The organism is Cupriavidus sp. GW822-FHT06G04 (assembly GCF_058799075.1).
In genome coordinates this window covers 1-56,882 of the sequence record NZ_JBXALD010000018.1, presented here as the reverse complement: position 1 = coordinate 56,882, position 56,882 = coordinate 1, and the positions used below count along the sequence as shown (strand labels likewise).

Here is a 56,882-nt window from a genome sequence, read left to right as displayed (position 1 = left end):
CGAATGCCCTACCAGCACGACCTTGCCCGGCTGGTTGCGGATGGCGCGCCGCGTGGCGGCCACATCGTCGGCAAGTGAATTCAGGCCGTTCTGCACGGCTTGCACCTTGATGCCCTTGGCCTGCAGGATCGGAATCACCTTCGCCCAATCCGATCCGTCCGCGAAAGCGCCATGCACGATGACGACGGAAGGCGCCTGGGAGTCGGCGGCGGTCCCTTGGGTGGCCGATTGTGCGGCGAATGCCGACGTGTTTGCGGTGATGCCCATCGCGACCAGCGCAACGGATACGAGCGTGCGGTTCAACATGGAGAGTCCTTGGGTCTTTAAATACGCAACGGTTGGGAAATGAGCCCGCGCAAGCGCGCGGGCCATGAGATGTCTGTCAGACGTAGGCGCCGTCCAGATACGGGTCGATCTGGCGCGCAGGCGCCGCGGATACGCCGGTGCGGTCCAGCCCTGCCACCTTGTGCGCGCCGTCCAGGTAGGGATCGACATTGCGAGCGCCGTCGCTGTACGGGCTGCGCGGTTCTTGAACGCTGCGGGCGCCTTCGCTGTACGGGTCGCGGGCGCTGGTGACGGAGCGGGCGCCATCCGTGTACGGATCGCGCGATCCAACGGAAGCCTGGGCGCCGGCGGCGGCGCCAACCAGGGCAACGGCAAGAACGAGACGACGGGCGAGTTGAGCGGACATGATCGGTTTCCTTTGATAACGAAAGTGAATGGAGTTTGGAGACTGCGTGGCCGGATCTGCTTGCGTTTTCGCGTTGCGTCCTGCCATGGAACGTATTTAAGGCGTCCGAAGTATCTGGCCCGTATGGCGACGCGCGCATTTTCGTCAGGAGACGTATCGGCGGCCCGCGCGGATACAAAGCGGTACAAAGCCACGGTCTGGACGACACGCGGCATGGCGGCTTCAGGGGGAGCCGGCAAGACAACGGGGGCAAGGATTGATGGTGCAGCCGACGTAAGGGCCGGCTCGGGGCGGCGCCCAGTGCGCCGGCAGTTCGCTACCAGGAAGAGCGAGAAACGGTGCCCCGGCGAGCGGGGTCGGCGCGTCAGAGCTTGCGCGCCTGCGCCCGAAGTCCCTTGAAGACGCGGTCGGCCACATCGGCCGGAAAGTCGGCGGGCAACTGTGCGGTGGCCATCGCGATGGCGTGTTCCACGGCGCCTTTCAGCGTGGCCAGCACGGTTTCCACCTCCTCGGCCGGCAAGCCTGCCTGGCGTCCCTGATCCAGCCAGTGCCGCCGCATGATTTCAGCGAGGCGATAGTGGTTCTGGCTGCCTCTCACCGCCATTGCCATGCGCGCCTTCTGCGGCGCAAGCTGGCTGGCGCCTCGCCCCATGATCGGAAAGGCGGACAGCACGTCGTACAGCGGCGTGGACCAATAACGGCCACCGGGACCGATCGACAGGCTGAAGTTCTTGGCGTGGCCGTCCGTGGCCGCCAGCATCCAGAACAACACCTGCGCGGCAAAGAAATTGCGCCGGTCGTGGGCCGGCGTCTCGGAGCCGGCCAGCACCGCCATGATGTCGCCGATGCCGGGGCCGCCATCGGCCTGGTATTTCGATAGCGGCGAAATGCCCAGCGCCTGGCAGAAATCCTCCTGCGGCAACCGCACGATCCATTTGCCGTCCGGCGCGAGCCGGCGGTCGAAGCGTTCCACCACCAGCACTTTCTGGTCCTCGAAGCTGGCGATGTCGCACCGCGCGATCGGCAATCCGAAATGCCCGACCAGTTGCCCGCAGAGCCATTCGTTCTCTACCGAAGTGCGCATGTCGGCCCGCATGTTGCCGACCAATCCCAACGGCAGCTTCAGGATATGCGTGGTGGGCGTGCTGCCATGCGGCACCAGCCACTTGCCGTTTCGATACAGCAGCGCGGTCTTTTCCTGCGCACCGGCAATCGACAGGCGCAGATCGCCGCTGTCGTCGGGCTGTCCCAGCACCGCCGCGTTGCGCGTGGTGTCGCGCAACAGGCGCGCGATGGCGGCTTCGCCGACCACGGTTCCCTCGATCTGGTGCAGGCCCTCCGGCACGCTGTCGTCCGGCAGCAATTGCAGCGCCCCTACGCAATCGCGGCCCAGCGCGGCCAGCAGATCGAACGGGCCGGTGCCTTGCGTGCGATGGCGCAATGCCAGACGCCGCCGGATAGCATCGCTGTCGGGCAGCAGGTTGTCGAAATAATCGGTCACGATGCTGCCGCGGTACGGCGCATTGTCGGCACGGAATGGCAGCGAAAGCGAGAGCGGTCGGCCCTGCGGGCTGGCCATCCAGTCTTCGTCGTAGGCAAACGCCTCGCCATCGGCGCCCTGCTCCCAGACGCCCGCGCGCCAACCGTTCATCCATACGCCGAGTCTGCGCCGTTGCGCGCGTCGTCCCATTACCAGTCCTCTTTCTGTTTGGCTTTTTTCGGGCGGGGTGCCGTGGCGGAAGTATCGCCGCGCGGCGTCAGCGCCAGATCCACTTCCAGTGCCTGCAGGGCCGCGAGCACGCGGGCCATGCTGGCGCGGCCCGGGTTCGCTTCCAGGCGGGCATAGCTTTGCTGGCTTACCCCCAGTCTGGCTGCAAGCGCGGCCTGCGTCAGGCCGCGAGACTTGCGTAAGCCCTGCAGGACTGGGCGTAACTGGCTAAGGATGCGGATCGGATAGGTGGCGGCCATGGCTCGTTTCACAACGGATCGGTTGTAACCACGTTTTACTACTTATCGGATGTATTTTCAACCTACAACCTATACGATGTAAAATAGATTTACAACGTATAGGTTGTGTAGCAGCGCGCCGTTTTTGCGCCGTGGTACAGTCCCGCCCCAGATCCTTCCCGACGTCCTGCGTCCCGAAATCGCGGCCGATCCGCGCCAGACCAGCCATGCCAGAGCGCCAAGAATTGTCTGCAGCCAAGCCTTCGCCGATGAACGTGAAGACGGCATTGCGCGTGATAGAAATCATCGAGACCTTCGCGCGCGAACGGCGCGCGTTGTCGCTTTCCGAACTGGCACGGCTGCTGGCCGTGCCGGCCTCCAGTTGTCTGGCGTTGATCCGCACGCTGACCTCGCTCGGCTATCTCTATGAAACCGCGCGCCGACAGGGTTATTACCCGACCGGACGCCTGCTGGCGATGGCGCAGCAGATTGCCCGCCACGATCCGGTGCTCGATCGCGTGCACGACACCATGCTGGAGTTGCGCGACGCGACCGGCGAAACCGTGGTGATCGGCAAACTGCACGAAGGCAGCGCCGTGGTCTATCTGGATGTCCTGGAATCGCCGCATGCCATCCGCTATATCGCTACGGCAGGAGAACGGCGCGAGCTGCATGCCAACTCCATCGGCAAGGCGTTGCTGGCGGCCATGGACGACGCCGAGCGCGCGGCGGTGCTGCCGCAGCTTGCCTTTCAGGCGTTCACGCCGCGCACGCTGACCAGTGCGGGCAGCCTGGAAGATGACCTGCGCCAGTCGCGCGGGCGCGGGGCGTTTGTGAACCTGGGCGAATCGATGCCCGACGTGGGGGCGCTGGCCTGGCCGGTGCGGCTATCGGGCGAGTGTTATGCGATTTCCATTGCGGGCCCCGTGTACCGCATCGAGCCCCACCTGGAGCGGTATGCGGCGATGCTGCGCGCCGCCTGCGCATCGCTGGAAAAGACCTGAATTGACGAATCGACGGCGCGCGCAGGCGGCACGCTCAGTCGGCCGCCTCGCGCGCGTGCAGGCGCCACCCCTTGGGATCCGGCAAGGCCAGCGCATCGACCGGCACGGACGCCGTCAGCGCCATCACCACGTCCTTGCGGCGCCATGTCACGCCGTTTGCAGTATCGAGCGGCGACGGCAGCGCCTCCACCACATGGGCCATCATGGTCTGGAACAGATTGCCGCCGTGGCACTTGATCCACGCCTCTTTCAGCGTCCATAGCTCGAAAAACGCCACCATGCGCGCCTGGGCATCGCTATCGGCCATCAGGTCCGGCAGCGCGGCGCGTTCGGCGTCAGTGGTGGTGGCCTCGATCAGCGTATCCAGATGCCGGCGCGGCTGCAGCGGCTCGATATCGATCCCGACCGGTGCATCGGAAACCGCGCAAGCCAGGTGATCGGCCGCATGGGCAATCGACACGAACACCGGCATGCCAACCGCACCGCCGGTATGCATGGCCAGCGGCGGAGCATCCTCGGCCGCCGACAGCGCCCATTCGGATGCTTCGCCGCCAAACGTCATGGCCAGCAGGCGCCGCGCCAGCCAGCGGCCCGCCGCAAACTGCTCGGCACGCTGGTGCGAGCGCATGGCGGACAGGCGTCCCAATTCCTCCGCGGACATCCAGCGGCTGACGGGAGGCGCCATGGCGGCGAAGGCCATGACCGATCCGGTACGCAAGGCAAGCGGCATGACGGGTTGTGCAGACGGGTTCAGGATGGATCGGTCCAGCGACGGAAGATCAGCGACGTATTGATGCCGCCGAACGCAAAATTGTTGCTCATGGCGTATTCGACGTCGAGACCACGTGCGGCGCCGACGATATGGTCCAGCGGTGCGCATCGAGGATCCGGCGTATCGAGATTGATGGTCGGCGCAAACCAGCCGTCGCGCATCATTTCGATCGTCATCCACGCCTCCAGCGCACCACAGGCGCCAAGCGTATGACCAAGATAGCTCTTGAGCGAACTGATCGGCGTGCCGTCGCCGAACACCATGTGCGTGGCTTGCGCTTCGGCCAGATCGCCCTGCTCGGTCGCCGTGCCGTGGGCGTTGATATAGCCGATCTGCTGCGCCTGCAATCCGGCGTCTTCCAGCGCCATGCGCATGGCCTGCGCCATCGTTTCCGGCTGGGCCTGCGTCACGTGATTGCCATCGCTGTTGGTGCCGTAGCCAACGACCTCGGCGAGGATTCGCGCGCCGCGCGCCTGGGCATGGTCGAGCGCTTCCAGCACCAGCGTGCCCGCGCCCTCGCCCAGCACCAGCCCGTCGCGCGCGGCGTCGAACGGCCGCGGCGTGGCCTGCGGTGCGTCGTTGCGGGTGCTTGCGGCAAACAGCGTGTCGAACACGGCCGCCTCCGTGGCGTCGAGCTCTTCGGCGCCTCCCGCCAGCATGGCCACCTGACGGCCCATGGCGATGGTCTCGTAGGCATAGCCAATGCCGTGGCTGCCCGATGTGCACGCGCTGGACGTGGTCAGGATCCGCCCCGTCACGCCGAGAAACAGGCCGATATTGACCGCCGTGGTATGCGCCATCATGCGGATGTAGGTAGTGGCGTTGATGCCGTCGGTCGTGAGATCGCTCATCATCCGCGCGAAATCCTGCGCGGCGGACGGCGTGCCGGTGGACGACCCGTAGGCAATGCCCATGCGCCCATCGGTGACGATCGGATGGCCCGCAAGGCCCGCATCCGCCAGCGCGGACTCACTCGCCACGACCGCCATCTGCGCCACGCGACCCATGGTGCGCATGAGCTTGCGCGTGTAGTGCGGCGGCACTTCGAACGACGGCACCGGTGCGGCAAGCTGCGTGTTGAGGCCATTGATCGCGGCCCAATCGTCCATGCGCACCACGGCGTTGCGGCCGCTCGCCAGGCGCGCGCGCACCGCGGCCCAGTCGTTGCCCAGGGCGCTCACGGCGCCCGCGCCCGTCACCACCACCCGCTTCATCCGAACATGCCCCCATTCACCGAAATGACCTGCCGCGTAATGTAACCGGCATCCGGCGACAGCAGAAACGCCACGGTGGCCGCCACTTCGTCCGGCGTGCCCAGGCGACGGGCCGGAATGATCCTGAGCGCCTCGTCACGCACGTTCGCGTCGACCATTTCGGTGTCGATCAGGCCCGGCGCCACGCAATTGACCGTGATCTGCCGCTTGGCAAGTTCGATGGCCAACGCCTTGGTCGCGCCGATGATGCCGGCCTTGGCGGCGCTGTAGTTGGTCTGGCCGCGGTTGCCCACCAACCCGGAGACCGACGACAGCGTGACGATACGCCCCGGGCGACGACGCTGCACCATCGGCATGACCACTGGATTGAGCACGTTGTAGAAGGCGTCCAGATTGGTGTGGACCACCTCGTCCCATTCTTCGCCGGACATCGCCGGAAACGCCGCGTCGCGCACGATTCCGGCATTGCACACCACGCCGTAGTAGCAGCCGTGCTGCTCTATATCGGCCAGCAGCGTTTCGGCTGCAGCCCGGCGCGCGCCGACATCGAACGACAGCACGCGTGCATTGCGCCCAAACGCGCGCACCGCGTCCGCCACCGATTCGGCTTCGTCGCGTCGCGCCCGGCAATGAATCACCACGTCGTAGCCATCGCGCGCCAGACGCAAGGCGATTGCACGGCCAATGCCACGGGATGATCCCGTGACCAGCACGGTCTGGTTGGTCATGTCAGCGGTCCTTCGAGAAATGCCCGTGCATCAGTGGGCGCATATACGGAAACCGTGGCGCGCGCCACTTCGGCGCCATCCTGGTCAAGTGTGCAGGCGAACAGCGACAGGCCATCGCCGTCCGACATTTCCAGTTGCACGCGGATGGTGAGCACGCTGCCCACCGGAAACGCCGCCACATCGCAGGCAAAGCGCCGCGAACCGAGCAGGAACCCTGCCGCCGCCCCGCCCATGCCGTGCATGCGCGCCTGCATGCCGGCCCACGCCGCGACGGTCTGCGCCATATACTCGATGCCGATCCACGCGGGCATGCCGGCATCGTCCACAAACAGCTGCGTGGCCCGCACTGTGGCGCGCGCCACGCCGCACACGTCATCGGCGTAAAGCAGTTCGTCGATCAGCCGCATGGACCCGGCATGGGGCATCAGTTCGCCGACCGGCGGCAACGGTTGCCGTGGGTTCGATAACGGATCGGTGGCAGACATCTTTAGCCTTGTCCCATGAGCAGCACGCAATTGCTGCCGCCGAATGCGAACGAATTGCTGATGGCGTGACGCACCGGGCGTCCCAGCGTTTCGTCCGCACCAACCACGTGCAGCGGCGCAATCTGCGGATCCAGCGCGCCATCCCACCAGTGGGCCGGCAAGCGGCCGCGCGGGTTTTCCACCAGCGTCAGGTACAGCAGCGCAGCTTCCACGGCGCCCGCGGCGCCGAGCGCGTGACCGGTCTGCGGCTTGGTCGAACTGACCGGTATGTCCGCGCCCAGCAGGTCCCGCACCGCGCGCGCCTCCATCACATCGTTCTGTGGGGTGGCCGTGCCATGCAGGTTCACATAGTCGATATCCGCGGCACTCAGGCCCGCGCGTTTCAGCGCCTGTTGCATGGCCGTGCGCGCGCCTGCGCCACTAGGATCCGGCGCCGAGATGTGATGCGCATCGGAGGTCTCGCCCCAGCCCGCCAGATGCACTGGCCCGGGCTCGCGCGACATCAGGAACAACGCCGCGCCTTCGCCAAGATTGATGCCCTGCCGGTTTGCGGACAACGGATTGCAGCGGACGGCACTGACCGAATCGAGCGCGCGGAATCCGGCGATCGTGAATGCGCACAGCGTATCGACGCCACCGGCGATGGCGAGATCGGCCATGCCGTGTTCGAGCAGCCGCGCCGCGGCGGTAAGCGCCTTGGCACTGGACGAACACGCCGTGGATATCGAATAGGCCGGTCCGGCCGCCCCCAAACGGTGAGCCAGATAGCGCGACGGGGAATCGAGTTCCTGCTGGCTGTAGTGGAATCCCGCAGGCCAATGCCCGCTTTGCGCGCGTGCGCGCACGGCAAGTTCGCCCTCATGAATGCCGGACGTGCTGGTGCCGAGCACGATCGCCACGCGGGTGGGATCGACGCGCGCCATTGCGGCGTCGATCGCCGGACGCAGGCCGGCAAGTACATGCTCCAGCACGGCGTTGTTGCGGCTGGCGAGTGCCGGAGGCACGCCGGGCGGCAAATCGGCCACGTCCACGTGCGCGCGCAATGCGCCGAGATGCAAAGGCGTGCCCGGGGTATAGCGGTCGGTCAGTTCGCCGCCGGATGGTCCATCGGTACGCCACAGCGCGGCGCGTACATCGTCGCAGCCGCTGCCGAGCGCGCAAGCCACGTTCATGTCATGCAGGTAGACACTCATCGCGCACCTCCGTTGTCCTGCAATGTGCGAATGACCAGGCGATAACCGTCGCGGTGCTGCGTGAACAGTGTGGTGCGGGCATCGGGATATCGAATCTCCGCGACCACTTCGCTGCCCAACACAAGCCTGCGCAGACCGGGCGCATCGTCGAGCCGCCAGCCCGCCGGCAATGCTGCGCGAATCGCCGACGCGGGCCACAGCGACAACTGCATGTCGCTCAGGATGCGCTCCGGTTTCAGCTCGGGCGGCGCCCAGGGCGAGCGCGTGACGCGCAGATCCTGTCCATCCCAATCGATGCGGGCCAGCACCTGTCCGCCGGCCATCGCGGCCAGTCGTGTATGTGTGCCATCAGCTTCCAGCAGCGCGAGCATATCGCGCGTCTGCTCGCCTTGCGTCGACGGATATTGCACGGTGATCTGCTGCTGCACGTTCAAGGTGCGCCCCAGCGACGCGGGCGACAGCCGCAATAGCGGCACTTCGGCCGGCGTGGGCGGCGTAAGCGGGGACGTCGCGCAGCCCGACAGCCCGGCCGCGCCCACTATCACGCCGGCCGCGAGTGCCGCGGCAACGATCACTCGTCGCACAGCTGCTCCAGCACACTCAGGCGCCGACGCGCATCGGCCACGAAAGGATTATCGAGATCCCACGCGTAGCCGGCCAGGATCGCCGCAATCATGCGCCTAATCTCCGCAGGCGCGTCGCGATGGAAAATCACGCGCTGGAAACGTCCCTCGTACCAGGCTTCGACAAATACGCGGAAACAGTCGACGCCCGCCTTCAAGGGGCGCGCGTACTCGGCTTCCCAGTCGACGCTGTCGCCCGCGAGCTGCCGCACCAGACACGCGGTAGCAAGACTGGCAGACTTGAAAGCGATGGTGACGCCCGACGAAAAGACCGGATCGAGAAATTCGCCCGCGTTGCCCAGCAGCGCATATCCATTGCCCCACAGCGAGCGGACGTTGGCGGAATATCCGACGATCTGACGCGCCGGCGTATCCCATTGCGCATCCTTGAGCAGCGTGGCAAGCCCCGGGTCTTCGTTGACCAGCGCGCGCAGCTTGCTCATCTCGTCGCCATCGTAGCGATCGATGAACGATTTCTCCGCCACCACGCCTTGCGAGCAACGACCGTTGGAAAACGGAATGGTCCAGTACCAGACATCGGCGTGCACCGGATGCACGCCCACGCGGATCTTGTTGCGGTCGAAATCGCCGGTCGGGATGCCGTCCGCCACGTGCGTGAAGATCGCAGCGCGCACCGGAAAATTAGACGGCGACTCGAGGTCGAGAAGGCGCGGCAGGATACGGCCAAAGCCGGACGCATCGAGCAGGAATTTCGCCTGCACAGCGTAGGACTGGCCGTCATCGCCACGCACGGTGACAACCGGTTGTGGCCCGCTCACGTCTACCGCTTCCACAACATGCCGGAAGCGCACTTCCGCGCCCTGCTTCTGCGCCTCGCGGATCAGCACGTCATCGAAATGCGCGCGCTGAACCTGATACGTGGTGCCCCAGCCGGGCGAGAACTTGTCGCGGAAGTCGAAATCGGTGTAGCGATCGCCGCGCGCGAATGCCGCGCCGTTCTTGTACTGGAAGCCGGCCTCGACCACCGCCTGCAGCATGCCGGCTTCCTCGATATAGGCCATGCTTTGCGGCAGCAGGCTTTCACCGATCGAGAAACGTGGAAATGTCTCTTTTTCGAGTACCAGCACGCTCACGCCGCGTTTGCGCAGCAGACCGGCCGCCACCGAACCGGCGGGACCGGCGCCAATGATCAGGACTTCCGCCTGTTCCAGGTTCATCGATGTACACCTTGTGAAGAAGTTTGCATCGGGTCCGGGCGAAACCACGGTGACAGCATCCAGACCGCGCCCACCCCCGACAGCATGGTCATGCCAAATGCATGTAGCGCCGGCGTGGACGACAACGCCAGCAGGCCGAACGCCAGCAGCGTGCTGGCAGCCCCGAGCACGATGGCCGTCCACGACACGCCGTCGCCAGGATGTTCCAGCAGAAAAATGCCGTAGTCGACGCCAACGCCCAGCAGCAAGGCCAGCGCAAGCACCGAGAACAATTGCAGCGGCACATGCAGCCAGCCCAGCACCGCCACGCTGAAGGCCGCGGCCAACAGCGTGGGCGCCAAGGCGCGCCATCCGGCACGTCCGTAGCGCCATGCCAGCAACAGTCCCACCGCGAGCGCGCCCGCCAGCAGCATCCAGCTCATCAGGACGCGGTAGTGGTGCAGCAGCGCCGAGATATCCGCGACGCGATCGACCCACTCCGCGCCGGGGACCTGACGCACGGCCGCGGCGATCCGGGGAATGGCCGCCGCATCGTCAATCCCGCGCAGCAGCATCACGCTGGCGTAACCACTTCCTTCCCGGTCGAGCCAGAGATGGCGCAGCGTATCCGACACCGGATTGGCCAGCCATGCCTGCAGCGTCAGCGCGCCGGAACCGGACGCCGTGGCCGGCGCCGCAATCGATCCGCCAAGGGCCTTGGCGACCGCTGCCCTGACCGCTGCTTCCTGCCGATCGGCCAATGCAGCGTCGGCGTGCTGGCGCGCCGCGGACGGCACCCAATCGGAAATCGCGACGAAGCCATCGAACGCGTGCTGGCCGACCGCATCGGCCAGTCTGCCCTTCACCGCTTCTTCGCGCGCCAGCACTTCGTCGGGCGTCGCGCCGCGCACCAGCACGAATTGCGCGGGGCTTGGGCTGCCCAGGAGACGGCCCGCCGTGCGCTGTGCATCCATCAACGCGGGCGGAGAACTCTGCAACTGCCGGATATCGTCGACCACCCGCACCTGCCATACACCGCTCACGATAAAAAGTCCGAGCGCGCCGAGTGCAAGCCACGTGCGCATATCGTTGCGCACGCGCGGCCAGCGCGCCAGGCTGTTCGAGAGCCAGTTCGACAGGCGCGTCTGACGCGGCGTGCCGCGATCAAGCAGCGGAAACCAGAACAGCACGGTCAGAAATGCCGTCGTCAAACCCACTGCGGAAAACAGCGCCATCTGACGCAGGCCCGGGAATGGCGCAATGCCCAGCGCCAGGTACGCGACGACGCTGGTCAGCAACGCCAACGCCATGCCCGGCAGCAGGAAGCGCATGACAGCTGCTGGCGCGGCGCGCGGCATGGCCTGGCGTGCGACGAAGTAGTGAATGCCAAAATCTTCGGCCACGCCGACCAGACTGGCGCCGAATACCAGCGTGATCAGATGCACGCGGTCGAACACGATGGCGGTGGCGGAAATCGCCATGGCGGTGCCGATAAGCAGCGACAATCCCACCAGCACGATCGGGCGCAATGATCGGAACGCCAGCCAGACCAGCAGCAGCACGGCCGCAAGCGAGCCCGCGCCGATGACGTTCATTTCCCAGTTGGCCTGCGACGCCGCCGCCTCGGTGTGCAGCGGAATGCCGGCGGCGATCACGCGCACGCCGCCGTCGCCAGCGCGCGCGGCGGATTCGGCGCGATGCAGCAGGTCGCCGTAGTCGGTGCTGCCGTTGGCGGAAAATGCCGGCTTGGTAATGCGATACGTCAGCAGCACCCAGTCCTTGCCATCGCCCGTCACGGTGGCCATGCCGTCGCGTTCGCGCACGCGCGTGGCGGATGCGCGTTCGAGCCACCAGTCCTGCCAGAGCCCAAGTGGATCGGCGGCCCACTCCGTCAGGCGCGGGCCCATCGAAAATTGATACAGCCGCGTCAGCGCCTGCTGCGAGAGCGTCTCCGCGTTGGTGGTGGCCAGCCGCTGCCGCTGACTGTCCGTCAGCAGCCGATCGCGCCACGGACGATAGAACGTGAGTGCCGCATCGAAATCGAATGCGCCCAGCTTGTCCTCCGGCGCGAGCAACTGGTTGTCTTGCGCGGCGACCTGCTGGAAGCGCTGAGCCGCGGCGCGCGTGTCCGCCCAGTCATCGGCGCCGACCAGCACGACGATCTGGCGCGACACGCCATCGCTTAGCTGTCGCAACACGCGGTCAGCGGTGGCGGTGCGCTCGCTGGTGGGCAGCAGCGCCATCACATCGGTATCGAGCCGCGACGCGCGCCAGAACTGCACCTGATGCACAACCAGTGCAATGACTAGCAGCAGCCAGGCAATCGCCAGCACGCGATCACGCCGCGTCAGACCGCCCTGCATCGAGACACCGCCCGCCACGTCATTCAAAGCGTTGTGCCTCCGACGCGTCCAGCTGTTTTGCCGCCACGGGATCGATCATCTTCACGACGCTACTGTCGCCACTCGCCTCCTCCAGCTTTACATTGCGCACGAACTGGTCACCTGACAGTTCGATGCGAGCGAAGACGCGTCGCGTGCCGGCATCTGTCGGTGTCAGCGTGAGCGTCCACGCCTGCTTGCCGATCAGCTTTCCCGTCACGTCGAAGCGCGACGACAGCGCGCGGAAATCGCCGCGCAGCATGGCGATCATCGACTCGCCGACAATCCGCATTGCTGGCTGCGCATCGGCCTGCATCTGCTGCTGGATCTTGCCGTCCGCACCGCGCACAACCAGCCGGTCCGGACTCACCATCAGGCTTGACGGCACGGGCTCGCGCGTGGTCCACACCACGCCCCGACCACGCGCTACGACGAAATCGCCGCGTGAAACCAGCGGCTGGCTGAAGCCCGCCAAGCGGCGCGTTTGTTCGAACTGGCCGCGAATGACCGGCGCATCGGTCAGCCGTGCCGCCACCGCCGCGGCCAGGTCCTCGGCGTGCAGGGGCGCAGCGGCAAGGCATGCCAGCGCGGCGATCACGCCCAATGCATGGCGGCGCATCATGGCGTCACACCAAGACGTTGCAGCAATACCGGCGGACTCACGTACTGCATCTCGCGCGTGCGCAAATCCACGGCCACCTGGATCGAATGCCCGCGTGTCAGCCGCTCGCCTGTTGCGGCGTCGCGTACCTCGTATGCGATTTTCAAGCGGTTCTCCCATTCCACGAATGTCGCGCGCACCACCACCGTCTGGCCATAGTGCAGCGGGCGCACGTACTTCACGCGCAGGTCGACGATTGGCCACGCGTAGCCCGAATCGCGCATCTGCGGATAGTCGTAGTCGATACGCTGCAACAGCGCGCAGCGGGCCTGTTCGAAGTAACGCAGATAGTTGCCATGCCAGACCACGTCCATCGGATCCAGATCGTGAAAGGCCGGCGTCAGCGAGATTTCATGACTCAGTACGTTCGGCATGGCGCTCCCGTTGCGTCTGCTGCGGTTCCAGCCGGCCGACGCTGATGGGGTCGTCGGCCCAGAAATCGTAGAAGTTGAACCAGTCATACGGCGACAACGCCACGAGCCCTTCTACCCAGCCCGCGTAGCGCCGCGCCAGCATGGCAAATCGCGCCTCCCGTGCAGCGCGCGGCAACGTCACGTTGCGCTCGAGTTCAGCGAAGCGGATCAGATGGCCGTCGCCCTGGCGCACGCATCCCATGGCGAACAGCGGGCATTTCAGCAACGCAGCCAGCACATATGGCCCGACCGGAAAACGCGCGGGCGCACCGAGGAATGGCACACGCACGGCCCGGCCGCCGTGGGCGGGCGTGCGGTCGCCCGCAATCGCCACGAACTCGCCTGCCTCTATCTTGGCGGCCAGTTCCAGCGCGGTGGCGGGCGAAATATCGTCGATCTGGTAGAGCTGAAGGGTCGACTCGGGATCGAGCCGCGCCAGGATCCGGTTGAACCGCTGCGCATGGGCGGTGTGGACGAGCACGGTCACCCGCAGCCCGTCGATGCGATTGGCCATCGCCCGGCATAGCTCCAGGCAACCGACGTGTGCGGTCATGATGATGCCGCCCTGCCCGCTGGCGATCTGACGCAGCAGCACGTCAGCGCCTTCCTTGCTCACGCGATCGAATCGATAATGCCGGCCGATCGCGAGCAGCTTGTCCAGGATCGTATCGCCGAACGAGAACAGATGCCGCACGGAATGCCGCCACGTCGGCCGCTGGCCGAGGGCGCCGGTAACGCTTTCCAGGCGCTGCAGATACTCCATCGACGAGCGGCGCGCCAGCGGATAGGCCAGCCAGAAATACAGCACCACGGGCAGCATCGCGGCACGGAACAGAAAGCGACCGAACACGCGGTAGAGCGCGTAAAGCAGCCAGATGCCCCAGACGCACGTGGACTCGCCGATCATGCTCCAGTGTTGCGCGCGCGGGCGTCGCGGTTTGCGCTGCGCGGTATCGGGATGGGCGATGCTCATGCCGGCCTCACCTTGCGCCACAGCAGCGACGGCATGCGCCACAGCATGCCCAGCGTGAGCTTGGCGAGCATGCCCGTCATCAGCACGTTGTCCTGCAGCAGCCGGAAATGCGACACGCCGTCAGTAGGATACGTGACACGCGTCGGCACGTTGATGACGGGCGTGCCCCGCCAATACAGCCGCACGATGATTTCGGTATCGAATTCCATATGCCGTCCGAGCTGGATGGTATCCATCAGCGCGATCACCGCATCGAGCGGATACGCGCGCAGCCCGCACATGGAATCGCGAATATCGAGCGACAGCGTGGTCACCCACACCCAGATATGCGTCAGGTAACGGAAGTAAAAGCGATGGCGCGGCACCGTGTGATCGTAGACCGGACAGCCAGACACGACGGCGCCGGGATTCTCCTGCGCCAGGCGGAGGAACTGTGGAATGTCGTCGGCGTTGTGCTGCCCGTCCGCATCGATCTGCAGCACATGCGTGTAGCCGAGCTCGGCAGCCACACGGAAACCGCGCATCATTGCCGCACCCTTGCCCTGGTTGCTTGGCAAGCGCTCCAGCAGCACGCGGTCGGGATGCCGATCCGCAATCTCGCGCAGCACCTGGCGGCACGCCGGGCCGCTGCCGTCGTCGACCAGCAGGCAGGGCCACGGATGCCGCAGGATCGCCTCTACCATGGCGCCAATGGCATGCTCGTGGTCGTAGACCGGAACCAGCACGATGGGACGAAAAACGGCGGTCATGACGCAGCAGTGTGAAAAATGATCTTGCCGCTCGCATGCGAGCCGGCGTGAGAGGTGAGTCGAAAATCCAGCGTGCTGGCTTGCGCGCGCCACGTCAGCGCCATGCGGATCGTAGCGTTGGGGCGGATCGCAGCCTGAAATTTCAGTGCGTCGATCCGTGCAAAACGCGCTCGCGGCGGAACGTCCAGTCGCTGCGGCGCCAACGTCATGACCCAATCGAGTTGCGCCACGCCAGGCACCACCGGCATGCCGGGAAAATGACCGTCGAACACCGCCAGATCGTCGGCAATGTCGAGTTCGGCAAGCGCCGACGCGGCATCGGCTTCTAGCCAGCGCACCGCGGGCAACGTCTTGCGGAACACTTCCCGCAGCATCGCCTCGGTGGTCTTGCCCTGTGCATTGCATGGCAACTGCGGTGCGAAAACCCAGCGCCGCGGCAGCGCCAGCGGATCCGCGACAGCGCCCAGCGCATCACGCAGCGCCCGAATGATACTCGCGCGACCGTGCGTGTCGAACTGCTCGCGTCCGACATCGCTCAACACCACCACGGCGCCGACGCGGGTCCCCACGGCGGTGTCGAGCATTGCCACGCGCGCCTCGGCCACCCATGGCAGCCCGCCAAGCTGCTGCTCCAGTTGCGTCAGCGACACACGCTTTTCCTCGATCTTCACGATGCGGTCCGCGCGGCCCGCCAGCACGAAACAGCCGTCGCGCGTGGGCAAGGCGCGGTCCGCGCAGACGAACCACGCATCGTCCGGCAAATGCGCGGAGCGCACGGCAAGATGCCCCTCTTGCAAGCGCCACGCCACGCCTGGCAGCGGCGTCCATTTGTCGTCATGCATCGTGCGCTGGCGCCATGCAATGCCGCCGGTTTCGGAACTGCCGAACACCTCGATTGGCGACAGTCCGGTATGACGGAGCACATCGTTGCCTGCCTCCGCCGGCAGCGGGCCACCCGACGAGAATGCCGCGCACAGCACGCCCCGTGTGGCGGGCCAGTCGAGCATCGCCGGCATGCGTTTCAGATGTGCGGGACTGCTGACCAGCACGGCGGGGGTCGTATCCCGCACGCACCGCTCGACCACTTCTTCAAGGAATGCGAGCCGCGCGTGGGGCACGGCGCGCCCCGCTGCCAGCGGCCACAGCACCATGAACAACAGCCCATAGATATGCTGATGCGAAACCGTTGCCAGAACACGCGCCTGCGACGGAATCGCTGCGCCGAACGCCTGCTCCAGCGCACGCACTTCGGCGTCCAGTTGCGCCAGGCGCTTGTCCAGGGCCAGCGGCACGCCGGTCGATCCCGAGGTGAACAGCGTGACCCCCGTATCGCGCGCGGACAGCGGCGACCACGCCAGCGCGGACGCGGCCGAGAGCGGGACGGGCCGCAGGCCTTGCGGAAGGTCGCCAGCCATGCCGTCGACGGCAGGCCGCAACGCGTCGAGCGTTTCCGGGCGCGTATCGCCGGGGAGCACCACATGCTTGCCGGCGTGCCAAGCGCCCAGCAATGCGGCGGCAAAGTCGATTGTGCTGTCGAGATACAGCGCCCAGCGCTTGCCGGGCTGGCCAGCAAACGCCTGTCGCCACGCGGCCGCTTGCGCGACGAAATCGGCATGCTCCGGCTGCGTCGCCAGTCGATCCATTGCGGTCGCGATGCCGCGCATGCGCTCAATCATGGCGGCTCTCCGCATGACGCGCCATGACGCGTTGCCGCACAATCCATTCACCGGCAAACATCGCGCCGATCAAGCCGTAGGCAATGGCGCCGTTGTACAGCGCCCAGACGCGATCGCTGGCGGCCAGCGCCGTCACGGCGGCAATCGTCCCGTTACAGACAAAGAACACGCACCAGGCCTGCGTGACGCGGCGCGTATAGCGCACACCGTCCGGCGGCAGATCGGGCTGGCGCATGCGCGCCAGACGTTCGACCAGTGTCGGCGGATGCCGCAGGCTCCAGCCGAACACGCCCAGCATCGCCAGATTGACCAGCACCGGATACAGCTTGAGCGGCAGCGCATGGTCCGTTATGGCGACCACGGCCGCCAGCGCGCAGGCCAGCCACGCCATGGCACGCCAGCCCGCCTCGCGGCTGGTGCCGGCGCGCAACGCGGCCAGCGCCAGCAGCGCCAGCGCCGTCACGCGCGGCGAGTAGTGCGTCAAGCCAACATAGATGACGAGCGGATAGGCCAGCGTCAGCAGCCCCAGCCCCCATTTGCGCCAGGCCATAGGTGTCCGGTGTCAGGCAGTCGTCGCCGAGGAATCGATCAGTCTTGCCACGGTGTGCACGACGTCGCGCACCGTCCGCACCGACTTGAACTGCTCGGGCTTCAGCGGCTGGGCGAGCAGCGGCTTGAGGCGGACCAGCAGGTCGACGGCGTCGATGCTGTCGATATCGAGATCGTCGTAGAGGCGTGCGTCAAGCGTGATCAGCTCGGGCGCGATCTCGAACATCTGTTCGAGCACCGCCTTCACGCGTGCAAAGATTTCGTCATGCGTCATGGATTGCTCCGTATTCCCCCGCCAAGAATCTACTGTCATCGGCGGCTCAGGTCGTTGCCCGGCCGCGTTGCGATGCAATGAAAGCAGCCAGCGTCGATACGCTGGCGAAACGGGCGCGGATTTCCTCCTTGTCGCCCTTCATGGTGACGCCGTACTTCTTCTGCAGCGCCAGACCGAGTTCCAGTGCGTCGATGGAATCGAGCCCCAGCCCTTCCACGAACAACGGCGCTTGTGCATCGATATCGTCGGGCTTGATGTCTTCAAGAGACAGGGAAGTGATGATGAGTTCCTTGATTTCCTGTTCAAGCGCGTTCACGACGGATCTCCCTCGAAAAATAGTCGGATAGTGAATGGGTCAGCCGGCGCACCGCCTGGACGGCCTCCAGCCCGTCGGGCACCCAGCGGGCGACCTCGATGTCGGGATGGACGTCGATCACGAAGCGCGGACGGCGCGACGGCACGCGATACCACTTGCCGCCTTTTGTCAGCGTAGGCGGCTCGCAATGAATCACCACGGGCGTCAGATCGAAGCCGCCGCGCACTGCCACGTTGGCGGCGCCACGTTGCAGCCGCAGGGGCGCTCCGGGGTGCGTACGCGTGCCTTCCGGAAAAATGATCAGGCTGCTGCCGGCTCGCAACGACGCGATGCAGTCGTCAACCATCGCGGCGCCGCCGCAGTCGTTGCGGATCCAGCCGGTCGCGCGCACGGCGCCGCGCGTAAACGGGTTGCTGGCCAGATCGGCCTTGACGACACAATCGGCGCCACGCGTCAGCGCCATCAGGAAGACGGCGTCGATCAGCGACGGATGATTCGCCACGATCAGCAAGCCGCCGCGGCGCAGGCGCTCACCGTTGCGGACGTCATACTGGATCACGCCGACGGCGGCCATCAGCCACAGAAAGCACCGCAGCGCGTAGTGAACCACGTCCCGGCAGATCTGCTGGCGTCGGGCGGCGGGCCATGGCGCCAGCGCCAGCAGCGGGAAAACCAGCGCCCGGATCAGCAGCGCGCCGGCGCCGAAAACGACGAAACACAGGCCCGTGGCCAGCACGCGCCAGACGCGGTCGAGATGCTCAGCCATGCCGCTGCCACCTCCACTCGGCCTGTTCGCCGCGATGCCGCAGCGTCGGCTCGCCGGAGAGCATGAAGCGCAGCACGTCGAGACCATGGGGAAGCAATGGACGCGTCGCGTCGGTCGAACGGTGCGCGCCGACGATATCGAGCGAAAAGGACGCGGAGCCACTCCCGGGCCGGCCAATCCGCCAGGCCCAGCCAAACAGTGCCTGCGGCTCGTTGATGAAACTGCTGTACGGGCCGGGCAGCGGCGCATCGTAGCAGACGACCAGCACCTCATCGGCACCATCGGCCAGCAAGCCGCAGGCTTCGACGATGGCGGTCTCGACGGTGTCGCGTCCGCCCGCTATCGCCTGCACATTGGCGGTATCGGCACGATCGATCGAAAACAGCGCGCCAATGGCGTTGTGGACCGACAGACCGAATGCGGTGGGCGACAGCGGCTGGTCCGCCGCCAGTTCGCACAGCATTTCGTAGGCGCGATGAGAATCGCCGTGGCGGGAAGCGAAAACGGCCGGCGTCTGGCCACTACCGGCGCTGTCAAGCGCCTCGTCCGTGGCCGCCGTGTCATAGGCAGGGTGCAGCGCGGCACGTCCGATCGCGTTGACGCGACGGCGCAACATCGGCGCCATCGCCGCAAGCGCAGGCAGATCGGCACCCTGTGGCAGCCACGGAGCCTGGCTCCATGCCTGCCAGTCGGCGTGCGTCTGCAGTGCCGGCGCACAGGCCGCCCATGCGCGAATGTCGAATTGAAGTGCCATGCCGTGCGCGTGGGGAGAATAATGACCTGTCCAGCCGCCAGCGTTTTTCCATATCTGGTCGGCGACGCATTCTCCCATGCGCGCGCAGTGGCGGGCTGTGCCAGAAGGTAACTAGAATGCAAAAGTGTAACAAACAGACCCGGCAGTTTACCGGGTCCGTGCTTTCCGCTACTTCCGGCGCCGGCCGCAAAGGCCGGCGGACCGCCTCAGGCTGTGACGATTGCCGGCAGGATCTGCCCGCTGACTTCGCCGAATCCCACGCGATATCCGTCTGCCTGGCACCACCCCGTCATGGTCACGGTGTCGCCATCTTCCAGGAAGCCACGCTTGACCCCGCCAGCCAGCGTCACCGGCTCAGCGCCGTTGCGGGTGGTTTCGAGCAGGCTCCCGCAGGAATCGGCGGTCGTGCCGCTGATCGTGCCCGATCCCATCAGGTCCCCTACCCGCACGTTGCAGCCCGACACCGTGTGATGCGCCAGCTGCTGCGCCATGGTCCAGTACATCGCCTTGAAATTGGTGCGGCATACCGTCGTCGGGGACGGCGCGCCGGCGGGCGTCAACGCCACTTCAAGCGAGATGTCGTAGGCGTTGCGGCCCTGTTGCCGCAGATAAGCGAGCGGCTCGGGCGATTGGAGGGGATTGTCGCGCCGGAACGGTTCCAGCGCGTCCATCGTCACCACCCAGGGGGAGATCGAGGTGCCGAATCCCTTGCTGTTGAACGGGCCAAGCGGCACGTATTCCCACTGCTGGATATCCCGTGCGCTCCAGTCGTTCAGGATCACCATGCCGAACATATGGTCCGGCGCATCCGCTGTGCTGATCGGTTCACCGAGTGCGGACGGCTTGCCGACGATAAACGCCATTTCCAGTTCGTAGTCCAGTTTTCTGCAGGCGCTGAAAACCGGTCGCGCCTCATTGGGCAGCTTGATCTGGCCGTTCGGGCGACGCAACGGCGTACCGCTGACCACCACCGAACTGGCGCGCCCGTTGTAGCCGATCGGGATTTCGAGCCAATTTGGCAGCAGCGCATTTTCGGGATCGCGGAACATGCGGCCGACGTTCGTGGCGTGCTCGCGTGACGAATAGAAATCGGTGTAGCCGGGGATTTCCACCGGCAGATGCAGCGTCACCGTCGACATTGGCAACAGCGCCTTGCTGCGCAGCGTCGCATTGGCCGACAACGTGGCGTCGTCCGCGGACAACAGGGCACGCAAGCGCGCACGCGTTTCCGACCAGACCGGCTTGCCCAGCGCAATGAAGCGATTGAGACTGGCCTGCGCAAACGCGCCTTTGGCCGCTACGGGCAGCAACCCGGCTTCATCGAGCGCAGCCAGATCCACGACCTGGTCGCCGATCGCCACGCCAACGCGCGGCGCGCCGCTGGCAGTCGAAAACACACCGTATGGCAGGTTCTGCAGCGGAAAATGGGTCAGGCCGTCGTTGGCCGACGTCACCCAGCTGGAATGGGGGGCAGTCATTGTGGTGATACTCCGAATCAGCGCACGTTGGGGTTGAAATGCTTTTTCAGGCCCTGCCAGCACGTGTAGTAATCATGCTGCAGCAGCGCCGAATCGGCCGCATAGCGGGTCGGGCGAATCACGCCCGGGGTCTCGAACATGAACGCCATGGTGTCGGCGATCTGATGGGGCACGCTGGTATCGGCCACGCTCGCGCGTTCGAACGTCTGCGCGTCGGGGCCGTGACCGCTCATGCAGTTGTGCAGGCTGGCGCCGCCCGGTGCGAAGCCGTCAGCCTTGGCATCGTAGACGCCCGCGATCAGTCCCATGAATTCGCTGGCGATGTTGCGGTGAAACCAGGGCGGCCGGAACGTATCCTGCGCCGCCAGCCAGCGCGGCCCGAAAATCACGAAATCGATGGTGTCGACCCCGGGCGTGTCCGATGGCGATTGCAGCACCAGGAAAATCGACGGGTCCGGATGGTCGTAGCTGATCGACCCAATCGTGTTGAAGTGGCGCAAATCGTACTTGTACGGTGCATAGTTGCCATGCCACGCCACGACATCGAGCGGCGAGTGATCGATCTCGGCGCGCCACAGGTTGCCCTGGAATCGCGCCACAAGTTCGAATTTGCCTTCGCGGTCTTCATAGCTGGCCACGGGCGTCAGGAAATCGCGCGGGTTGGCAAGGCCGTTCGAGCCAATCACGCCGAGGTCCGGCAACTTGAACAGCGCACCAAAGTTCTCGCAGATATAGCCACGCGCCTGGCCATCGGGCAAATCGACACGAAAACGGACGCCGCGCGGGATCACGACGATCTCCTGCGGCTCCACCGTCAGACGTCCCATTTCGGTGGCGATCAGCAAACGGCCTTCCTGCGGCACGATCAGCATTTCGCCGTCGGCGTTGTAGAAGAAGCGGTCCTGCATCGACTGGTTGGCGAGATACAGGTGGATGCCGCAGCCGGTCTGCGCCTCCGGGCCGCCGTTGCCGGCCATAGTGACGATGCCGTCGATGAAATCGGTCGGCACCGAGGGCATCGGCGGCGGACTCCAGCGCATCTGATTCGGAGACGGCGGCACTTCGTCGAAATGACTCAGCCAGCGCGGCGAATCCATGCGCGCGAAGGGCTTGTGCATGGCCGCCGGGCGGATCCGATAAAGCCACGAACGACGGTTATGGGCGCGCGGCGCGGTGAACGCGGTGCCGGAAATCTGTTCGGCATACAAGCCATAAGGCGCGCGTTGCGGGGAATTGCGTCCGACTGGCAGCGCTCCCGGCAACGCCTCTGTCGCGAATTCATTGGCGAACCCGCTCATGTATGCGGCCAATTGCGTATCAGCCGTCTGCAAATGTGCTTGTGTCATGGAGTCTTCCTCTCACACCTTGCCGGTTTGCGCCGGCACGCCGTGCGACGGTGGCGCATCTTCGCGACGTAGCCACCCACAATTACGAATTATAAAATTGATTCACCAAATCGTAATCCACGACATTGCGGCAAGTCAAACCCCAATTACGATAGACGAGCAATGGCGAACGCATTCGATCAAAGACCGCGCGGTCAGGAACAGGGCTGGACAAGGGATGGCGCGCGAAAGGCGCAGCGAGGCGTCGCGGAATGGCGACGACCTACCGCTGGGGGATGCGGTAGGGGTCGAGGCGGCACGTGAAAGCGCCAAGGGCATCGGCAGACGATGCCCGCAAGAACCGTGGCGGAACAGGCCAGGCCGTCCGCCACGGATTCCGGTGAATCAATCAGACAGGCTTGTGGCCTTCGCCCGACGTGGGACCCGATCCAAATCCACCGGGAGACGGCGAGGCGGGCTGCGCCTGCGAAGCGGCTGGCTGGCCAGCCATCGAGGCAGCTGTCACACCGCCGTTACGGCTGGCAATGAACGCGTTGACGTCGGCCGCAAGATGCTGCGGGGCGAGTACGACTTCCAGGCCCAGCGCCTCGCAAGCCGCCAGGAAGGTAGACATGCGCGGATCAGCTTGACCTGATTCGGCGCGCAGATAAGCCTCCCGGGAAATCCCGGCCTTACGGGCGACGTCCTCCTGCTTGAGCTTGCGCGCTCGACGCAACGCCCGCAGTTGCCGGAACGGTTCGCTAGCGCCTCTTGGCACGGCTGTACTGTTCATGTCGGTCTCCAGTCACCAGTGAAAAAAAAGTGCGCGGACGTGCATTCGAGTATAGAGCACGTAAAGCGTTCCGTAAGGTCTGTTGTGGAACACTTTTACAGATTTCTTATGATGGCCCCATCTCGCGTCCCGGACTCTCATCCAGAAGACGGATAAAGCACAACTTCCTCCTCCGCCCCCACATAACGACATTGCCCGCTTTGCGTTGACGTCACATCAGTATCGTCCATGTGCGACACAAGGCAAGTTGACAAACCGACCGGTCGTGCTATTCTGCGTCCATGCAAAAGGGAAATTCCACGCGCGCCGCAAGCGGCCTGTACGCGCACTTCAAGTCTAAAGAGGCCTTGCAAGAGGCTGTGCTGGCGCGCGCCATGGAGCGATTCTCGGAACTCGTGGTGCAGCCGGCGATGCGGGAACGACGCGGTATCCCGCGCATGGAAATGCTGTTCAAAGGCTATATGGCGTGGCTGGGCGGTACGGCGATCGAAGGCGGCTGCGTGTTCATGACGCTGTCGCAGGAATATCGAGATCGTCCCGGCGCCATACGGGACAAGCTTGTTCAGGCGTTCAAGGATTGGCACAGTACCATCGTGCGCGTCGTCGTCGATGCGGTCGACGAGGGCGAATTGCGGCGCGACACCGACCCGCGTCAGTTTGCGTTCGAGATGTCGGGCATTGGCATGTCGTTCCAGTCGTCGTTCAGATTGATGGGACGCAGCGATGCCGAGGCAATGGCGCAACGAGCATTTGCACGGCTGGTCAATGACGTGAAGGAGAATCGCGCCGAGGCGGCCATGGCGGGAAATTGAAGGCTGCGCGGTTCCCCCGGCTGTCGTCTCCTCATACCGCGGCGCAGTGTATCCAAAGGCACGATTGCCGGCTTTTCTTGCACAGAAAATAGCACGACTGGTCGGTCTTAAATTACAAAAAATGATGGGCCTGCGAGTCAATCAGCGATCTGGGGCCAAAAAATATCAGTTGGAGGTGTTCGTCGTGTCGCAAGTATTGCCATCAGCATCTCAACCCATCCAAACGGAAACACTTCCGCGCAGCCCCAGTCAGCCGCGCAAGACTGCCCTGGAATCCGCCGCGATGGCCTGGCGCCGGCTGCGCTGGCAAGCGGGCAGCCTATTCTTCCCCGTCGCCACATCGCGCGCGCTGGAACGCCTGTGGTTCACCCCGCCCCGTGGCAAGCCAAACGCCGAAGGCCTGCGGCTGCTCGATACCGCGCGCACCGAATGGGCGCTGGTCACCGGTCAGGGCGGAAGTCGTCGGGTACGTGTCTATCGATGGGGCAGCAAGGGGCCGATCGCCCTCCTCGCGCATGGCTGGGGCGGCAATGCTGGCCAATGGCATGCGGTCGTGAAGGGGCTGCTGGCGGCCGGCATGCGTGTGGTGGCATTCGACGCGCTGTCGCACGGCGCTTCCGACGCTGGCGCGCAAGGTCCGCAGCAAACCTCCGCACTGGAAATGGCACGCTCGCTGCTCGCCGTGGCATGGCATGTCGGGCCGGTCCATTGCGTGATCGCCCATTCGCTGGGCGGTGCGGCTGCGGCGCTGGCCATCCGCGAAGGCCTGCCCGTGCGCGGTGTGGTCATGATCGGATCGCCCGCGGACATGCACGACGCATGCTCCGCGCTGGCGTGGCAGCTCGGCATTGCGCCGCACATTCTTTCGCGCATGCAACGGCGCAGCGAGCAATGGCTCGGCGCAAGCTGGTCCTCGTTCAATGTGCCCGACGTGGGCCGTACGCGTCCGGTTCCTCCGGCGCTGATCATTCACGATCGCACCGACAAGGAAGTGCGCTGGGAAGACGGCGCCGCCATTGCCGGCGCCTGGCCCGACGCAAAGTTGATGACGACGAATGGCCTGGGGCACCGACGTATTCTGCGCGACGAAGCCGTGATCGGCCGTATCGCCGCGTTTGTGCGGAATCTCGGCGAACGGCCCGCCCTGCCTCGCGCGGCGACCCCGCATCCGGAGCCAATAGACAGTTGACGGGGAAAACGCAGGACGGAGGCATTCGCGATGCAGGTCCCGTCCCGCGTGCTCTCACCCCCGCCTCTGCGAGCGGTCTTATTTGAAGGGCCGGACAGCCTCAGCTGTCTCGGCCCTTTTTCTTGGTTGTCCGCGCTGCTCGGCAGTTAATTGCGAATCAGGCTGATTCAAAATCCCTGCAAAACCAGTTTGCCGATGGTCTGACCGCCCTCCAGCAAAGCGTGAGCACGGCGCAAGTTTTCGGCGTTGATTTTCCCGAGGTTATCGCCAACGGTCGTTTGCAGCTTGCCGGCATCGATCAGCCGCGCCACCTCGTTAAGCAGGCGATGCTGAGCAATCATGTCGGGCGTCTGGAACATGGCGCGCGTGAACATGAATTCCCAAACAAAGGTAGCGCTCTTGCTTTTCAGGTCGCCGATGGCCAACGGTCCCGCATTTTCGACGATCGAGCAGATCTTGCCCTGCGGTGCGATAGCCTCGGACATTGCCTTGAAATGGCGATCCGTATCGTTGAAGCAAAGGATATAGTCGACGTGCGCGAAGCCCAGTGCGCGAAGTTGCGACGGCATGTCCTGACGATGATCGATGGTGTGGTCGGCGCCCAGGCGGCGGCACCACGCTTCGGATTCGGGACGCGACGCCGTCGCGATAACCGTCAATCCCGCCAGCACCTTGGCAAGTTGAATACCGATGGAGCCGACGCCGCCGGCGCCGCCAATAATCAGCACCGATTTACCGGCATCCTCACCCTTCGGCGAGATGCCCAGACGATCGAACAATGCTTCCCACGCGGTAATGGCGGTCAACGGCAGCGCCGCAGCCTGGGCGAAATCGAGCGTCGCCGGCTTGTGGCCAGCGATGCGCTCATCAACCAAATGGAATTCGCTGTTGGCGCCGGCGCGGGTAATGCTGCCCGCATAAAACACCGGATCGCCCACCTTGAACAGCGTCACTTCCGAACCGACCGCGACCACCGTGCCTGCCGCATCCCAGCCCAGCACGCGCGGCGGATTTTCGATCTTGTCCTTCGGTGCGCGCACCTTGGTGTCCACCGGGTTCACGGCAATGGCTTCCACCTTGACCAGCAAATCGTGACCGGTTGCTTCGGGCTTGTCGATCTCGATATCGACGAGCGACTGTGGATTGGAAATCGGAAGGTATTGGGTCAGGCCGATGGCTTTCATGTCGGGCATCCTTTGGCAACGCGCCAGTTGATCAATGCGATGCCTGCATCGTAGTCGCCCTATACTCAAATGATAAGCAGGAAAATATCGCAATCACTTTCCTGAATTTTCTGACAATCGAGACGCATAAAAGCCCGCACACGGCGGGCCATCATATTTCCGGATTTCGAGTCAGGTCAGGTCATCAGGCACCGGGCGATAACCCATCGACGCCGTCGAATTGTCCTGGACGAACTTTTTTGCATGAGCCTCGCGCATCGGCTTGAGCAGGAAAATCGCCATCAGCGCGGAGATTGCCGCCATGCCCGAGGCCAGCATGAAGACCGCATGCCAATCGCCGGTGGCCGCTGTGATCACGCTCGAAAAAGGCACCAGCAGCGCGGCAGTACCTTTGGCCGTATAAAGCATACCCGCGTTGGTGGCGGCAAATTTCGGACCGAAAGTGTCGCCGCAGGTCGCGGGAAACAGGCTGTAGATCTCGCCCCAGGCAAAGAACACGATACCGGTCAGGATCACGAACAGCGTGGGATTCTGCCCATATTTTGCCAGCAGCAGAATGCCGACCGCCTCCACCGCGAATGCCAGAAACATGGTGTTTTCGCGGCCGATATTGTCCGAAACCCAACCGAAGAACGGGCGCGTCAAGCCATTGAGGACGCGGTCGATCGTTAGTGCGAATGTCAGCGCCGGCAGGGTCAGCCCAAGAATCGAAACGGGCGAATCGTGCAACCCGAAATCCTTCGCGATCGGGCCAAGCTGGGCGGTTGCCATCAGGCCGCCGGCCGCCATCATCACGAACATCGCGTACATCACCCAAAAAATCGGTGAAGACAATACCTGGCGCGGTGAGGCGTTATAGGTCGCGGCAGCCTTGAGCGTGGCTTTCACATCGGACAGGATCTTCACCGACGGCGGTAATAGCATCAGGCCCAGCAGCACGACGATAATGCCTTGCCCCAGCCCGAAATACAGGAACGTAGCTTCGTAACCGCTGCTTTTGATCATATTGGCGATGGGCACCACGGTCAGTGCCGAGCCAGCGCCAAACCCCGCGGCAGTCAGCCCGGCAGCCAACCCGCGGCGATGGGGAAACCATTTCAGCGCATTGCCCACACAGGTGCCATAGACAGCGCCGGCGCCCACGCCACCCACCGCCGCGGCGAAATAAAGCATCGGCAATGACGAGGCCATCGAATTGAGCACCCAGGCAATCGCGCATAGCAGTCCGCCACCCACCACCACCGGACGCGGCCCATATTTATCGACCAGATACCCTTCGATCGGCACCAGCCACGTTTCCGTGACCACAAAAATCGTGAACGCCACCTGGATGGCGGTGCGGCCCCAGTGATATTTATCGTCGATCGGATTGACGAACAGAGTCCAGCCGTACTGCATATTGGCGATCATTGCCATGCAAATCACACCAAATACAAGCTGCGTCCATGGCGATGAATACCAGGACGTTGGCGTACCGGCGCCGCCGGCGCTTTGCTGACTTTCCATGGTGTCTCCTTCTGGCAGTTGTGACTGCCGTTGTGGAATGGGCATCTGCATGCGATGCCTCTGTGTTTTTGCCACTGCTGCGTTCGCTGACTTCGAACGACTGAGTCGTTCTAGTGCTATACAGTATGTGGTATATCAACCATGTCAAGCCGATTCGGATGGCTACCTGATATGTCGTGCAGACATTTGAAATGCAGGGATTTACGCCGTTTTCGCGACTGGTGCGCTCGCCGCATGAAATGCCCGGCTGCCGCCAGATACCCGACATTGCGTATCAATGAGTTAGATGCCAGCCCAACATCAATGTCGCGGGCGACCTCGACGCGAGACGATGCTGGCTTGCGCGTATCAACCCGCCTTGCCTAGGGAAAATCCCGAGACATCATCTCAGTCGAATTCACCGCTAATGCCGTTGAATCGCTTCGCATTCATATGCGAAGGGAATGGCCGGAATGTGGGGGTAACGCCAGACCTTATGCCGCGGCGGTGTGCGCGGGTCCGGGATGTGGCGGAGGAAAGGGAAAACGGCCGTGGGAAGGGGGATGCTGCAAATCGTTCAGGATTGCCGGCCGCTACAAGGCCCTGAACAAAACGACTCAGAACGGCACGATGTGCCGGGAATCCGGCGATCAGGCGTGCAGGAAACGGGGCTGCAGAACGGCGTCCGATACCGACCCGCCAATGCTGCCGATGCCGGAGGCGTCCTCGGTGGAACCCAATCCTGCAAAGCGACCATGGTCCTGTGCCGTGGTCAGCAAGCCCATCGGGACGAACGTGGCCAGGACATAGGTAACGGTCACGCCCAACGAGATCAGACCAAGGGCGGCGAGGGAAAGCAGCGTGGCGTTCATGAAAACTCCTAAGTGATGAAGATCAAGGTGAATTCATTATATGCTGCACTGCGAGGTCTGTAAATATTCTGTATGTGGTATATCACGAGAGTGTTTACTCTAAAACGACAACGCACCCCTGAGGGTGCGTCAGCCGCCGCAAAGGACGGAGCAAGATCCTAAAAAATCGCTGGTCGACCCCGCGCTAGGTGGTGTGCTGCCCACTTCCGGCGTTGTGGCGCTGCGGCACGTGAAAGGCGTTCATCACCCTACCCCACTTTCTTCAGCAGCGCATGGTCGTACTCCTGTGCCCGCAGGTTGTCCCACACAGCAGCGGCGTTCGGCTTCAATGAGCGCGCCTTGCGGCGCACCAGCACCACGTTGGACGCTACCTGCGGCCGCAGTGGGCGAAGCACCGCGGCGGGTGCGATGCCGCTCGCCAGCGACCGCGACGGTACGATGCCGATGCCAAGGCCCATGGCGACCATGCCGAAGATCGCTGCGAAATGCCCCAGCAACTGCAGCGATCCTGGTCTCACGTGGTAAGTGGAAAGCGCGCCCTCCACGGCTGGCTGCACACCCGAACTGTGATCGAGCGTCAGCACCGCGGCATCGGCCAGTTCGCCCCAGCCGAGCGATTCACGTGCGGCCAGCGGGTGATCCGCTGGCAGCACCGCCTGCAGCGGATCGGCGCAAAGCGGTTCGCAATACAAGTCATCACAAGGTGCGGGATTGCTGGCAATGCCGAAGTCGACTTCGCCGCTACGGACACTCTGCAACACGCATTCATGCGAACGGTCCCGCAGTGTGATGCCGATTCCAGGCCATGCCTTACGGCACCCCGCCACCCACATCGGCACGCTCATCGATGACAGCACAGGATCGGTCGCGATCTGCACCGTCCCTTGGCACGGCTTGCCGGTGCCATGGCTTTCGCGCAGGGTCTGTTCGACTTCCTCGATCAGATGGCAGATGCGCTGCGAGAGCGTTTCGCCGGCATCGGTCAGTTCCACCTGCCGTGTTGTGCGGTCGAACAGCCGCTGATCGATTTCTTCTTCAAGCTCGCGCACGCTGCGGCTGATGGCCGATTGCGTGAGGCCCAGTTCGGCAGCGGCGCGCGTAAAGCTTTTCTGTCGCGCCACGGCCGCAAACGCCTTTAATTGCGGAAGCGAAACATTCATGGTGCCGCTCCTTGCTGGCAGGGTCTGCCGATGTTTTTATTCGCCTTTGCCGGCCGAAAAACCAGCCAGGTACGCGGCCGTATCGCTGACAGGCTGCGCGCTGGCGTGCCCGGTGATAAAGCGCCGGCGCATCGGCTGCAACAGGAATTTGGCCGACAATCCCGCCGCCACGGTCATGAACGCCGCCACGCTGAAAACGAGGTTCCAGCCGCCCTGATGCGACAGCACCGACGCCAGCGGCACCAGTAGCGCGGCCGTTCCCTTGGCGGTGTAGAGCGTACCGGCATTGGCCGCAGCGAACTTGCTGCCGAATGTATCGGCGCACAGCGCCGGGAAAATCGAAAAGATCTCGCCCCAGAACAGGAACGTCAGCGCGGCGAAAAACATGAACCAGTAGGGGTCCTGACCCAATTCCATAAGGCCGATCAAGGACAGCCCTTCGCCAATAAAAATCACGAACATCGTGTTTTCCCGGCCGATGCGATCCGAGATGAATCCGCACAACGGACGTGTCAGGCCGTTGCACAGATTGTCGATCGACAGGGTCATCGTCAGCAGTGGCAGCGTAAATCCGAGCATGGTCACCGGCATCGTGGCAAACCCAAAATCCTTGGCGATGGGACCCAGTTGCGCGGTCGCCATGATGCCGCCGGCGGCCACCGCGACGAACGACACGTAGATCACCCAGAACACCGGCGTGCGCACCATCTGGCCCGGCGTGAACTCGACCGGGTTGGTCAGATTGGCCTTGTTCGCGCGGGCGCCCTTCGGGGGCTGCGGCCTCACCAGCAGCATCGCCATGGCAAAGATCAGTACGCCTTGCAGGATGCCGAAGGTAAGGAACGCATGTTCGTATCCCGATTTCTGGATCATGTTGGCGATGGGGATCACGGTCAGCGCCGAGCCCGCGCCGAAGCCGGCCGCTGTCAGTCCCGCCGCAAGACCGCGCTTGTCCGGAAACCACTTCAACGCATTGCCCACGCAGGTGCCATACACGCCGCCGGCGCCGATACCGGCGATGACCGCGGCGGCATAGAGCATCGGCAACGAAGTCGCGTACGAGTTCATCACCCACGCCAGGCCCGCGCAGATCGCGCCGACCGCGACAACGGGACGCGGCCCAAACTGGTCCACCAGCCAGCCTTCCAGTGGCACCAGCCAGGTCTCGGTGACGATAAAAATGGAAAAGGCGACCTGAATCGCAGAGTCGCCCCAGTGATGCTTGGCATTCATCGGCGTGACGAACAGCGTCCAGCCGTACTGGAGGTTCGCCACCAGGCCCATGCACAGGACGCCGATAAAGAGCTGGAACCAGCGGTTGCGGAGCAGGCCACCATTGGAATCGCCCGCAACGGGGCCTGTCGCATCGGTGTGCGCCATGTCGTGTCTCCTTGCATTAGTGTCATTCGCGCTCTGCGGCGCGAGGTGTGGGCTGGCCTTGGGGGACGCCCGACTTTCACTACTGAATGAGCGCGCCTGACATTGCGGCACGTTGTATTCGTGAATTGATGCTACTTCAAACTTAGATCAGCACGGCATAAAGTTTTTTATTATGATCATTGACGATCCTTTATAGATTGCAGGAACTCGTGCAATGAAAAATGCCACGCTGCGCCAGCTGAAAGTGTTCGAAACGGTGGCCCGTCACTTGAGCTTTTCACGCGCTGCCGAGGAGCTGCATCTCACCCAACCCGCTGTTTCCACACAGGTTCGGCAGTTGGAGCATCACGTGGGTCTGCCCCTGTTCGAGCAGCTTGGCAAACGCATCTACCTCACGCCCGCCGGCACGGAGATGCTCCACTACAGCCGCAGCATCATTCAGCAATTTCGTGAAGCCGAAGATGCGATGGCCCAGCTTAAGGGTATTTCCGGAGGCCGTTTGAATGTCGCGGTGATCAGCGCGGGCGACTATTTCTTTCCGCGCCTGCTTGCGGAATTCATGAATCGCCATGATGCGGTGACTTTAAATCTTGCAGTGCACAATCGCGAAGAATTATTACATCAGCTGGCGGGAAATCTGACTGATCTGGCGGTCATGGTGCGCCCGCCCGAGGGCATTGACACCATCGCGGAGTCGTTTGCGCCGCACCCTTATGTCATCGTGGCAGCACCCAATCACCCGCTGGTCGGGCAGCGCAACATTCCATTGGCCGGCCTTGCAGAAGAAGCGTTCGTTTCGCGCGAGAAGGGATCGGACACCTGGAACTCGATGCAGGAAGGTTTCGCAGGCCGGCTGTCGAACTTGCGCATCGCGATGGAAATCAAGAGCACTGAGACCATCAAGCAAGCGGTCATTGCCAACATGGGCATCGCCTTTCTGTCCGCACATACCGTGGGGCTGGAGTTGCAGACGGGCAAGCTGGCTGTGCTCGATATCGAAGGTTTTCCGGTGATGCTGAATTGGTACGTGGTCCATCGCAAGAACAAGCGGCTCCCGCCAGTGGCGCTCGCGTTCAAGCATTTCCTGATGGAAGAAGGTCACACGCTGATTCAGCAGATTACCGGCGTAGAAGGCCTAATCCGGCCGCGCCTGGCAAGTCATTCCATCCATAAGCAATGACTTATGATTTTTAGCTGAAACTTTAATTATCGTAAATCGTTCTCGCCGCCTAAGCTGCACACATACCACGGCTCACCATGAGTGCAACTTCAGGAGACGATCATGAACCACGTCCAGTCCGACGCGCCTGCCTTCACCGCAACCTCCCCGGCCAGCACCGACACGCAACGCCATGATCGTGAAGTCCATCTGGCAGCCTACAACGCCGCGTTCGCCGAGCTTGGGCTGCGCTTTCGCTGGGACATGCCGATGTTCGATTGGCTGTGCGGCATCGAATGCGAAAAGACCCGCGTCACGCGCTATATCGAGGAATATCACGCGCATCTGCTCCATGCCTATGATGCGCCGTTCCTCAGCCAGCTCATCTTCGACAAGAAGAACGAGTACATGAAAGCCAAGGACGGCATGGGCATGAACTGACAGCAAACTACGCGATGTGCCGGCCGGCGACCCGGCGGCACTGAAAGCGCCACGATCACAAAGGGCCCGCACGGGCCCTTGCTGCTTTTCCTCGCGTCGTTCATCCCTTGACGTGGTTCACCAGCGCGCCGATGCCGTCGATCGACACCTCGACCACGGCGCCGTCCTTCATCGATCCCACGCCCAACGACGTCCCGACCGCGATCACATCGCCTGGCATCAGCGTGAGATCCTGCGATATCCGGCTGACCTGTTCTTCGGGCGAAAAGATCATGTCCGACAGCGGATAATTCTGCCGCTCCGCACCATCGAGCCGCGTCACCACGCTGGCGCTGCGCCAGTCGAAATGCGTGACGATGGCCGGACCGAGGCAGCCGAACGTGTCATAGCCCTTCGCACGCGTCCATTGCGGAAAGTTGGGGTCCTCCGCGATGAGCTCCGCAGCGGTGACATCGTTCACCACCGTATAGCCGAAGATGCATGACGCCGCCTCGGACACGCTGACGTTGCGGCATTTCCTGCCGATGACGATGCCGAGCTCGCCTTCGTAGACGATCTTGCCGCGATAGCTGGGAGGCCGCACGATGGCGTCGCCCGGCCCCGCCAGCGAGGTGGCGGGCTTCATCAGAAACAGCGGATGCAGCGGCGCCGGCTTTTCCAGCTTTCGCGCCAGCGCATGAAAGTTGTTCCACAGCGCAACGATCTTTCCGGGCTCGCAGGGCGCAAGCAACTGCAGCTCGGCACGCGGTAGCACCGCGCCCGTAGGCATCGGGTCCGCATAGGGTGGCCCGTCGAAAACGATCACGCGATCGCCTTCCACGCGACCGAAACTGACACCGCCGCGAGGACTGCGGAAGCGAATCCAGACTTGCTGCATGGGCTCTCCTTGTACGCTTGTGCGAAAAGAAAAGCCCTCAACGGATAGCTGTTCCGTTGAGGGCCGACTACCGATCCATCATGCCAGCGCGGCTGCGCGCATCAGATCTTGCCCGCCCCCCTCGCCCACTTGTACTTCGCACCCAGCACGGCCACCGGGATTTCCGTCGAGTAGGCATAGGCAGGCACGCCATGCTCGTACAGATACTCGGCAGCCTCTTCGACCTGTACGTCGCCGGCAAGCGACGCGACGATTGGCTTCTCGATGCCCCGTGCGGCCATTTCCTCCTTCACTTCGATCACCAGCTTCGCAAACACCATCGGCGGCGTGATGATGGTGTGCCAGTAGCCAAGGATAATCGCGTGGATGCGCGGATCCTCGAGGCCGAGCTTGATCGTGTTCTTGTAGGTCGAGGGCGGCTCGCCGCCGGTGATGTCCACCGGATTGCCCGCGGCCCCGAACGGTGGAATGAACTTGCGGAAGGCGGCGTCCAGATCGTCAGGCATGGTCATCAGCGACAAGCCGTTGTCGACACAGGCGTCGGACAGCAGCACGCCAGAGCCGCCCGCACCGGTGATGATCACGACGTTTTCGCCCTTCGGCGTCGGCAGCTTCGGAATGCCCCGCGCGAATTCCAGCAGATCTCGCAGCGACCTGGCGCGGATCACTCCTGCCTGCTTGAATACGTCCTCGTAGATCTTGTCGTTGCCTGCCAGCGCGCCAGTGTGCGAACTGGCAGCGCGCGCGCCCAGGCTGGTGCGTCCCGCCTTGAGCACCACCACCGGCTTCTTCTTCGATACGCGCCGCGCCACCTCGGCGAACGAGCGGCCGTCTTTCAGATCCTCGCAATGCTGCGCAATGATCTCGGTGTTGTCGTCCTGCTCGAAGAACGTGAGCAGATCGTCCTCGTCGATATCGGACTTGTTGCCCAGCCCCACGATTGCGGACACGCCCATCTTCGCCGAGCGCGAAAAGCCGATGATGGCCATGCCGATGCCGCCCGACTGGGACGACAGCGCGGCCTTGCCCTTCACGTCGTAAGGTGTGCAGAACGTGGCGCACAGGTTCTTCGGCGTGTAATAGAAGCCGTAGATGTTGGGGCCCATCAGGCGGATATTGTGCTTGCGCGCAATGGCGACGATTTCGTCCTGGCCTTCGACGTTGCCGGTTTCCGCAAAGCCCGACGGAATCAGTACGGCGCCCGGGATGCCCTTCTTGCCGACCTCCTCCAACGCCTGCGCGACAAATTTGGCCGGGATGGCAAACACCGCCACATCGACATCGCCGGGCACGTCCAGTACGCTCTTGTAAGCCGTCATGCCCATGATCTCTTCGGCCTTGGGATGGATCGGGTAGATCTTGCCCTGGTAGCCGCCGTTGATCAGGTTCTTCATCACCGAGTTGCCGATCTTGCCGTCTTCGGCCGACGCGCCGATCACCGCCACCGTATCGGGCTTCATGATGCGGTTCATCTGGCGGACGATTTCATCCTGGCTGGGCCGATATTTTTCGGGATGCGGTGAATAATCGACCACGATGCGCACGTCTGCCGCGACGGCGCCATCCTTGCTGGCGAACACCGGATTCAGGTCCAGCTCCGAGATCTCGGGAAAGTCGCTGACCAGTTCCGATACACGTTGGATCATGCCGGCCAGCGCCTCGCGATTGGCGGGGTCGGCGCCGCGCACGCCCTTGAGCACTTCTGCGGCCGCAATGCCATCTAGCATGGACAGCGCATCGTCGTAGGTGGCCGGCGCCATGCGGAAGGTGATGTCCTTGAGCACTTCCACCAGCACGCCGCCCAGCCCAAACGCCACCAGCTTGCCGAACGACGGATCGGTCACGGCGCCGATGATCACCTCCTGGCCGCCGGTGATCATCTGCTGCACCTGTACGCCGATGATTTCCGCATTGGCGTTGTAGCGCTTGGCGTTATCGACGATCGTCCGATAGCCCTGCTCCACCTCGGCGGCCGATTTCAATCCGACCAGCACGCCGCCGGCTTCGGTCTTGTGCAGGATGTCCGGCGACACGATCTTGAGCACCACCGGAAAGCCCATCTTCGTCGCCAGTTCCACGGCGCCGGTGGGCGATTTGGCCACGCCTTCTCCCGGCACCGTGATGCCATAGGCGTCGCAGACCAGCTTGCCTTCGGGCGCGGTCAACGCATTGCGCCCTTCCTCCTTGACGGTCGCAAGAATCTTGCGTACCGCATCCTTGTTATGTGCCATGTCAGGTCTCCATCTGTTCCGGCGAGATTCCGGCTTGCGTATCGTTAGGCATGCAACGGGGCAGCCGCCCCGCGTGGAAACGCGGGCGGCATGCAGACTTCACGGGAGAAACTTCTGGAAAAAGGCCGGCGCTACACCGCCCCGGCGGCCTTCAATGCGGCAATCTGCGCCGGCGTGCGGCCCAGCCATTCGAGCACTTCATCGGTGTGCTCGCCCAACAGCGGCGAGCGTTCGACCTGCACCGGCGACGCCGACAGAGAAATCGGGCAACCCAGCTGCACATACTTGCCGCGTTCCGGATGGTCCAGTTCGACCAGATAGCCGCGCTCGTACAGCGAGCCATCCTCGATCAGGTCTTTCATCGAGAGAATCGGACCGCACGGCACATCGACCTCGTTCAACGCATCCATCACCTCGAACTTGGTCTTGGTCTTGGTCCACTTCTCGACGATGCCAAAGCATTCGCTCAGGCACTTCAGACGTGCCTCGGGCGTGGCGAACTGCGGATGGGTGATCAGATCCTCGCGTCCGCAGAGTCGCATCAGCGGCTCCCAGCCTTGCGGCTGGATGATCACGTAGACGTAGTCGTTGGCGCCGCCCGGAGCGCAGCGCAATGCCGCCCCCGGCTGGCCGCCGCCCGACGCGTTGCCGGCGCGCGGCACATAGTCGTGGAATTCGGCGTTCGGGTATTCCTTCAGCGGCCCCGCGGCCAGACGCTGCTGGTCGCGCAGCTTCACGCGGCACAGGTTCAGCACCGAATCCTGCATCGCCACTTCCACGCGCTGTCCACGTCCCGTGTGTTCGCGATGCAGCAGCGCAGCCAGAATGCCGACCACGCAATGCACGCCGGTGCCGGAATCGCCGATCTGCGCGCCGGTTACGGTCGGCACGCCGTCCTCGCTGCCGGTGGTGCTGGCCGAACCGCCCATGCACTGCGCGACGTTTTCATAGGCCTTGCAATCGGCGTACGGACCCGGGCCGAAGCCCTTGATCGATGCGTAGATCAAGCGCGGATTCAGCGACTGCAGGCGATCCCAGTCGAAGCCCGCGCGATCGAGCACACCCGGTCCGAAATTCTCGACCAGCACGTCGCAGCGCTGCACCAGGTCTTCGAGCAGCGCCTTGCCTTCGGGCGTCTTCATATTGAGCGTCAGGCTGCGCTTGTTCGAGTTCAGCATCGTGAAGTAGAGGCTGTCCGCGTTTGGCACATCGCGCAGCTGGCTGCGCGTGATATCGCCGCGCCCGGGCAGTTCCACCTTGATCACATCGGCGCCCAGCCAGGCCATCAGCTGTGTCGCCGACGGGCCGGCCTGCACATGGGTCATGTCCAGAATGCGGACCCCTTCCAGAGCCTTGTTGTTCATGGCGTTGTCTCCTTGAGTATTCTCGTGAAGGCAATGTCTGTGCAGACGGCCTTATTTGTACATGGTCTGGTTCTTGGTGCCCGGCGCGTATTCGCGCGGATCGACCCAGATATTGATCACGGCCGATTTGCCGGTCTTGGCGATCGACTCGCGCCCACGCTGCAGTGCGCTGGCGATCTGGCCCGGATCGCGCACTTCCTCGCCGTATCCGCCCAGCATCTCGGCGAACTTCGAGAACGGCACGTCCGACAGCAGATTCCCGACATTGCCGCGCTCGTCGCCATACTTGGCCAACTGGCCGTAGCGGATCTGGTTCATCGCGGAGTTATTGCCGATCACGGCCAGATACGGCACGCCAAAGCGATTGGCGGTTTCCATATCGAACGCGGTCATGCCGAACGAGCCGTCGCCGTAGTAGCACAGCACTTCCTTGCCCGGATTGGCCAGGCCCGCCGCGATGGCAAACCCGGTGCCGACGCCCAACGAGCCCAGCGCGCCCGGATCCATCCACTGGCCGGGATTGCGCGGGCGCACGGCCTGGGCGGAGATGGTCACCACGTCGCCGCCGTCGCCGATATAGATCGTGTTGTCGGCCAGGAACTCGTTGAGTTCATAGGCCACGCGATACGGGTGGATTGGGGTGTTCTCAGACTTGAACAGCGGCATCAGCTTTTCCGTTGCCACCGCTTCGGCTTCCATCAACTGACCCATCCACTTCTTGCGCGCCTGGCGCTTGTCGTTCTTGATGCGCCCGCTCGCCGCCTGCAGCACCGCGCCCAGGATTGCGCCGGGATCGCCCACCAGGCCGAGATCGATCTCGCGATTCTTGCCAACGGTGCGGTAATCCATGTCGATCTGCACCAGCGTGATCTCCTTGCTGATGCGCTTGCCGTAGCCCATGCGGAAATCGAACGGCGTACCGACGATGATCAGCACATCGGCATTGGCGAATGCCTGCGAGCGCGTGCGGTCGAAATGATGCGGATCGCCCGGCGGCAAGAGGCCGCGCGCCGCGCCGTTGAAGTAGCCCGGAATATCTAGGCCGCGCAGCAGCGCGATGGCTTCTTCATGGCCGCGTGCGGTCCACACCTGCTGCCCGTAAAGGATGGCAGGACGCTCTGCGTTGACCAGGATGTCGGCCAGCTTCTCGATATCGTGCGGATCGCCCACCGACCTGGTCGACGCGCGATAGTGACCCGGGCGCGGGATGACCGCGCGCGACAGATCGACCTCGCGATCAAGCACGTCACGCGGAATTTCCAGGTAGGCCGGGCCAGGCGCGCCGTTGAAGCATTCGCGCGCAGCCATCGAGATCATGTCGGCCACACGCTCAGTGCTGGGAATGCTGGCGGAAAACTTGGTGATCGGCGCCATCATGTCCACATGCGGCAGATCCTGCAGCGAGCCCATCTTGTGCTGGCTCAGCGCGCCCTGGCCGCCGATATGGATGATCGGGCTTTCCGAACGGAATGCCGTCGCCACGCCGGTGACCGCATTGGTGCAGCCCGGGCCGGCGGTCGTCACAACACAGCCAAGCTTGCCGGTCTGGCGCGCGTAGCCGTCTGCGGCATGCGCGGCCACCTGCTCGTGTCGCACGTCGATGATGCGAATGCCCTCATCCACGCAGCCGTCATAGATATCGATGATGTGGCCGCCGCACAGCGTAAAGATCGTATCGACGCCCTCGTTCTTCAGCGCTCGCGCCACCAAGTGGCCGCCTGATACGACACCCGCTTCGCGGGACTTTTGCTTCAGCGTGTCTTCGGCCGTGGTCGAGTCGGGCCGGGTGGATACGACAGCGGACATGTCTTGGTCTCCTCATTGGACTTGGGAATCGCCGATCGTTACGCATTGGAAAGCGGTCGATCTTGATGACATACGGTATGTGATATACCACCAAACAACAAGGAGAAAATGCAGCGCGGTTCCGACTTTCCATGACGCAGCGCGGCAATCGGTTCTGGGGATATCGCGTTAACCCGCACGATATAAGGGAGTGCGATCAATGTGAGGGCATTGATGCGAAACCGTTTTAGGTCGCTCGGTGCCGCTTTTCCTCATCTCCCCTATCGCGATTTCGCTTGATTTTCTTGTTGATATATTACATACCATATTTCACGTCATGGAGAATCGAACAGGCGGGCCCCGACCTGCGGCACGTGACGCCAACAAGCGAGGAGACACGTGAACATTCACGAATATCAGGCAAAGGAATTGCTCAGGCGCTACGAGGTGGCCGTCCCGCATGGCTGCGTGGCGTTTACTCCTGACGAAGCCGCGCATGCGGCGCGCAAGCTCGGTGGGCCGGTGTGGGTGGTGAAATCGCAGATCCACGCCGGCGGGCGCGGCGCCGGACGGTTTGTCGGCGATGCTTCCGGCAAAGGCGGCGTGCGCGTGGTCAAGTCGATCGACGATGTCCGTGCCAATGCGGCGCAGATGCTCGGCAAGACGCTGGTGACCAAGCAGACCGGGCCCGCCGGCCGCGAAGTGCGCCGACTCTATATCGAGGAAGGTTGCGACATCGCCCGCGAGCTGTATTTAGGGATGCTGATCGATCGTGCCACATCGCGCATCACGATCATGGCTTCCACCGAAGGCGGCATGGAAATCGAGGAAGTGGCCGCGCAAACGCCCGAGAAAATCCTCAAGGTGGCGATCGACCCTGCCAGCGGCATCCAGCCGTTCCACGCGCGGCGCCTGGCCTTCGGTCTGGGTCTGTCCGGCAAGCAGGTTGGCGCGGCGACGCGCTTCATTCTGTCCGCGTATCGCGCGTTCACCGAACTCGATGCATCGATCGTCGAGATCAATCCGCTCGTGGTGACGGGCAGCGGAGACGTCATCGCGCTCGACGCCAAGTTCAATTTCGACGACAACGCACTGTTCCGCCATCCCGACATCGACGCGATGCGCGACGAAAGCGAGGAAGACCCGGCGGAATCCGAAGCCGCCCGGCATGCGCTGAACTACGTGCGCCTGGACGGCAATATCGGCTGCATGGTGAACGGTGCGGGCCTTGCCATGGCAACCATGGACATCATCAAGCTCTACGGCGGCGAACCGGCCAACTTTCTCGATGTGGGCGGCGGCGCCACCAAGGAACGCGTGACCGCCGCGTTCCGCCTGATCCTTGCCGACCCCAAGGTCGAAGGCATCCTGGTGAACATTTTCGGCGGCATCATGCGCTGCGACGTGATCGCCGAAGGCGTGGTCGCCGCGGCGCGCGAGGTGGATCTCACGGTCCCGCTGGTCGTGCGGCTGGAAGGCACCAATGTCGACCTCGGCAAGAAGATCCTGCGCGATTCCGGCTTGCCGATCTTGTCGGCCAACCATCTGGCCGATGCGGCCGAAAAAGTCGTGGCCGCCGTGCGCGCCGTGCAATCGAAAGGAGGCAAGTGACATGGCCGTTCTGATCCACCGCGACACACGCGTGATCTGCCAGGGATTCACCGGCGCGCAGGGCACCTTCCATTCCGAACAGGCACTCGCTTACGGCACGAAAATGGTGGGCGGCGTCACCCCCGGCAAAGGCGGCGAATCGCATCTGGGCCTGCCGGTATTCGACACCGTTGCCGCGGCTGCCCGGGCGACCGGCGCGGATGCGTCGGTCATCTACGTACCGCCGCCCTTCGCCGCCGATGCGATCCTGGAAGCCGTCGATGCCGGCATTGGGCTGATCGTCTGCATTACCGAGGGCATCCCCGTGCTCGACATGGTGCGCGTCAAACGCGCGCTGTCGGGCTCGTCGAGCCGGCTGGTGGGGCCTAATTGTCCCGGTGTGATCACGCCGGGACAGTGCAAGATCGGCATCATGCCGGGCCATATCCATACGCCGGGCAAGATCGGCGTGGTTTCGCGCTCGGGAACGCTGACCTACGAGGCGGTGGCGCAAACCACGGCGGCGGGCCTTGGACAATCAACCTGCATCGGCATTGGCGGCGATCCCGTCAATGGCACCGATTTCATCGATTGCCTGGAAATGTTCCTGGCCGACGATCAAACCGAAGGCATCATCATGATTGGCGAGATCGGCGGCTCGGCCGAGGAAGACGCCGCGCAGTTTCTGCGCGACGCCCGCACGCACAAACCGGTGGTCGGGTTCATTGCCGGCACCACTGCGCCGCCGGGACGACGCATGGGCCATGCGGGCGCCATTATTTCGGGCGGCGCGGGCACCGCGGAAGCGAAGATCGAGGCCATGCGCGCCGCGGGTATCCACGTTGCCGCGTCGCCCGCGGAGCTGGGGCAGACCATGGCGGCCGCAATGCGCTAAGCGCCGCGGCGGCGGACGAAAGAAAGGCGCGGCATGTCCGCGCCTTTTTTGCTGCGCATCGCCAAGCGTCCGATTGATCGGACGATGATTCGGCAATGGGCAACGAAAGACCTCGCGCCGCTTTGGCGATCGACGTTCAGTCGAGGAAATCGCAGTTTTTTTCCACGTACTCGGCCAGATCCAGCGAGTGCTGGCGCACCAGGCGTTCGGCCAGTTCGGTGTCGCGATTTTCCAGCGCTTCGATGATGCGCAGATGGTCAACGATCGAACGCGCCGCGCGGTCGCTTTGCGAGATGGTCATCTTCCGGATCGCGCGAACATGGACAAAAATATTCTTGATCTGGTCCATGATGATCTGCGACTTCGACAACTGCACGATGGCCTGATGGAAGGCGATATTGGCATCCGAGTACTCCTCGATATGCTCGGCGGGCGTGGCGTCGCGAAAACTGTCGAACATATGCCGCAGACGGCCGATCTCCTCGTCGGACGCGTGCTGCGTGGCCAGCCGCGCGGCCATGCTTTCCAGCGCAGCCCAGACCTGAATCATCTCGACGATTTCGCGCTTGGTCTTGCGCGTGATGTAGATGCCGCGACGCGGCACCGTGCGCAGAAATCCTTCCTGCTCCAGCAGGGTCATCGCCTCGCGGATCGGCGTTCGGCTGACGCCCAGCGCTTCGGACAGCACGCGTTCATCGAGCCGGACTTCCTCGCGCGACTGATAGATATCGGCATCGGCAATCGCCTGGCGCAGCATCGCGTAGGCCTGGTCGCGCAGGCTGGCGCCGGCGTTGATCGGTTGCAGCGAAAGGGACAGGCCGCCTTGCGGCGCGGCCTGGGGCTGGATTTCGGGTTGGCTTTGGGCAGACATGAATGCACTCGTCAATGGCCGGCGCCCCGAACGCCAAGTTGGCGTCCGGCGGCACACACCCTTTTATGAACGTCATTGCGTTGAGTTTGGCATGGCGCCATGCGAATTGCTCATCAATCTGGCGCCATGCCGCGCGCTTGCCATCATAAAGGGACGGGTCCGGCCTTTCGTATATGGTATATCACTATGACCAGACTGCCGAAGACTGCCAGCACACGGGCCGCTGCTTTCACGCCGCCCGCGCCACCTTGGCGTCGGGCGCGCGTTCGGCCACTGCCGTCTGCGCCATGCGGTCCCGCTGCTTGATCAGTCCGAGCACGGCGTCGATCATCGGCGTCGGCTGCCCAGTCATGCGGCCCATTTCCTGCACCACGGTCAGCAGCGGATCGATTTCCATCGCCCTGCCCGCTTCCAGGTCCTGCAGCATCGACGTCTTGTGCGCCCCCACCGAGCCGGCCCCATCGATGCGGCGTTCCACGTCGACGCGAAAGTGCACGCCGAATCGTTCGGCAATCGCCTTCGCCTCCAGCATCATCTGCCTGGACAGCGCGCGCGTGGCGGGATCGGACGTGATGACATCGAGCGTGGCATGCGTCAGCGCGCTGATCGGGTTGAAGCAGAGATTGCCCCACAGCTTGAGCCAGATTTCATCGCGGATGTTGTCGCGTACCGGCGCATCCATATCGGCCTTGACCATCCATTCCGAAAGGCGCACGACGCGTTCGGAGCGGCTGCCGTCCGGCTCTCCGATCGGAAACTTTTTGCCATATACGTGCTTGATCACGCCGGGCGCCACGATTTCGGCGGCCGGATACAGCACGCAGCCGATGGCGCGATCCGGGCCCAGGCCCCGCCATTGCGTGCCGCCGGGATCGACGCTTTCCAGCGTGCGGCCGGCAAACTCGCCGCCGTGCTCGTGGAAATACCAATAGGGAATGCCGTTGACGCCGGTGACCACCGCGGTGTCCGGTCCTAGCAAAGCTTGCATGGAGCCAACTACGCCCGGCACCTGATGGGCCTTGAGCGTAATGAATACGTAGTCCTGCGGACCGAGTTCGCGCGGATCGTTGGTACAGCGCACCTTGGCCACACGCTCCTCGCCTTCGATCTGCAGTCGGACGCCGTTGGCCTGCATGGCCGCAAGATGGGGGCCGCGTGCGATGAAACTGACATCGGCGCCGGCCAGCGCCAACTGTGCGCCCATATAACCGCCGATCGCGCCGGCACCGTAGATACAAATCTTCATGGGGTTGTCTCCTCGATGGTTTTTGATACGGATATGTTGGTATATCACATACTATATTTCACTCTCACGGTTCCACAACCCACTTATTGCAGCGGGTCGCCTTTTTGGTGCTGTATTGGCTTCGTGGGTGCCGCGCTGTGCGCTACCATGTCTCGCGTCGTCCGCTTGTCGTCGCCACGTGGGCCCTCTTCGGCCCCCATCCACGAACGTTTCGGAGCCTCGAGTCCGCATGCAAACGCTGCTTGAACTGGCGCGCGATCCGGCCGCCTGGGCCGCACTGGCCACTTTGGTCGCCATGGAGATCGTGCTCGGCATCGACAACCTGATCTTCATTTCGATCCTGACCAACAAGCTGCCCGAAGAGACGCGCGAGAAAGCACGCCGCATCGGCATCGGCCTGGCGCTGATCCTGCGGCTGGGCCTGCTGGCGACGATCGCGATCATCGTGGCCCTGACCGAACCGGTCTTCACGGTGTTCGGCAAGGGCTTTTCGTGGCGCGACATGATCCTGATCGCTGGCGGCGTGTTTCTGGTCTGGAAGGCCACGCGCGAGATCCATCAGCACGTGGCGCCGGAACCAGAACACGAGGGCGCCGCGCTGGCGCGCGCCGTGCCGGGCTTTGCCGCCGCAATCGGCCAGATCCTGGTGCTGGACCTGGTGTTCTCGATCGACAGCATCATCACCGCCGTCGGCATGACCGATCACGTGCCGATCATGTTCGTCGCCGTGATCGCCGCCGTGACCGTGATGCTGGTAGCAGCCGGCCCTCTGGCCAATTTCATCAACAAAAATCCCACCATCGTCATGCTGGCGCTGGCGTTCCTGATCATGATCGGCATGACACTGATCGCCGACGGGCTCGGCCACCATGTGCCCAAGGGTTACATCTACACGGCCATGGCGTTTTCGACGGCAGTGGAAGGGTTGAACATGCTGGCGCGGCGGCGACGCGCAAAGGCCCGGGACAGCACATCGTCGACCTAGCACACTGGTGAGGCGGATGCGCGACGCGGTATGATGGCTGTCCTGCTGTCATCCCTACATCACGTTTTCATGCTTCCCACGGACCTCGCCGGCACCGACGGCGATCAGAGTGCCTCCCTGCCACGTTCGGAACGGGCCTATCAACAGCTGCGCGCGGCGATTCAGGCCGGCCAGCTGCCGCCGGGCACGCGCCTGCGTGAAGTCGAACTGGCGGAATCGCTCGGCTTGTCCCGTACGCCGGTTCGCGAGGCACTGTCGCGCCTGGAGTCCGAAGGCCTGGTCGTCAACGAGCCAAATCGCGGCATGATGGTGACCCGGCTCGACGCGAGCATGGTCAGCGAGTTGTACGTGATGCGTGAGGTGCTGGAATCCACCGCCGCGGCGCTGGCGGCGCGCCATGCAACCGACGTGGAGATCTCGCTGCTGCGCGATATTGTCGAGCGCGACCTCTCTTTTGCCGATGATCCCGACCGGCTGGCAATGAACAACCGGCTGTTCCACGAGACGCTGCATCGCTGCGCGCACAATCGATATCTGTTGAAAACGCTGCGCTCGCTGCACGAATCGATGGCGTTGCTTGGCCGCTCGACGCTGGCGGTACCGGGTCGCGCGCGCGGATCGTACGAGGAACACATGTCGCTGGTCGAAGCATTGGAAGCCCGCAATCCGGAACAGGCGGAACAGATCGCGCGTCGCCATATCCAGCAGGCGTACAAAGTGCGGTTGTCGCTGTGGATCGAGGAACAGTCGGGCATGTAAGCGGACGCAAACACGGCCGCCCCGCGCCGATATGCACGACAAATAGCCCCGTCATTCGGGGCTATTGTTTTATGGGGCCGAAAAGTGTGTTCCGCTGGCGCCCTTTTTTGCAATGACCATAACCGCTATCGTGCTTGGCAGGACCGGGGCTCTCTCTCCCCTTGGTCTCACGTCACCCTCCGTGGCGGTTTTTTCATGATTGGCGCTGGCGCGAACGGCAAATTGTTCGTCCGCACATTCCGTCGGCGCGGGGCGCGGCAGATTGCCGCGCCTGGTTTTTTTCGACTTTGCGTGCCAAACCGAGGTCCATCATGACAAACAAGCCCGTCAAGATTCCCGCCAACGACCATCCCATTTCGATCGCCCCACAGCCTGGCCGCGTGGTGGTCACGGCAGGCGGCCGCGTCATTGCCGACAGCCGACGTGCGCTGACACTGAAGGAAGCGTCGTATCCGCCCGTACACTACATCCCGCGGGCTGACGTCGATATGACGCAGTTGTCCCGCACCACCCACAGCAGCTACTGTCCGTACAAGGGCGACGCCGCCTATTTCAGCATCTCCGCTGCCGGCGCGCGCGCCGACAATGCAGTCTGGACTTACGAACACCCGCACGACGCGGTGGCCGAAATCGCCGGTTTCGTCGCGTTCTACCCGGATCGCGTGGACGGCATCGAAATCCGCGAATAACGGGCAACGCAAGACAGCCCAAAAAGGCCACGCAAAAAAACCGGCCGCCGCACACCTGGATTCGGTGTGCGGCGGCCGGTTTTTCAATGCTTGCGGGCGCTAGTGGAGCCGCCCGTTTTTGTCTGCCTGGGCCGATCAGCCGTTGGCGTAGACCACCTTGGCCTTGCGCGCTTCGTTCTGCAGACGGGTGAAAACGTTCTGCACGGCGGCGATCACGCGCTTCACATCGTTAGCAAAACCCAGGCTTTGCGTGCCCAGTTCGCGCTCGATCAGGTCGCGTTCGAGTTGATCGGTCAGCTTGATATCGGATTGGGTGTTCATGGCGTCCTTCCTTTCAGGGATAACCCTTATGGGGTTTTCCCGAATTGTAGCAGACGCTTTGTCGCATTGCAGCATTAGGTAATAGTGCGTATGCAATCGCGCAACAGCGGGCGTGAGAAGCCACGTACCAAGCGCTTTTCAATGCGAGACGGATCGTTAGCTACTATTTGTGCATTTTGATGCACTTAAAATCGCTGCTGTATTTGAATTCAGTGCGATTACTTGCGCGTTGCCGCCGTCATTCCGGCTAGAGCCAGCGACTCCCTGCCCACAAAGATCCGCTCCGGCATCCGCAGATTGCGCAGCTCCAGCGCTTCCAGCGGGCCCCGCCCAACGGCCGCGCGCATCTGTTAGCGGATCGGATATAGCATGTCAGCCGGTGCGGCAAGCCGGGCTGCGCGCGGCAGCAGGCTTTCTGAATGCTCCGGTCGATCGGCCGCGTCTGCCGACTCACTGTCGTTCTTGCCTTGGCCTGCAACTAAGGTGTCGGGAACAGCCTGAAACGTAAGCTGGACCGTCGCGCTATCCACAGGCGTCACCCGCGCATGCTCCAGCATGCGGATCCAGGCCCAGACACCTTCGGTCTCAAAGCTTTTGTTCGTGCTGGCGGTCTCGGTTTGCCATTGCAGCAACGTGCGCGGCGCTTGCAGGTTGTTTGCCGGCCATGTCATGGACTGCCAGGTTTCGCGCTGGTTGTAGTAGTGCAGCGTCTGGTTATCGATCGTCAGCACGGTGTCAGTCAGGCCCGGCGTCGGAATCGGCTTGAGTTCGAAGCGGTACTGGGGGTCGCCTTGCACCAGCAGATGGGCGCCCACGCGCTGCAATATGTTGATGAACTGAAGGAAAGCCGGGTCGAAGGCCAGCCCGTGCGCGCCGCTGCCGACGGGCACCCATTGGTCGCCCTGCAACACCAGCACGCCGGCCAGTTCGGCCATCAGAAAGGCATTGATCAGACCGCTCTGCGGGCGGATATGGCGCGCCAGTTCGGGCAGCGATGCGTCATTGGCCGTGTCGGCGAAGGGATAGCGGCTGGCAAATGCACGGTTCCACGGCAGGGCGATGGACTGCCGCCACGCCTCGTTGAGGCTGGCCTGCGCCGGTTGCAGGACGGATTGCAGTGCCTGGGCGATCGGGTGCACGAACAGCGTGTCGCCCATGCCGGCCCATTCGGCACCGAGGCTTGCCGCCATGAGCTGGCCATAGGCTTGCGTGTCGGCCAGATCCGATCCTTTGCCCTGGAACAGCGACTGGGCCATCTGCCGCGCCTGCATGTCGGCGTCCGCACTGTTGGTCAACTGCTGCAGGCGCAGACGCACTGCGGTGATCCGGTCGAGATAGCGCTGCAAGCTCAAGTCGCTGCTGCCACTACTGCCACTACTCCCACCACCCTGCCCGGGTTGCCCCACCAGCCGCAGCACCGGACCAAAGGCCGCCGCGAGCGGGCCGGCCGGATCCGGCCTGGCGGCTTCGGGGGCCTCGTCCTTCTTGCCCAGAATCCCCTGCGCCTTGGCCACGAGGGTGTCCGACAGGGAATCCCTGTGCGCACCGGCGCCGCCCTGATACGCGAGCGACTTCATGAGCGCGATAACGGGCGACTGGCGCGCGTCGGCCATCAGCTTGAGTTGATCGACCACACCGGGCAGCGTCGCGGCCGGCTCCCACTGCATCCCGTTCATGAACTGCTGCCAGTGCTCGGCGTAGTCGGCGAAGTACCGCTCAGTCAGCGCTTTGCGGAAATCCGCAGCCGTTGCGCTCGACATCTGCCGTGCCGGCTGCGGCTTGCCATCGGTGATCACCCAGTCATTCGCCACGTCCTGGCGCTTGGCGGCCTTCTCGATGGCGGCCTCTACGTAGCCCTCATAGGCCTGTCGCGTAAAGACACCCGGCACGGTCGCCGAGGCACGCAGCAGCCCGCGCGGGTCTGTGCCCGACGTCAGCGCTGCCAATGTCTGATCGGGATACTTGGCGCCGGCGCCATCGAGGAGGTTCTGGTAGACCGTATCGACAGCATTGCGCTCGCCGATCACGGCCAGCAGCGTCTGACGCGCGCCGGCCACCAGATCAGAGCGCGGCTCGATACGCCAGGCCGGATTGACCTTGAGGTGTTCGGCGTAGAACTTGGCGAATCGCTCGGCCAGGTCCTGTCTCTGTCCTGGAGTGATTCTGGCATCGGTGGACCAGTGCGCTGCCAGTTTCTGCGACAGGAACGCAGGCTCCACCCGCGCCGGGTGAGCCAGCATCAGGTAAGCCTTGAGCGTGTCGCGCCCATCCAGCGCCCACTTGGCGGTTTCCTCGCTCAATCCATCCGTCCGCAATTGCGAGAGATCGACCAACGTGGATTCGAGGTTTTGCGCCACGGGCGTCACCAGGATGTCCTGGCTGGCCTTTGCGTACGGCTTCCACAGCGCGGCCAGCACCTCCGGGTCACGGTTCAGGCCAAAACGCGTGAAGATCGGCGCGTGATGCTGGACGCGGTACTCGTAGCGGAGGATCTGCTGCTGCAGCGTGTCGAGGGCTTTGAGGCGCGCGGCGGCGGTGGAGGCAGATTGGACGTCGTGCACCGCTTGCTGGGCGGATTGGAGGTCGTGCTCATTGCGCAGGCCTGAGATGAGCATGGCGGCAGTCCATAGCCCGATCGCTAGCAGCGCAAGCCAGGCACAGATCGTCAGCGGATGCCAGGCGGTGTGGCGGCCGGGCTGACTGCGCGCAGCGTCGGCCAGGTATTGCCAGATCGGCAAATCGGTGTCGGCGTCCTGGCTTCCCTCGAGCCCGAACGCCGGAGCAAAACCGACTCCGCGAACCAGCAGTTGCCCGCGGGCAGCACCTGCGAGTCCAGCCAGCCACTCCGCCAACGCCTTGCTCCGGTCGTCCAACCGTTGGGAAAGCTTACCGAGATAGCGTTCTTGGCCAGTCTGCGGCAATTGCGCCAGACTGCGGCGCGATAGTTCACAACGCAGGTTTTGCAGCGCTGCCTCGACAGACCTGGCGTTGGCATGCCCCGGCATACCGCAAAAGACTACAGGGGCGTCTCCGATGGATGACGCGCTGGTCGGTCCAACTTCCAGCGCTTAAAGGGGGGCGGACCAGCGCAAGATCTCGGCGATGCGCGCCAGGCGAATGCCAGGTGCGTCGGTGCCCCGCCGCTGTGTCGGCAGGTCCTTGTCGCCATCCGTCACGAGCACGACAGCGTCAATGGGTCGACGGCGACGTAGCCTGCATACGTGCTTGAGCCACGCGGCGTCGGATTGGCCGTCGGCACCCGATCGGCCCCACAACAACACGGCATCGCTGCTGACCGACCACCCTTGCTCCCTCAGATTTGGAAGTAGTCGGCCAATTGCGGCGTTGTCGCCGTTTAGCATCAACCAGGGCAATTTATAGCGCCAGCGCCAACCAAAATCCGCCCGCAGTACAGCGCGCAGATTGCCCAAGCCTTCCAGCTCGGCGGCTTGCGCGGACTTTGCTGCAAAAACAGCCTTGTCCTTAGCCTCGGGCGGCTCCAGGCCCTGCTCCTTGGAGGCATCCTGCATGGCGAGCCGTGTTTGTCGCCGCCCGGGGAGTTCAACGACAAGCAAAGCCGTGACGATAAGCATCACGGCACCCAATTGCAGGCCGTACTGGGCAAACCAGTTCTGCAGATCTTGCAAGCTCACTGTCCAAAAGACAAAGGCAATCAGAGCCCCCAAGGCGCCAATCAAGACCAGCCAGCGACCCAACACGTAATTTTTCAATTTATGCTTCCTTGCCCGATTCATGCGCTGGTGTTCCAGTCACCACGCACAGCTGGATCGTCTCGTTATCCCTCTCTTTCCAGGCAACCAAATGCGAGCCGGCCGCTTCGGTTGCTGCTTCTAGTGCCGTGCCAAGTGCGATCCAGCCGCTGACTGGCCCCGGCAAGCCGATCATATGGTCTAGCTGACGATCGACTCGCTGATCCGGAGCAAGCTGGTGAAGCGTTGATGTGATGACGGCGGATTCCTCACCGCACCCTGAAAACCAGAGATGTGTAAGTCGGTTGCCTTCGAGTTGCATGGCAACGAGTTGCGCGAGGTCCTCGTTCAACATATCGCTGCCTGTGATCATGGGACGAAGAATGGAGCCGGCCTCCGGCGCAACCTGTCTCACCGGCTTTGTGGCATGCGCAGAAGGCTCGATAAGGATCCCCACGGCACCCTCGCTGAAGTTGCCAGGCGCATCGCCCGCATCCCATAGCTGTATGGCCACCATCAGGCGGGCGATACCATCAATGGTGTCAACCTGCTCAGTGATCCATTCCGCGCAATCAGCCGCCTTCGCGGCCTCCACACTGACATCAATCCCTGGCATCGCACTCGTGAACACCTTTGCTGCATCGGCCGCCCCCAAATCCACGGCCGTGCTATCAAAGGTATCGAGAACAAGCACGACATGGACTGCCCGCAAACCCTCGAGCGCAGGCCGGAATCGATCCGCAATGAGATAAAGGATGCGCATGAAACGCGATTCATCCGTATCGGGCTTCAGCCATGCAAAGCCCACCGCTCGCTGCAGATTCACAGGCAGTTCAGTACCCGTTCTGCCCAGCTCGATTGCGCTCTCCTTCACCGGTAAAAATGTCGCAACGTGCCGGATGACGCGATGTCGACGCGACCACGTACTCCAAAGCAATTTGATACGCGCGTGTTCACGCTCCGCCTCCTCGGCCAAAAGTTGCTCGCGCTGCCATGGAACTAATTTCCAGCCGAGTACAAGGCAGGCCACGATAATCGGCACCCCGACCAGTTCTCCCCAGAAAAGCATGTCGCGCGTCGCTTTACCTGCAGGCCAGAATCTGAGCACCAGCGCTGCCGATGCTGCCGCGAACGTAAGCGAAACGGGAAGCCAGACACGCAACGGGAATGGCTCGGGGCGCTTGATTGCGCTTAGCTTCGGAACTGGCCAGGACATTCAGTGGAACGGTGAGTGCATGGAATCGCCGGCCGGTCAGGCATCGACGTCGTAGGAGATCAATTGCCAGCCGACATCCGATACGTGTTGGCGCTTGCCAAGTAACCGATCAAGACCGGGTATCAGCCGCGGGTCTTCATAAACCAGTGGCGGCATCACGTCGCCTTCCTTGAAGTACCGCGTGGCGTCCGGCTTGATGCGGGCCACATGGGGCACGCACCAGCGTCCACCCTGCGGGCATCGCTCTCCCGTCCGGACTTTCGTGCCAAGCGGCAGGCGTTCGGTCTTGCTCGAAGTGGTGAGCGGCAGGCCGGTCGCTGGATCGAGATTCTTTTCTTTGGCAAGTCGCTGAACAAGCTCGTCGGCGGGCTTCTGCGGCGGCACAGCCGCATCCTGTTCCTTCTGCCACTGGAAAGTACCGTCCCACTCCGGCAGCTTGGCCGGCGGCAGCGGCACGATCTTGTCGATGTCCGGTACCTTCGGGTTGCGGCCGTCGTTGGCAATGAGGAATTTCCAGATTGCCTTGTAGCGGCGGGAACGTTCGGCATCAAAAGGTAATGCTAAGTAATTAAGCTCGTCGCTCTGCGGCGGTCCATTGAACCCCCCCTCCAGGAAGGAAGCCGCTTGTGAATTGCCGGCAGCGACACCAATCTGAAACGCTCGGACAGCTTCTGGGAACAACCTTTTGTTCTGACGGTTGATACCAAGCATATTCGCTGCTTCCCCGTAACCTTGGACGGCTGCGCACTGCCGCATTTGAAGGGCAACTTCAGGGGCCATATCTGCCGGAGCCAGTTTCTCGCCAACGTATGCCTGGGCCTCCGGGCTACCCAAGTCCGCCGCTTTGCGAAAGTAGCGCAGGGCCAGTTCGCTATCCTGCGTCACGCCGTAACCCCATTCCAGATAGTGACCCATGTCGAAGTACCCCCCGGGAACACCCTGGCTAATCAACTGCGCTGCAAGATCAATGGTTTCCCTGGACGGAGCAGGCGAATCCGCAAAACCCTGCGAAACGAGCAACTGCAGGTTGTGGTTGGCTTTGTAGTGCCCGTGCGCTGCCGCGATCCGGTAGTAGCGCGCCATCTCGTTGAAGTCTTTCGGCCCAGGCTGCTTCTGGAGATGACGCGCGTACAAGAACAGGCTATCCATCTGTGGATCCAGTGGCGGCAGGTGGTCGGTTTCTCGCATGCACGTAAAGGCCAGGTTGGCGCGCACGGCACCAAGATCAGGTGGCGAAGGCAACGAATTCTCCTTGTTTGAGCAAGCGCAGATCAGGAGCGTAAGCGAGATGGGAAGCCAGACACGCAACGTGAATGGCTCTGGGCGCTTGATTGCGCACAGCTTCGGAACTGGCCAGGACATTCAGTGGATCAGTGAGTGCATAGAATCGCCGACCGGTCAGGCATCGACGTCGTAGGAGACCAATTGCCAGCCGACATCCGATATGCGCTGGCGCTTGCCAAGTAACCGGTCAAGACCCGGTATCAGGCGCGGATCTTCATAAACCAGCGGCGGCATCACGTCACCTTCCTTGAAGTACCGCGTCGCATCCGGCTTGATGCGGGCCACATGCGGCACGCACCAGCGTCCGTCCTGCGGGCATCGCTCTCCCGTCCGGACTTTCTTGCCAAGCGGCAGGCGTTCGGCCTTGCTCGAAGTGCCGAGCGGCAGGCCGGTCGCTGGATCGAGATTCTTCTCCCTGGCCAGTCGCTGCACCAGTTCCTCGGCGGGCTTCTGTGGCGGCACAGCCGCATCCTGCTCCTTCTGCCACTGGAAAGTACCGTCCCACTCTGGCAGCTTGGCCGGCGGCAGCGGCACGATCTTGTCGATGTCCGGTACCTTCGGGTTGCGGCCGTCGTTCGACTTGATGAACTTGTGGATCAACTTATAGCGATGCGAGCGCTCCGCGTCACGATCAAGCGCCAGAAAATTCATCCGATCAGATTGTGGTGGCCCCTTAAATCCCTCTTCCAAAGCGAGCGCCGAGAGCGAATTTCCGGCCTTGACCCCTTGCTGAAATGCAAGAATTGCTTCGACAAAATTCTTCTTGTGCTGACGATAAATCCCCAGCGTATTGGCGGCATCACCATATCCCTGGTCAGTGGCGCATTGCCGCATTTTAAGTGCGATCTCCGGTGCCTTGTCGAAAGGAGCAAGAAGGTTGGCAATATATGACTGGGCTTCCGGATTCCCCAAGTCAGCAGCTTTGCGGAAATAGCGCAGGGCCAGTTCGCTATCCTGCTTCACGCCATAGCCCAATTCCAGATAGTGGCCCATGTCGAAGTACCCCCCGGGAACACCCTGGCTAATCAACTGCGCTGCAAGATCAATGGTTTCCCTGGACGGAGCAGGCGAATCCGCAAAACCCTGCGAAACGAGCAACTGCAGGTTGTGGTTGGCTTTGTAGTGCCCGTGCGCTGCCGCGATCCGGTAGTAGCGTGCCATCTCGTTAAAGTCTTTCGGCCCCGGCTGCTTCTGGAGATGACGCGCGTACAGGAACAGGCTATCCGTCTGCGGATCCAGTGGCGGCAAATGGTCGGCCTCAGCGGTACAGGTAAAAGCCAGGTTGGCGCGCATAGCGCCCACGTCGGGTGACGAAGGCAATGAATTCTCCCTATTTGAGCAGGCGCAGATGAGAAGAGACAGTGAGCAGATCAGAAGACTACGGTTCATGGTTTCAGTCCGCATAGCTCCGATCCTTGGCCGTCCGCATGAAACCCACCAGAGATGCAAGCGGGCGTTGTGATGGATCAGTTAGCAGCACAGAATTGCCATGGATAATACGATCCCACACCTCAAAAGCCTCCACCGGATCATCCTGCGCCCCCAACCCATTCGTATGAATGTCCCACAGCCGCCTGCGCAGTGGCTGGGTCACGCCCATGTGCTCATGACAGATGTTCAGTTCACTGTCCGCCATCATGCTGCGCGTGTTGATATTGGCCGAGCCGATGGTCGTGAACACGTCATCCACGATCATGAGCTTGGCGTGCACGTAAACGTAGTCCCATTTCCCCGGCGGGGAATCCGGCGCCACTAGCGAACAAACGTGGACCTTCAGCCCGGGAATCTCGACGGACGGTATCCGCTTGCTTTCGTCCGCGTTGGCCTGCTGCCGCTGCTCCAGTTCCGCCACCTTCGCCTGCGCAGCCGCTTGCGCCTGCGGCGAGGTCGCTCCGGCAGCTTGCGTGCGTGCCGCCTCCAGTTCCACCTTCAGTTTGTCGGCCCGCTCATCGCGCGCCACACCCGGAATCGTGTCGGCACGGCCCAGGGCATCCAGCATTCGATAAGTGTTGACGGTCCCCGCGCCGATGCCCGCATCGTTGTCATTCGTCACCACAAACAGGTGGATCGGCCCATGCTTGCCCGGGTCCCGACCCCGCTTAACCTGTTCGGCCGCCGCCGCCTTGATCTTCTCGGCCAACGGTGGAAACCGAAAATACTGGTTCTCGATGTAGATGAACTGCGTGGCGTTGTTCACGGCATTCATGTACATCGATTCGATGTCCCGCTTTCCTTTCTGCGCCTGGGTGCGCAGGATCTGCGCCATCACCGGGGTATCGCAGTCGCGTCGCAGTTGCAGTTTCTCCGCAATGCCTTCGCGCGCCTTGCCAAGGCTCTGGCCCGTTGCATCGTCCCATGCCTGACAGAAGTTCCTGTTCAGGTATTGCAGCACCGGCCCCGTGACCCGCGCAGAAATGTCTTGGCGAGGGTGCTCGCCGTTGCGCCCCATCCTGGGATGCATCCGCACGTAGCTATGATCATTGCGGTCCCAATAGGTATCCAGCATGTTGTGACCCATGACGAAGCCAAGCGCCTGCTCTGGCAGCTCGTAATCCACCAGGACCATCTTCTGATGGTGGGTGGGCTCTGCTCCCATCGCGGCGCTGTTCGTCGCCTTGGTTTTTGCGTCGCGCTGCGAATCCTTGCCAAACAACCAGGTCTGAAAGGCGATCAGCGAGCGATCCCACGGGTCAAAGCCCCGCGTCGCAAATTCAATGCCGTCGAAAGGCTTGAAGCCAAACAGCGAGCTCGCCAGCCGCTTCCCCAGCTTCTCCGCCAGTGCACGCTCCAGCCGCTTGTTGTCTTTGGTGACGTTGTTCAGATTCACCCGCCGAAACCATTCCAGGTCAAATTCCCGCTGAAAGGATTTTTGATAGTCGCGCGTCACCATCGACATGCCTGGCAATGCGAGAAACCAGTCGGGTAGATGGGGTTTCGCCATCGTGGCAAAATTGTTGCCCGGCATATTGTTCTCGCTCCACTCAGCCATATGGATATCGTCCTGCCAGCAGAGCAGGCGTACGCGTACTCCCTCGGCCCCCTTGCGGGCCAGCAACTGCCCGATCGACACGGCATCGCGATCGCCCCGCTTGAAGTACATGGACGGCTGAAACCCCCAGCAGATGATGTCGACAGAGCGGCGCGCTGCCGCGATGGCGTCATAGACCACGCCGAACGCCTCCTCGCCGTTCACCAGTGGCTTGAAGGTGGATTGCGCCGGACAATACTCGGTGCGCTGTACAAACCACGGCAGAGTAATCGTCGCGCTGTTCGTGCGCGACAGCGCAATGGGTGTAACGATTGGCTTTTGCTCGGACATCGTCAGGCTTCCGGGTTAGGGTTGAGCAGATCGTTATAGGCCTGGCGATGCACGGCTCGGTCTGCCTGATTCACGTTCTCTTCGGGGACGCCCTCGTGAAAGTGAAAGCCCAGATTCGCAAGCTCGCCGTTGCCTGCATCCCCGCGGTATTCTTCCGGCACCGGCAGGTCATGCGTCACGCCATTTGCCATTTGCAAGGTGTATTTTTTTGTTGTAGGTGCGTGGTCCACCAGAAGTTCACCGGTGTCGTCCATCACGCCTTGTCGCACTACGACACCATCAGCCAGCAACGTGTACGGCATGCTCTTTGTTAGAGCCCCGGTCGCAGCGGGCGAGGCTGCCGCACGAAGCACGAGGGGACGTGTAGGCATTGCCATAACGCTTGGGTGATTGAGGTTGAGCGGAATGTGGTATGACTCCGCACCTTTTTTCTGCATCGTGATGAACTTGTAGATCAGGTCGCCTGGGCCGCCCAGGGTGATATTGCCGCCGGACAATTTCACGAACGCCCCACCACAGCTGAGGATCAGTTCCTTGGCTGCCGCAATATTTACCGTTCCGTTCACACTGGCGACCGTTACGTCTTTGTCGGCGAGCAAGGACATCAGGTCGCTCTGTGCCTGGATTTCGACAGGCCCCTTGCCTGCGAACAGCTTGATCCCCAGCGTCTGCGCGAACATCGAGACCAATTCGCCTGCGGCCACCGTCCAGCGCTTGACTGCGGTCATATCGACATTCTTGCCAGCCACCGTCGACACATTGTCAGCCGCAGCAATCTGAACGCCACGCCCCGAAACAATGCCGACGGAAGCGGGGGCAGTTGCAAGAATCGCCGGCTTCTTCAGTCCGCCAAACTCCTCATTGACCTGCTTCTGAGCGTCCGTATCCGCCGGCGCCGCGTTAGCGGTCGCGGCCGATTCAGCCAACGATTTCGCGATCGCCAGCGCGCTTTCCAGTTGGGCGATCGTCTGCTGCATGTCCAGTTGCTGGCCGCCTGCGTCGGGCTGGTCGTGGGCGGTGAGGAGCATCCCCCTGCCCGCCCGCAAAGCCCCCCACCCCGACGTCCGCAACTCAAAACCTTCCCCACGCTTCTGGCGCTTGTGATCGACCAGATAGCCCATGTTGAGCTGCGTCTT

Annotated in this window: 54 protein-coding genes (1 of these 54 running past the window's edge); 10 read left to right on the top strand and 44 right to left on the bottom strand. The window is 63.1% G+C overall.

Annotation, left to right across the window (positions count from 1 at the left end; translation table 11 throughout):
* The 4 genes from AC1RKI_RS28100 to AC1RKI_RS28085 all read right to left on the bottom strand — a co-directional run.
* Positions 1-306: the 5' end (the start) of an alpha/beta fold hydrolase gene (locus AC1RKI_RS28100; RefSeq protein WP_084003941.1), read on the bottom strand. It extends 495 nt beyond the left edge of the window; only the first 306 of its 801 coding nucleotides appear in the window; its start codon is at positions 304-306; its stop codon lies off the left edge, out of view.
* A 76-nt stretch (positions 307-382) separates the two neighbouring features.
* Positions 383-691, bottom strand: coding sequence for a hydroxyquinol 1,2-dioxygenase (locus tag AC1RKI_RS28095; protein WP_341249680.1), 309 nt, complete (start codon positions 689-691; stop codon positions 383-385).
* 364 nt (positions 692-1,055) lie between these two features.
* Complete coding sequence (locus tag AC1RKI_RS28090; RefSeq protein ID WP_492798144.1) at positions 1,056-2,381, bottom strand: type II toxin-antitoxin system HipA family toxin; 1,326 nt, start codon at positions 2,379-2,381, stop codon at positions 1,056-1,058.
* Positions 2,381-2,659 (bottom strand): helix-turn-helix domain-containing protein, encoded by a 279-nt coding sequence (locus AC1RKI_RS28085; RefSeq protein WP_150981886.1) that lies wholly within the window; start codon positions 2,657-2,659, stop codon positions 2,381-2,383. The genes AC1RKI_RS28090 and AC1RKI_RS28085 overlap by 1 nt, the downstream gene beginning before the upstream one ends.
* Positions 2,660-2,907: 248 nt before the next feature.
* Between AC1RKI_RS28085 and AC1RKI_RS28080 the strand changes: the two genes are divergently transcribed.
* A complete protein-coding gene (locus AC1RKI_RS28080) occupies positions 2,908-3,642 on the top strand; it encodes an IclR family transcriptional regulator (protein WP_061955821.1) in 735 nt (244 codons plus the stop codon).
* A 34-nt stretch (positions 3,643-3,676) separates the two neighbouring features.
* Here the strand turns inward: AC1RKI_RS28080 and AC1RKI_RS28075 are convergent, their stop codons facing one another.
* From AC1RKI_RS28075 to AC1RKI_RS27975, 21 genes are all read right to left on the bottom strand, one after another.
* Positions 3,677-4,372, bottom strand: a complete 696-nt coding sequence (locus AC1RKI_RS28075; RefSeq protein WP_227461243.1) for a 4'-phosphopantetheinyl transferase family protein — start codon at positions 4,370-4,372, stop codon at positions 3,677-3,679.
* Between the two features lie 20 nt (positions 4,373-4,392).
* A complete protein-coding gene (locus AC1RKI_RS28070) occupies positions 4,393-5,628 on the bottom strand; it encodes a beta-ketoacyl-ACP synthase (protein WP_227461244.1) in 1,236 nt (411 codons plus the stop codon).
* The gene (fabG, locus tag AC1RKI_RS28065) at positions 5,625-6,356 is read right to left on the bottom strand and encodes a 3-oxoacyl-ACP reductase FabG (protein WP_150981884.1); all 732 of its coding nucleotides are present in this window, start codon (positions 6,354-6,356) and stop codon (positions 5,625-5,627) included. The genes AC1RKI_RS28070 and fabG overlap by 4 nt, the downstream gene beginning before the upstream one ends.
* A complete protein-coding gene (locus AC1RKI_RS28060) occupies positions 6,353-6,841 on the bottom strand; it encodes a hotdog family protein (RefSeq protein ID WP_150981883.1) in 489 nt (162 codons plus the stop codon). The genes fabG and AC1RKI_RS28060 overlap by 4 nt, the downstream gene beginning before the upstream one ends.
* A gap of 2 nt (positions 6,842-6,843) precedes the next feature.
* Positions 6,844-8,034, bottom strand: a complete 1,191-nt coding sequence (locus AC1RKI_RS28055; protein WP_492798148.1) for a beta-ketoacyl-ACP synthase — start codon at positions 8,032-8,034, stop codon at positions 6,844-6,846.
* Positions 8,031-8,618, bottom strand: a complete 588-nt coding sequence (locus AC1RKI_RS28050; RefSeq protein ID WP_341249684.1) for a DUF3261 domain-containing protein — start codon at positions 8,616-8,618, stop codon at positions 8,031-8,033. Before AC1RKI_RS28050 ends, AC1RKI_RS28055 begins: the two co-directional genes overlap by 4 nt.
* Positions 8,606-9,835, bottom strand: a complete 1,230-nt coding sequence (locus tag AC1RKI_RS28045; RefSeq protein WP_150981880.1) for an NAD(P)/FAD-dependent oxidoreductase — start codon at positions 9,833-9,835, stop codon at positions 8,606-8,608. Before AC1RKI_RS28045 ends, AC1RKI_RS28050 begins: the two co-directional genes overlap by 13 nt.
* On the bottom strand, positions 9,832-12,195 hold the full coding sequence (locus AC1RKI_RS28040; RefSeq protein ID WP_492798185.1) for an MMPL family transporter: 2,364 nt from the start codon (positions 12,193-12,195) through the stop codon (positions 9,832-9,834). The genes AC1RKI_RS28045 and AC1RKI_RS28040 overlap by 4 nt, the downstream gene beginning before the upstream one ends.
* Before the next feature lies 1 nt (position 12,196).
* A complete protein-coding gene (locus AC1RKI_RS28035; RefSeq protein ID WP_492798151.1) occupies positions 12,197-12,817 on the bottom strand; it encodes an outer membrane lipoprotein carrier protein LolA in 621 nt (206 codons plus the stop codon).
* Positions 12,814-13,230 carry an acyl-CoA thioesterase gene (locus AC1RKI_RS28030; RefSeq protein ID WP_150981878.1) on the bottom strand — a complete coding sequence of 139 codons (417 nt, stop codon included), beginning with the start codon at positions 13,228-13,230 and terminating at the stop codon, positions 12,814-12,816. Before AC1RKI_RS28030 ends, AC1RKI_RS28035 begins: the two co-directional genes overlap by 4 nt.
* Positions 13,208-14,242: a lysophospholipid acyltransferase family protein gene (locus tag AC1RKI_RS28025; RefSeq protein ID WP_150981877.1), complete on the bottom strand. Its 1,035-nt coding sequence runs from the start codon at positions 14,240-14,242 to the stop codon at positions 13,208-13,210. Before AC1RKI_RS28025 ends, AC1RKI_RS28030 begins: the two co-directional genes overlap by 23 nt.
* Positions 14,239-14,991 (bottom strand): glycosyltransferase family 2 protein, encoded by a 753-nt coding sequence (locus AC1RKI_RS28020; RefSeq protein ID WP_490714989.1) that lies wholly within the window; start codon positions 14,989-14,991, stop codon positions 14,239-14,241. The genes AC1RKI_RS28025 and AC1RKI_RS28020 overlap by 4 nt, the downstream gene beginning before the upstream one ends.
* On the bottom strand, positions 14,988-16,667 hold the full coding sequence (locus AC1RKI_RS28015; RefSeq protein WP_492798154.1) for an ApeI family dehydratase: 1,680 nt from the start codon (positions 16,665-16,667) through the stop codon (positions 14,988-14,990). The genes AC1RKI_RS28020 and AC1RKI_RS28015 overlap by 4 nt, the downstream gene beginning before the upstream one ends.
* Positions 16,660-17,217: a COG4648 family protein gene (locus tag AC1RKI_RS28010; protein ID WP_492798156.1), complete on the bottom strand. Its 558-nt coding sequence runs from the start codon at positions 17,215-17,217 to the stop codon at positions 16,660-16,662. Before AC1RKI_RS28010 ends, AC1RKI_RS28015 begins: the two co-directional genes overlap by 8 nt.
* Positions 17,218-17,229: 12 nt before the next feature.
* On the bottom strand, positions 17,230-17,490 hold the full coding sequence (locus AC1RKI_RS28005) for an acyl carrier protein (RefSeq protein WP_061955849.1): 261 nt from the start codon (positions 17,488-17,490) through the stop codon (positions 17,230-17,232).
* Positions 17,491-17,536: 46 nt separating this feature from the next.
* Positions 17,537-17,806: a phosphopantetheine-binding protein gene (locus AC1RKI_RS28000; protein ID WP_227461251.1), complete on the bottom strand. Its 270-nt coding sequence runs from the start codon at positions 17,804-17,806 to the stop codon at positions 17,537-17,539.
* Entirely contained in the window at positions 17,793-18,572 is a 780-nt protein-coding gene (locus AC1RKI_RS27995) for a lysophospholipid acyltransferase family protein (protein WP_492798158.1), read from the bottom strand. Before AC1RKI_RS27995 ends, AC1RKI_RS28000 begins: the two co-directional genes overlap by 14 nt.
* Positions 18,565-19,326, bottom strand: coding sequence for a beta-ketoacyl synthase chain length factor (locus tag AC1RKI_RS27990; RefSeq protein ID WP_061955855.1), 762 nt, complete (start codon positions 19,324-19,326; stop codon positions 18,565-18,567). Before AC1RKI_RS27990 ends, AC1RKI_RS27995 begins: the two co-directional genes overlap by 8 nt.
* A gap of 206 nt (positions 19,327-19,532) precedes the next feature.
* The gene (gene fahA, locus AC1RKI_RS27985) at positions 19,533-20,804 is read right to left on the bottom strand and encodes a fumarylacetoacetase (RefSeq protein ID WP_492798160.1); all 1,272 of its coding nucleotides are present in this window, start codon (positions 20,802-20,804) and stop codon (positions 19,533-19,535) included.
* Between the two features lie 17 nt (positions 20,805-20,821).
* Positions 20,822-22,150 (bottom strand): homogentisate 1,2-dioxygenase, encoded by a 1,329-nt coding sequence (hmgA, locus tag AC1RKI_RS27980; RefSeq protein WP_150981870.1) that lies wholly within the window; start codon positions 22,148-22,150, stop codon positions 20,822-20,824.
* A gap of 388 nt (positions 22,151-22,538) precedes the next feature.
* Entirely contained in the window at positions 22,539-22,922 is a 384-nt protein-coding gene (locus tag AC1RKI_RS27975) for a helix-turn-helix domain-containing protein (RefSeq protein WP_084003942.1), read from the bottom strand.
* A 281-nt stretch (positions 22,923-23,203) separates the two neighbouring features.
* On the opposite strand from AC1RKI_RS27975, the gene AC1RKI_RS27970 reads away from it, so the two are divergent.
* On the top strand, positions 23,204-23,734 hold the full coding sequence (locus AC1RKI_RS27970; protein ID WP_492798162.1) for a TetR family transcriptional regulator C-terminal domain-containing protein: 531 nt from the start codon (positions 23,204-23,206) through the stop codon (positions 23,732-23,734).
* Positions 23,735-24,017: 283 nt separating this feature from the next.
* Positions 24,018-24,923, top strand: a complete 906-nt coding sequence (locus AC1RKI_RS27965) for an alpha/beta fold hydrolase (RefSeq protein ID WP_492798164.1) — start codon at positions 24,018-24,020, stop codon at positions 24,921-24,923.
* A 167-nt stretch (positions 24,924-25,090) separates the two neighbouring features.
* On the opposite strand, the gene AC1RKI_RS27960 is transcribed toward AC1RKI_RS27965, so the two are convergent.
* The 5 genes from AC1RKI_RS27960 to oxlT (AC1RKI_RS27940) form a co-directional block, all read right to left on the bottom strand.
* Positions 25,091-26,107, bottom strand: a complete 1,017-nt coding sequence (locus tag AC1RKI_RS27960; protein WP_061955917.1) for a zinc-binding alcohol dehydrogenase family protein — start codon at positions 26,105-26,107, stop codon at positions 25,091-25,093.
* Positions 26,108-26,278: 171 nt separating this feature from the next.
* Positions 26,279-27,613, bottom strand: coding sequence for an oxalate/formate MFS antiporter (oxlT, locus tag AC1RKI_RS27955; RefSeq protein ID WP_227461257.1), 1,335 nt, complete (start codon positions 27,611-27,613; stop codon positions 26,279-26,281).
* Between the two features lie 629 nt (positions 27,614-28,242).
* Positions 28,243-28,464 carry a hypothetical protein gene (locus AC1RKI_RS27950; RefSeq protein WP_061955865.1) on the bottom strand — a complete coding sequence of 74 codons (222 nt, stop codon included), beginning with the start codon at positions 28,462-28,464 and terminating at the stop codon, positions 28,243-28,245.
* Positions 28,465-28,712: 248 nt separating this feature from the next.
* Positions 28,713-29,624 carry a LysR family transcriptional regulator gene (locus AC1RKI_RS27945; RefSeq protein WP_061955867.1) on the bottom strand — a complete coding sequence of 304 codons (912 nt, stop codon included), beginning with the start codon at positions 29,622-29,624 and terminating at the stop codon, positions 28,713-28,715.
* 36 nt (positions 29,625-29,660) lie between these two features.
* Entirely contained in the window at positions 29,661-31,004 is a 1,344-nt protein-coding gene (gene oxlT / locus AC1RKI_RS27940; RefSeq protein WP_061955869.1) for an oxalate/formate MFS antiporter, read from the bottom strand.
* 214 nt (positions 31,005-31,218) lie between these two features.
* Here oxlT (AC1RKI_RS27940) and AC1RKI_RS27935 point away from each other — a divergent pair, with 214 nt between their 5' ends.
* Together AC1RKI_RS27935 and AC1RKI_RS27930 are read left to right on the top strand one after the other, a co-directional pair.
* Positions 31,219-32,184 carry a LysR family transcriptional regulator gene (locus AC1RKI_RS27935; RefSeq protein ID WP_061955871.1) on the top strand — a complete coding sequence of 322 codons (966 nt, stop codon included), beginning with the start codon at positions 31,219-31,221 and terminating at the stop codon, positions 32,182-32,184.
* A 102-nt stretch (positions 32,185-32,286) separates the two neighbouring features.
* A complete protein-coding gene (locus tag AC1RKI_RS27930) occupies positions 32,287-32,604 on the top strand; it encodes an HAD family hydrolase (RefSeq protein ID WP_061955873.1) in 318 nt (105 codons plus the stop codon).
* Positions 32,605-32,704: 100 nt separating this feature from the next.
* Here AC1RKI_RS27930 and AC1RKI_RS27925 read toward each other — a convergent pair whose 3' ends face one another.
* The 4 genes from AC1RKI_RS27925 to AC1RKI_RS27910 form a co-directional block, all read right to left on the bottom strand.
* On the bottom strand, positions 32,705-33,481 hold the full coding sequence (locus AC1RKI_RS27925) for a fumarylacetoacetate hydrolase family protein (RefSeq protein ID WP_061955875.1): 777 nt from the start codon (positions 33,479-33,481) through the stop codon (positions 32,705-32,707).
* 101 nt (positions 33,482-33,582) lie between these two features.
* Complete coding sequence (locus tag AC1RKI_RS27920) at positions 33,583-35,712, bottom strand: acetate--CoA ligase family protein (protein ID WP_492798168.1); 2,130 nt, start codon at positions 35,710-35,712, stop codon at positions 33,583-33,585.
* 131 nt (positions 35,713-35,843) lie between these two features.
* Positions 35,844-37,076 (bottom strand): formyl-CoA transferase, encoded by a 1,233-nt coding sequence (gene frc, locus AC1RKI_RS27915; RefSeq protein ID WP_061955879.1) that lies wholly within the window; start codon positions 37,074-37,076, stop codon positions 35,844-35,846.
* Between the two features lie 51 nt (positions 37,077-37,127).
* Positions 37,128-38,882: a thiamine pyrophosphate-binding protein gene (locus AC1RKI_RS27910; protein ID WP_150981864.1), complete on the bottom strand. Its 1,755-nt coding sequence runs from the start codon at positions 38,880-38,882 to the stop codon at positions 37,128-37,130.
* Positions 38,883-39,260: 378 nt separating this feature from the next.
* On the opposite strand from AC1RKI_RS27910, the gene sucC reads away from it, so the two are divergent.
* Both sucC and sucD read left to right on the top strand, forming a co-directional pair.
* Positions 39,261-40,472, top strand: coding sequence for an ADP-forming succinate--CoA ligase subunit beta (sucC, locus tag AC1RKI_RS27905; RefSeq protein WP_061955883.1), 1,212 nt, complete (start codon positions 39,261-39,263; stop codon positions 40,470-40,472).
* A 1-nt stretch (position 40,473) separates the two neighbouring features.
* Positions 40,474-41,346 (top strand): succinate--CoA ligase subunit alpha, encoded by an 873-nt coding sequence (gene sucD / locus AC1RKI_RS27900; RefSeq protein WP_061955885.1) that lies wholly within the window; start codon positions 40,474-40,476, stop codon positions 41,344-41,346.
* A 136-nt stretch (positions 41,347-41,482) separates the two neighbouring features.
* On the opposite strand, the gene AC1RKI_RS27895 is transcribed toward sucD, so the two are convergent.
* Both AC1RKI_RS27895 and AC1RKI_RS27890 read right to left on the bottom strand, forming a co-directional pair.
* Positions 41,483-42,217, bottom strand: coding sequence for a GntR family transcriptional regulator (locus tag AC1RKI_RS27895; RefSeq protein WP_061955887.1), 735 nt, complete (start codon positions 42,215-42,217; stop codon positions 41,483-41,485).
* A gap of 229 nt (positions 42,218-42,446) precedes the next feature.
* On the bottom strand, positions 42,447-43,463 hold the full coding sequence (locus AC1RKI_RS27890; RefSeq protein WP_150981862.1) for a 2-dehydropantoate 2-reductase: 1,017 nt from the start codon (positions 43,461-43,463) through the stop codon (positions 42,447-42,449).
* Positions 43,464-43,692: 229 nt separating this feature from the next.
* On the opposite strand from AC1RKI_RS27890, the gene AC1RKI_RS27885 reads away from it, so the two are divergent.
* The 3 genes from AC1RKI_RS27885 (at position 43,693) to AC1RKI_RS27875 (ending at position 45,896) form a co-directional block, all read left to right on the top strand.
* On the top strand, positions 43,693-44,448 hold the full coding sequence (locus tag AC1RKI_RS27885; protein ID WP_061955891.1) for a TerC family protein: 756 nt from the start codon (positions 43,693-43,695) through the stop codon (positions 44,446-44,448).
* Between the two features lie 69 nt (positions 44,449-44,517).
* Positions 44,518-45,207 (top strand): GntR family transcriptional regulator, encoded by a 690-nt coding sequence (locus AC1RKI_RS27880; RefSeq protein WP_061955893.1) that lies wholly within the window; start codon positions 44,518-44,520, stop codon positions 45,205-45,207.
* A gap of 311 nt (positions 45,208-45,518) precedes the next feature.
* Positions 45,519-45,896 (top strand): DUF427 domain-containing protein, encoded by a 378-nt coding sequence (locus AC1RKI_RS27875; protein ID WP_492798171.1) that lies wholly within the window; start codon positions 45,519-45,521, stop codon positions 45,894-45,896.
* Between the two features lie 135 nt (positions 45,897-46,031).
* On the opposite strand, the gene AC1RKI_RS27870 is transcribed toward AC1RKI_RS27875, so the two are convergent.
* From AC1RKI_RS27870 to AC1RKI_RS27835, 8 genes are all read right to left on the bottom strand, one after another.
* Positions 46,032-46,217: a hypothetical protein gene (locus AC1RKI_RS27870; RefSeq protein WP_061955897.1), complete on the bottom strand. Its 186-nt coding sequence runs from the start codon at positions 46,215-46,217 to the stop codon at positions 46,032-46,034.
* Positions 46,218-46,567: 350 nt separating this feature from the next.
* A complete protein-coding gene (locus AC1RKI_RS27865; protein ID WP_492857674.1) occupies positions 46,568-49,069 on the bottom strand; it encodes an ImcF-related family protein in 2,502 nt (833 codons plus the stop codon).
* Positions 49,070-49,285: 216 nt separating this feature from the next.
* On the bottom strand, positions 49,286-49,972 hold the full coding sequence (locus tag AC1RKI_RS27860; protein WP_492798175.1) for a hypothetical protein: 687 nt from the start codon (positions 49,970-49,972) through the stop codon (positions 49,286-49,288).
* Positions 49,950-51,143 carry a hypothetical protein gene (locus AC1RKI_RS27855; protein WP_492798177.1) on the bottom strand — a complete coding sequence of 398 codons (1,194 nt, stop codon included), beginning with the start codon at positions 51,141-51,143 and terminating at the stop codon, positions 49,950-49,952. The genes AC1RKI_RS27860 and AC1RKI_RS27855 overlap by 23 nt, the downstream gene beginning before the upstream one ends.
* A 36-nt stretch (positions 51,144-51,179) precedes the next feature.
* Complete coding sequence (locus tag AC1RKI_RS27850; protein WP_492798186.1) at positions 51,180-52,451, bottom strand: SEL1-like repeat protein; 1,272 nt, start codon at positions 52,449-52,451, stop codon at positions 51,180-51,182.
* Positions 52,452-52,541: 90 nt separating this feature from the next.
* Positions 52,542-53,816: an SEL1-like repeat protein gene (locus tag AC1RKI_RS27845; protein ID WP_492798179.1), complete on the bottom strand. Its 1,275-nt coding sequence runs from the start codon at positions 53,814-53,816 to the stop codon at positions 52,542-52,544.
* A gap of 4 nt (positions 53,817-53,820) precedes the next feature.
* Positions 53,821-55,746, bottom strand: a complete 1,926-nt coding sequence (locus AC1RKI_RS27840; protein WP_492798181.1) for a phospholipase D-like domain-containing protein — start codon at positions 55,744-55,746, stop codon at positions 53,821-53,823.
* Positions 55,747-55,748: 2 nt separating this feature from the next.
* The coding region (locus AC1RKI_RS27835) for a DUF2345 domain-containing protein (protein WP_492919064.1) at positions 55,749-56,882 on the bottom strand (1,134 nt) is incomplete at its 5' end.

Excerpts from the sequence above, each read along its gene's own strand:
- AC1RKI_RS28095 (WP_341249680.1), bottom strand. The coding sequence starts at position 691 with ATGTCCGCTCAACTCGCCCGTCGTCTCGTTCTTGCCGTTGCCCTGGTT.
- AC1RKI_RS28090 (WP_492798144.1), bottom strand. The coding sequence starts at position 2,381 with ATGGGACGACGCGCGCAACGGCGCAGACTCGGCGTATGGATGAACGGT.
- AC1RKI_RS28085 (WP_150981886.1), bottom strand. The coding sequence starts at position 2,659 with ATGGCCGCCACCTATCCGATCCGCATCCTTAGCCAGTTACGCCCAGTC.
- AC1RKI_RS28080 (WP_061955821.1), top strand. The coding sequence starts at position 2,908 with ATGAACGTGAAGACGGCATTGCGCGTGATAGAAATCATCGAGACCTTC.
- AC1RKI_RS28075 (WP_227461243.1), bottom strand. The coding sequence starts at position 4,372 with ATGCCGCTTGCCTTGCGTACCGGATCGGTCATGGCCTTCGCCGCCATG.
- AC1RKI_RS28070 (WP_227461244.1), bottom strand. The coding sequence starts at position 5,628 with ATGAAGCGGGTGGTGGTGACGGGCGCGGGCGCCGTGAGCGCCCTGGGC.
- fabG (WP_150981884.1), bottom strand. The coding sequence starts at position 6,356 with ATGACCAACCAGACCGTGCTGGTCACGGGATCATCCCGTGGCATTGGC.
- AC1RKI_RS28060 (WP_150981883.1), bottom strand. The coding sequence starts at position 6,841 with ATGTCTGCCACCGATCCGTTATCGAACCCACGGCAACCGTTGCCGCCG.
- AC1RKI_RS28055 (WP_492798148.1), bottom strand. The coding sequence starts at position 8,034 with ATGAGTGTCTACCTGCATGACATGAACGTGGCTTGCGCGCTCGGCAGC.
- AC1RKI_RS28045 (WP_150981880.1), bottom strand. The coding sequence starts at position 9,835 with ATGAACCTGGAACAGGCGGAAGTCCTGATCATTGGCGCCGGTCCCGCC.
- AC1RKI_RS28035 (WP_492798151.1), bottom strand. The coding sequence starts at position 12,817 with ATGATGCGCCGCCATGCATTGGGCGTGATCGCCGCGCTGGCATGCCTT.
- AC1RKI_RS28030 (WP_150981878.1), bottom strand. The coding sequence starts at position 13,230 with ATGCCGAACGTACTGAGTCATGAAATCTCGCTGACGCCGGCCTTTCAC.
- AC1RKI_RS28025 (WP_150981877.1), bottom strand. The coding sequence starts at position 14,242 with ATGAGCATCGCCCATCCCGATACCGCGCAGCGCAAACCGCGACGCCCG.
- AC1RKI_RS28020 (WP_490714989.1), bottom strand. The coding sequence starts at position 14,991 with ATGACCGCCGTTTTTCGTCCCATCGTGCTGGTTCCGGTCTACGACCAC.
- AC1RKI_RS28015 (WP_492798154.1), bottom strand. The coding sequence starts at position 16,667 with ATGATTGAGCGCATGCGCGGCATCGCGACCGCAATGGATCGACTGGCG.
- AC1RKI_RS28010 (WP_492798156.1), bottom strand. The coding sequence starts at position 17,217 with ATGGCCTGGCGCAAATGGGGGCTGGGGCTGCTGACGCTGGCCTATCCG.
- AC1RKI_RS28005 (WP_061955849.1), bottom strand. The coding sequence starts at position 17,490 with ATGACGCATGACGAAATCTTTGCACGCGTGAAGGCGGTGCTCGAACAG.
- AC1RKI_RS27995 (WP_492798158.1), bottom strand. The coding sequence starts at position 18,572 with ATGGCTGAGCATCTCGACCGCGTCTGGCGCGTGCTGGCCACGGGCCTG.
- AC1RKI_RS27990 (WP_061955855.1), bottom strand. The coding sequence starts at position 19,326 with ATGGCACTTCAATTCGACATTCGCGCATGGGCGGCCTGTGCGCCGGCA.
- fahA (WP_492798160.1), bottom strand. The coding sequence starts at position 20,804 with ATGACTGCCCCCCATTCCAGCTGGGTGACGTCGGCCAACGACGGCCTG.
- hmgA (WP_150981870.1), bottom strand. The coding sequence starts at position 22,150 with ATGACACAAGCACATTTGCAGACGGCTGATACGCAATTGGCCGCATAC.
- AC1RKI_RS27975 (WP_084003942.1), bottom strand. The coding sequence starts at position 22,922 with ATGAACAGTACAGCCGTGCCAAGAGGCGCTAGCGAACCGTTCCGGCAA.
- AC1RKI_RS27970 (WP_492798162.1), top strand. The coding sequence starts at position 23,204 with ATGCAAAAGGGAAATTCCACGCGCGCCGCAAGCGGCCTGTACGCGCAC.
- AC1RKI_RS27965 (WP_492798164.1), top strand. The coding sequence starts at position 24,018 with ATGGCCTGGCGCCGGCTGCGCTGGCAAGCGGGCAGCCTATTCTTCCCC.
- AC1RKI_RS27960 (WP_061955917.1), bottom strand. The coding sequence starts at position 26,107 with ATGAAAGCCATCGGCCTGACCCAATACCTTCCGATTTCCAATCCACAG.
- oxlT (WP_227461257.1), bottom strand. The coding sequence starts at position 27,613 with ATGGAAAGTCAGCAAAGCGCCGGCGGCGCCGGTACGCCAACGTCCTGG.
- AC1RKI_RS27950 (WP_061955865.1), bottom strand. The coding sequence starts at position 28,464 with ATGAACGCCACGCTGCTTTCCCTCGCCGCCCTTGGTCTGATCTCGTTG.
- AC1RKI_RS27945 (WP_061955867.1), bottom strand. The coding sequence starts at position 29,624 with ATGAATGTTTCGCTTCCGCAATTAAAGGCGTTTGCGGCCGTGGCGCGA.
- oxlT (WP_061955869.1), bottom strand. The coding sequence starts at position 31,004 with ATGGCGCACACCGATGCGACAGGCCCCGTTGCGGGCGATTCCAATGGT.
- AC1RKI_RS27935 (WP_061955871.1), top strand. The coding sequence starts at position 31,219 with ATGAAAAATGCCACGCTGCGCCAGCTGAAAGTGTTCGAAACGGTGGCC.
- AC1RKI_RS27930 (WP_061955873.1), top strand. The coding sequence starts at position 32,287 with ATGAACCACGTCCAGTCCGACGCGCCTGCCTTCACCGCAACCTCCCCG.
- AC1RKI_RS27925 (WP_061955875.1), bottom strand. The coding sequence starts at position 33,481 with ATGCAGCAAGTCTGGATTCGCTTCCGCAGTCCTCGCGGCGGTGTCAGT.
- AC1RKI_RS27920 (WP_492798168.1), bottom strand. The coding sequence starts at position 35,712 with ATGGCACATAACAAGGATGCGGTACGCAAGATTCTTGCGACCGTCAAG.
- frc (WP_061955879.1), bottom strand. The coding sequence starts at position 37,076 with ATGAACAACAAGGCTCTGGAAGGGGTCCGCATTCTGGACATGACCCAT.
- AC1RKI_RS27910 (WP_150981864.1), bottom strand. The coding sequence starts at position 38,882 with ATGTCCGCTGTCGTATCCACCCGGCCCGACTCGACCACGGCCGAAGAC.
- sucD (WP_061955885.1), top strand. The coding sequence starts at position 40,474 with ATGGCCGTTCTGATCCACCGCGACACACGCGTGATCTGCCAGGGATTC.
- AC1RKI_RS27895 (WP_061955887.1), bottom strand. The coding sequence starts at position 42,217 with ATGTCTGCCCAAAGCCAACCCGAAATCCAGCCCCAGGCCGCGCCGCAA.
- AC1RKI_RS27890 (WP_150981862.1), bottom strand. The coding sequence starts at position 43,463 with ATGAAGATTTGTATCTACGGTGCCGGCGCGATCGGCGGTTATATGGGC.
- AC1RKI_RS27885 (WP_061955891.1), top strand. The coding sequence starts at position 43,693 with ATGCAAACGCTGCTTGAACTGGCGCGCGATCCGGCCGCCTGGGCCGCA.
- AC1RKI_RS27880 (WP_061955893.1), top strand. The coding sequence starts at position 44,518 with ATGCTTCCCACGGACCTCGCCGGCACCGACGGCGATCAGAGTGCCTCC.
- AC1RKI_RS27875 (WP_492798171.1), top strand. The coding sequence starts at position 45,519 with ATGACAAACAAGCCCGTCAAGATTCCCGCCAACGACCATCCCATTTCG.
- AC1RKI_RS27870 (WP_061955897.1), bottom strand. The coding sequence starts at position 46,217 with ATGAACACCCAATCCGATATCAAGCTGACCGATCAACTCGAACGCGAC.
- AC1RKI_RS27860 (WP_492798175.1), bottom strand. The coding sequence starts at position 49,972 with ATGAATCGGGCAAGGAAGCATAAATTGAAAAATTACGTGTTGGGTCGC.
- AC1RKI_RS27855 (WP_492798177.1), bottom strand. The coding sequence starts at position 51,143 with ATGTCCTGGCCAGTTCCGAAGCTAAGCGCAATCAAGCGCCCCGAGCCA.
- AC1RKI_RS27845 (WP_492798179.1), bottom strand. The coding sequence starts at position 53,816 with ATGAACCGTAGTCTTCTGATCTGCTCACTGTCTCTTCTCATCTGCGCC.
- AC1RKI_RS27840 (WP_492798181.1), bottom strand. The coding sequence starts at position 55,746 with ATGTCCGAGCAAAAGCCAATCGTTACACCCATTGCGCTGTCGCGCACG.